We start from the raw sequence: 57,096 nt of genomic DNA, 5'->3' as shown, positions 1-57,096 counted from the left end.
GGCAACGTGAACGCCTTCGACGGCACCGTGGTGGAAGACCTTGAAGGTCACGCGATCATCCACAGCCCGGACTTGCAGCAGAAGATCTACGTCGGTCACGGCGTCAGCACCTCGGTGCAGGACAAGTCGGTCACCTACGCGATCCGTCCGGAAAAAATGCTCGTCAGCACCACCCAACCCGAGTTCCGCTACAACTGGTCCGAAGGCAAGGTGCATGACATCGCCTACCTCGGCGGCCACTCGGTGTTCTACGTCGAATTGCCCGGCGGCAAGATCGTCCAGTCGTTCATGGCCAACGCTGAACGTCGTGGCGCGCGCCCGACCTGGGACGACAAAGTCTACGTCTGGTGGGAAGACGACAGCGGCGTGGTACTGCGCTCATGAGAACCTTCAATCAGCAATTCCTGCGCCTGGTGCCCAGCGGACGAAAACTGGTGATCGGCATTCCGTTCATCTGGCTGTTCCTGTTCTTCATGCTGCCGTTTTTCCTGGTGATGAAGATCAGCTTCTCGGAAGCCGCGCTGTCGATCCCGCCGTACTCGGAGATCTACACCTACGCCGAACAGAAATTCCAGCTGCTGCTGAACATCGGCAACTACACCATGCTCGGCGAAGACGAGCTGTACCTATCGGCCTACCTCGGTTCGCTGAAGGTCGCGGCGCTGAGCACAATGATGTGCCTGCTGATCGGTTTCCCGATGGCCTACGCGATCACCAAGACCGGCAAGGAAACGCAAAACGTCCTGCTGCTGTTGATCATGATGCCGACCTGGACCGCGATCCTGATCCGCGTTTACGCATGGATGGGCATCCTCAGCAACAACGGTTTGCTCAACGCGTTTCTGATGTGGACGGGGCTGACCGATCACCCGATCGAGATCCTCAACACCAACACGGCCGTGTATATCGGCGTGGTCTACGCCTACCTGCCATTCATGGTGTTGCCGCTGTACGCCAACCTCGTCAAGCACGATGGCAGCCTGCTGGAAGCCGCGCAGGATCTGGGTTCGAGCAACTTCAACAACTTCTGGAAAATCACCGTGCCACTGGCCAAGAACGGCATTATTGCCGGCTGCATGCTGGTGTTCATTCCGGTGGTCGGCGAGTTCGTGATTCCAGAACTGTTGGGTGGCCCGGAGACGCTGATGATCGGTCGCGTGCTGTGGCAAGAGTTCTTCAATAACCGCGACTGGCCGGTGGCGTCTGCGCTGGCGGTGGTGATGCTGTTGATCCTGATTGTGCCGATTCTGCTGTTCAACCGCAGCCAGGCCAAAGAGATGGAGGCACGGGGATGAAACGCTTCGGTTTTTCCAAGTTCATGCTGATCTTCGGCCTGATGTTCATTTATCTGCCGATGCTGATTCTGGTGATCTACTCGTTCAACGCCTCGAAACTGGTGACAGTCTGGGGCGGCTGGTCGGTGAAGTGGTATGTCGGCTTGCTCGACAACACGCAACTGATGGGCTCGGTGGTGCGCTCGCTGGAAATCGCCTGCTACACCGCGATTGCTGCAGTCGCGTTGGGCACCCTCGCCGCTTTCGTGCTGACGCGTGTGACACGCTTCAAGGGTCGCACGCTGTTTGGTGGTCTGGTCACTGCGCCGTTGGTGATGCCTGAGGTGATCACCGGTCTGTCGCTGTTGCTGCTGTTCGTGGCGATGGCGCAGTTGATCGGCTGGCCGCAGGAGCGTGGCATCGTCACGATCTGGATCGCCCACACCACGTTTTGTGCCGCTTATGTGGCGGTGGTAGTCTCCGCCCGCCTTCGTGAGCTGGATCTGTCGATCGAAGAAGCGGCGATGGATCTCGGTGCGAAGCCGTTCAAGGTGTTTTTCCTGATCACCATTCCAATGATCGCGCCGTCGCTGGCGGCGGGCGGGATGATGTCGTTCGCCTTGTCGCTGGATGACTTGGTGTTGGCCAGCTTCGTTTCCGGACCAGGTTCGACGACGTTGCCGATGGAAGTGTTCTCGGCGGTGCGTCTGGGCGTGAAGCCTGAGATCAACGCGGTGGCCAGCCTGATTCTGCTGGCGGTGTCGCTGGTGACGTTCCTGGTCTGGTACTTCGGCCGCAAGGCAGAAGCCAACCGCAAGCGGGCGATTCAGGAAGCGATGGATCAGACGGCGAATGAGTCGTGGCAACAACCGCAACAAGCCGCCACCGCTTGACCGGTAGGAGCTGCGGCACGCTGCGATCTTTTGATCTTGATGTGAAAGATCAAAAGATCGCAGCCTCGTTTCACTCGACAGCTCCTACACAAATGTAGTCAGCCCCTCGGTCAGTCCCCTCTCCCCCTGGGAGAGGGTGAGGGGGCTTTGCGCAACGTGAATAAAAACAATGGAGTTGTACCGATGAAAATGTTTGGCAGGACTCTGCTGACACTGTCCTTAATGGGCGCAATGGTCATGGGCGCTCAGGCCAACGACAAGGTGCTGCGGGTTTACAACTGGTCCGATTACATCGCGCCGGACACCGTCAAGAAGTTCGAAGACGAGACCGGCATCCGCGTGACCTACGACGTCTTCGACAGCAACGAGACCCTTGAGGCGCGTTTGCTGGCGGGCAAATCCGGCTACGACCTGGTCGTCCCGTCGAACAGTTTCCTGGCCAAGCAGATCAAGGCCGGCGTCTATCAGACCCTGGACAAATCCAAGCTGCCGAACTGGAAGAATCTCAACCCGGTGCTGCTGAAAAACGCCGCCGCCAGTGATCCGGACAACGCCCACGCGTTCCCGTACATGTGGGGCTCGATCGGCATCGGCTTCAACCCGGCCAAGGTCAAGGAAGTGCTCGGCGCCAACGCCCCGACCAATTCCTGGGACTTGCTGTTCAAACCGGAAAACGCTGAAAAACTCAAAGCCTGCGGCATCAGTTTCCTCGACTCGCCGACCGAAATGATCCCGGCCGCCCTGCACTATCTGGGTTACCCGGTGAACGACAGGGACACCGCGCACATCAAGGAAGCCGAGGCGCTGTTCATGAAGATTCGTCCGAACGTGGCGTACTTCCATTCCTCGAAATACATCTCGGATCTGGCCAACGGCAACATCTGCGTGGCGGTCGGCTACTCCGGTGATGTGCTGCAAGCCAAGGCCCGCGCGGTGGAATCGGGCAACAACGTGGTGATCGACTACAGCATTCCCAAGGAGGGTGCCGGCAGCTTCTACGACATGGTCGCGATCCCGCGCGATGCCGCTAACGTCGAGAACGCTTACCTGTTCATGGATTTTCTGATGCGTCCGGACATCATCGCCGAGATCACCAACAGCAACGGCTACAGCAACGCCAACGCGGCGGCTACGCCATTGGTGGATGAAGCGATCCGCAACGACCCGGGTTCGTATCCGTCGCAAGCGGTGATGGCGACGCTGTATGCGGTGCCGGATCAGCCGATTGCCACACAGCGGATCATGACCCGCGGCTGGACCCGGGTGAAACTCGGTAAGTAAGCCCACCAAAGCTCCAAATGTAGGAGTGAGCCTGCTCGCGATGGCGGTGTGTCAGGCAGCGCTGATGCTGAGTGTACTGGCCTCATCGCGAGCAGGCTCACTCCTACAGTGGTTTGGTGTTGTGACAGAAAAATTTATGATTTCCCGTTCACGCAGCGCCTTACCACCGCTGCACCCTGCTATGAACGGCCTCACCTGGCTCCCTCGGTTCAGGTGAATTCTCAGGCGCCTTCGGGCGCCTTTTTTTGTGCGCTCAAATCAGCGGCCAGTCTTGCAGAATCCGATAGCGTCCCTTGTGTGATTCAAACAAGGCGAAGCGTTCGGCACGCAGAAAAAACTCCGGCGGCGTAGCGGATTCCGGCTCCGGAGCACGGTACTCACGGGCCAGGGTCAGGTGCGGGCGAAACTCGCGGGGCGTCTCTTCAAAACCGAACGGCAACATCGCCTGCTCCAGCGCGTAGACCAGGCGCAGTAACGCCGGCGGTGCCTGCTCCGGCGCGAGCGACAACACCCCGGCGCGATGCCAGACCTGCATGCGATCCAGCGAAATCTTCAACGCCTCTCCTGCCGTACGCACTTGCCCGGCCGCTTCGCAGACTTCATTGATCTGCGCCAATGGCACAGCGCCGAGAAACAGCAGCGTCAGATGAAAGTTGTTGGCCGGCACCGGTTTGCCGGTTCGCAATCCCAACTCCGCGCGCCATTGTGCAATCGCCTTGCGCTGCGCCGGCGGGCAATCGAGGGCGAAAAACAGTCGCTTCGCTTCATCGGTCATGGCCCTGCTCCCCTGTTCATCGTGATCCGCCGGATTCTACACAGCCTGATCTGACGACTCGCGACAGGAAGCTATAGTTCAAGGATTGCCATCAACCGGAGGCCGCCATGCGCGCGATCCTCAGCAAAGAACCGTGGTGGGCGCGACCACCGCATCCCGGGCAGGATGAAAGTGAACTGGAATGGGGCTGGCTGGTGCATTACAGCGAGGGTGAACCGCGTTTCGAATTCGTCCGCGAACGCCCGACTGACGAGCAGATCCGCAACCGCAAAAGCTGCCGTATCACCCCCTCTGCCGAGTGAACACCGTACCTGTAGGAGTGAGCCTGCTCGCGATGGCGTTTGCACATTCAATGCTTCATTGACAGACCCACCGCTATCGCGAGCAGGCTCACTCCTACAATAGATTTGCGGTGGCCTCAGGGCTCGATGAGGTATTGGAAGCCGCCGTAGATCATCCGCTGGCCATCGAACGGCATCGGGTTCACATCGGGCTGCATGCGCGGGTCCTCCATCATCTTTGCCATGCCGGCATCCCGGGTGGCTTTGTCCGGCCAGATCAGCCAGCCCGAGGCGACGGTTTCGCCTTCCTTGAGCTTCACCGCCATCGGGAACGAGGTGAGCTTGCCGTCCGGCACGTCATCTCCCCAGCATTCAGCAACGCTCAGGGCGCCGTACTCCTTGAACAGTACGGCGGCAATTTCGGCGTGCTTTTTGTACTGCTCACGATTGGCAGTCGGCACCGGCGCTACGAAAATATCGATGTAAGCCATGATCACTCTCCTTGCACGTTGGGTTCGATCTGCTGATTGGTCGATTGCGGCGGCTGCCATTCGACACGGTTCACGCCCAGCCCGACCGACGGTTCATCGCCCGCACCCAGATTGCGCTCGACCTGTGCGGCCATGTGCAGCGTGCCGGCCATCACCCCGGTTGTCGGGTTCTGCACCAGTTTCAGCCAGGCCTTGTCGAAGGTGCTGCCCAGACTGCTGCGGATCAACGCTTCGCTGTCGGGGCGGTCATTGGCCTGGATAATCGCGCGAATACCCGCAACACCAACCGAGATCAGGCCACCGGCCAGTTTCCCGGCAGCAGCGGCCACCGCACTGGCAGCCCCGCGCGGGGCCATTTCCGCTTCCATCCGCTGACTGGCGCGTTTGGCCACCGGCGCCATGCCGGCATCCGTCGAGGCAATACCCTTGGCGCCGCCCTCGGTGTGGATCTTGTCGATCAGCGCGGCGTAGGCCGGCAGCGTGTTCAGCGGCTCGGTACTGATGACCTGATACAACGAAGCATCCCGCGCCGACGGCGGGCCAAGCGCAATGGCCGGGACTTTCTGCAAATGCCCATTGAGCTGACCAACGGGCACACCATGGCGCTGGGCGATGAGCGGCATCTGCTGGGCCATCAGTTGCGCATAGAACGCCGTCGCCTGGCCGAGAATCGCGTCCGGATCGACCTCCACCGCCACTGGTGCCAGCACCCTTTTCTGATATTGCTCAAGCAGATACGCCGCCAACCGCTTGGCCGATGCGTCCTGTTCGCCACCGGCATTGATCGTGTACCAGCTGACCTTCATCGATAGCCATTCCTGGGTCCAGTAGCTGCTGAACCACGGGATGAAATTTTCTTCAGTTTGCTGATAGACCCGAGTGCGCCAATGTTCCATCGAACCACGGGCAAAGACTTTGACTTGTTCGGTGGATTGCTGCGAGGCGTTGACGATTTCCCGGTCGATCTGCTGCCAGGTGGCCGGCGAGACAAACACGGCCTGCGGCGCCAACACCGGCGCCCGCGCCGAGTTGGCGCAGCCGGCCAGCAACAACAGTGCGGCGACGAGCAACGCACGCGGGTTCACGGTGGCGGTTTCCTTTAAAAGGGCGGAAGCAGATTTGAGTATAGGTGCGTGCGCAGGGCCGTTTGTCCGGTTTTGGCTGGTCTGGCGCCTTCGCGAGCAGGCTCGCTCCCACAGGGGAATGCGTTTCAACGTGGGAGCCTGCTCGCGAAGGGGCCATCAGCAACACCCCAAATCCCCAACCATCACTGCCATCGATATTCACCATCGCCACGATTGCCTTCCGCCCACCGCCCATCAAAGGCACGATTAAGCCATCCGAAACACAACGAGGAGTTCACAACATGATTCACACCCACGTCACACTCTCCGTGAGTTTCCCGGTGTTCGGCAGCAACTATTACGACCAGCACGCCGTGTCGCACAAGGCTCAGGCACTGGTGTTCAACGAAGATTTCGAAGATCTGTTGATGCCCGCCGCCACTAATCATTTCAGTAATGAAGTGGTCGGCATCAACGATCAGTTCCGTTTTCTGAGCGACATTCTCGCCACCCATTTGCTGGACATCGAGGCCTCTGTGCCTGCGCGATCCAGCGTCCGGGCGAGCGCTCACTTTTAATTGAGGGCTAATGACAGAGGGTGTTCCTTTTTCGGGAACGCCCTCTTTTTGTTCAATCAGTCATCATCCCGATCACGGTAGTAACGACGCCCGTCGCGGCGATCGTCGCGATCATCCCAGCGCCGGTCATGGTCGTAATTGCGGCCATGATCGCGGTCGTAGTGCCGGCCATGACGGTGGTCATCATCAAAATCCGCCACACAGCCGCCGAGCAATACGGCGGCGGTCACGGTCAGCAGCATCGTTGTTGCGCGCTTCATTCAACACTTCCCTAAAACCAAGGTCTTGACGACGGAATCGGCCACGCTGCCCGCGCCTTCGGGACGCGGTGCGCGCAGCCGCAGATACGACCGGGCAAATCAGCGTTGATTCAGTGGCCACTAGCGACCGTTTGTCGCTCCGCCCGCGCTGCCCGAACGGCGGCGAAATGCCACCTATACTCCTTGCAACCTAGCCCCACGCAATGGATCTGCGCCCTCAATAACAACAAGCAGAGGTGGACCATGGTCTGGCAGCAAATTTACGACCCGTTCGGCAACCCGGTGATCTCCACGCTCATGGCCGCTGTACCGGTGGTGGTGATGCTCGCGGCGCTGGCGTTCTTTCACGTCAAGGCGCACTTGGCGGCGCTGCTTGCTCTGGCGTCCGCCCTGCTGATTTCGATTTTCGCCTTCGGCATGCCGGCGAGCATGGCTGGCTCAGCGGCGTTGTTTGGCGCGGCCAATGGCTTGTTGCCGATCGGCTGGATCGTCCTCAACATCATTTTTCTGCATCGTCTGACCACCGAGAACGGCTCGTTCAAAGTGCTGCAGGATTCCCTTGCGCGCATCACCGATGATCGCCGCTTGCAGTTGCTGCTGATCGCGTTCTGCTTCGGTGCGTTTTTCGAAGGCGCGGCCGGGTTCGGCACGCCGGTGGCGGTGACCGGGGCGATTCTGATCGGTCTCGGTTTTTCGCCGCTGGCCGCGTCCGGTCTGGCGCTGATCGCCAACACCGCGCCAGTCGCATTCGGCGCGCTAGGCACGCCGATCATCACGCTGGCCAAAGTCACCGGGCTGGATGAAATGGAACTGTCGATGATGGTCGGTCGGCAGTTGCCGTTTTTCTCGGTGCTGGTGCCGTTCTGGTTGATCTGGGCCTTCGCCGGTTGGCGCAAGATGCTCGAGATCTGGCCGGCGATTCTGGTAGCCGGCGTCAGCTTCGCGATCCCGCAATTTCTGGTATCGAACTACCACGGGCCAATGCTGGTGGACGTGATCGCCGCGCTGATTTCCATGGCCTGTCTGACGCTGTTCCTGAAGGTGTGGAAACCGGCGACCATTCACACCTCGGCAGCTCTTTCGGGGCGCGTAGACAACTCCAAGGTCGATGAAGAAAAAATCACTGCCAGCGCCGCGTTTAGTGACCAGGCGCGCCCGGCGGTGATGCGCGCGTGGATGCCGTGGATCATCCTCACCGTGTTCGTCTTCGCCTGGGGCACCCAGGGCTTCAAGAATATGTTCGACACCCGCCCGGCGATTGATCCCGTCACCCAGTCAGCCAAGCTTGATCCCGCAGGCAAACCGCTGCGCGAGGCCAACCCGATTTTCGCCCCGGCAGTGACCTTTACCACGCTGCACCTGCAAATCGAGAAAGTCCCGCCGGTGGTTGCCGCGCCGAAAGCGGAAGAAGCGGTGTACAAATTCACCTGGCTCACCGCCACCGGCAGCGGGATTTTGCTTGCAGCAATTGTCGGCGGTTTGCTGATGGGCTATTCGATTCCACAACTGATCAAGCAGTACCTGCGCACGCTGTGGGTGGTGCGGTTTTCGTTGATCACCATTGCGGCGATGCTGGCGCTGGGGTTTCTCACGCGCTACTCGGGACTCGACGCGACCATGGGTCTGGCCTTTGCGGCGACGGGGATTTTTTATCCGATGTTCGGCACGTTGCTTGGTTGGCTGGGTGTGGCGTTGACCGGTTCGGATACCGCGTCGAACGTGTTGTTTGGCGGCTTGCAGCGGGTCACCTCGGAACAGCTCGGGATCAGTCCGGTACTGATGGCGGCAGCGAACAGCTCTGGCGGGGTGATGGGCAAAATGGTCGATGCGCAATCGATCGTCGTCGCCTCCACCGCGACCCGCTGGTACGGGCATGAAGGCGAGATTCTGCGCTATGTGTTCTTCCACTCGATTGTGCTGGCGATTCTGGTCGGCGGGCTGGTGACGTTGCAGGCGTATGTGGCGCCGTTTACCTCGATGGTGGTTGGCGGGCATTAGTCCGGCCGGACACATATCCAATGTGGGAGCGAGCCTGCTCGCTCCCACAGGGTTCAGGTTGTTAGTGAAATGGTGGTTACAGCGCAGATCCTTGTAGGAGTGAGCCTGCTCGCGATAGCGGTGTGTCAGTCACCACATCGCTCACTGGTCTATCGCTATCGCGAGCAGGCTCACTCCTACAGGGGATTGTGTCGTACCGTCGATTAATGAGCCACGCACATAACTCTATAGCGAAAATCCGACAAAACCTTTTCCTCTTTCCGGCAGTCACTTCTGAACGAGACCGGCGATGACGCTGGCTGCCCGCTTGGGCCATCCACGACCCTGCTGCCCTGATGAAGAGAGAAAAGGAATCGAACCATGACGATTTCCCGACGCGGATTTCTGATCCTCGGCGCCGTGACCGCCACAGCCTTCGCGATGCCGCCGTTTATCAGCCTCAAGGCCTACGCGGCCAATCTGGAGCAACCGGCCATGAGCAAAGTGACAATCAACGTCAACGGCAAGCCGCGTGCGCTTGACGTCGACACCCGCACCACCCTGCTTGACGCCCTACGCGAGCACCTGCACCTGACCGGCAGCAAAAAAGGCTGCGACCACGGCCAGTGTGGCGCCTGCACGGTGATCGCTGATGGCCGACGCATCAACTCATGCCTGACCCTGGCGGTGATGCATGAAGGCAGCGAGATTACGACCATCGAAGGCCTCGGCATGCCGGACAATCTGCACCCGATGCAGGCCGCGTTCATCAAGCATGACGGCTATCAGTGCGGCTATTGCACACCGGGGCAGATCTGCTCGGCAGTGGCGGTGATCAAGGAAATCCGCGATGGCATCCCCAGCCACGTCAGTGAAAGCCTCACCGAGGCGCCGCAGTTGATCGCCAGCGAATTTCAGGAACGCATGAGCGGCAATATCTGCCGCTGCGGCGCTTACTCGAACATCATTGAAGCCATCACCGAAGTCGCGGAGGTGCCGGCATGAGACCGTTCAATTACAGCCGCGCCGACTCCCCCGCCGCTGCCGCTGCGCAAGCCGCACAGGTCGAAGGCGCACGCTTCATCGCTGGCGGCACCAACCTGCTGGACTTGATGAAACTCGACATCGAAACCCCAATGCACCTGATCGACGTCAATCACCTTGGCCTGGACCAGATCGAAGCCACGCCTGAAGGCGGCTTGCGCATCGGCGCGCTGGTGCGCAACACCAATCTGGCGGCCGACGCGCGCATCAGAAAAGACTACGCCCTGCTCTCCCGCGCTTTGCTCGCCGGGGCCTCCGGGCAGTTGCGCAACATGGCGAGCACCGCCGGCAACCTGCTGCAACGCACGCGCTGCCCGTACTTCTACGACACCAATCAGGCCTGCAACAAACGCCAACCCGGCAGCGGTTGTGCAGCGATTGCCGGGGTCAGTCGGCAACTGGGCATCATCGGCGTCAGCGACGCGTGCATCGCGACGCACCCGAGTGACATGGCAATTGCCATGCGTGCCCTCGATGCGCAGATTGAAACGGTGAAACCCGACGGCACGACCCGCAGCATTGCGATGGCCGACTTTCATCAGTTGCCCGGCACCACGCCGAACATTGAAACCAGCCTCACGCCTGGCGAGTTCATCACCTCGGTGACATTGCCCGCACCGCTCGGCGGAACTCACGTTTATCACAAAGTGCGTGATCGCTCCTCCTATGCGTTTGCGCTGGTATCGGTCGGTCTGATCCTGCAAAAGGACGGCAGCGGACGCATCGCCGTCGGCGGTATCGCGCCGAAACCATGGCGGGTTGAAGCCGCAGAAGCATTGCTGCCGCAAGGCGCCAAAGCCGTCAGCGCACGTCTGCTCGACGGTGCCACGCCGACCCACGACAACCAATTCAAACTGACCCTGGTCGAGCGCACGCTCGGTTCGGTGTTGGCGCAAGCGAGGGATGAAGCATGAAATTCGACACGCCCGCCACCACCAACCCGATCGACCAGTTGAAGGTCATCGGCCAGCCCACCGACCGCATCGAAGGCCCGTTGAAAACCAGCGGGCAGGCACCCTACGCCTACGAGCAACATGAGGCGGTGGCAAATCAGGCTTACGGTGTCATGGTCGGCTCGGCCATCGCCAAGGGCCGCATCAACAACATTGATCTTGAACAGGCGAAAGCCGCGCCCGGCGTGCTCGCCATTGTTACCGCTGCCAACGCCGGCAAGCTCGGCAAGGGCAAATACAACGCTGCGCATTTATTGGCCGGGCCGGAGATTCAGCACTATCACCAGGCGGTTGCGCTGGTGGTTGCCGAGACGTTCGAGCAAGCCCGGGCGGCTGCGCAAATGGTCAAAGTCGACTACGTCGCGGCCAAGGGCGAATTCGAGCTGGCCAGCGTGCGCGACAAAGGCGTCGAGCCGAAAGACGAATTGCCCGACGTCAGCCACGGTGATTTCGCCAAAGCGTTCGCCGCCGCGCCAGTGCAGTTCGACCAGACCTACACCACGCCGGATCAGTCCCACGCGATGATGGAACCGCACGCCACGCTGGCGGCGTGGAAAGGCGATCAACTGACCTTGTGGACCTCGAATCAGATGATCGCGTGGAGCGTCGGCGACATCGCCACCACCCTCGGTCTGCCCAAGGAAAAAGTCCGGCTGATGTCGCCGTACATTGGCGGTGGTTTCGGCGGCAAACTATTCGTGCGCGCCGATGCGATCCTCGCCGCCCTCGGTGCGCGCATGGCTGGCAGGCCGGTGAAGGTCGCCCTCGCCCGCCCGCAGATCGCCAACAACACCACTCACCGTCCGGCGACGATTCAGCGCATTCGCATGGGCGCGACAGCGGAGGGCAAACTCACCGCGATCGCCCACGAAGGCTGGTCGGGCAATCTGGCGGAAGGCAAAGTCGAAGTCGCGGCGCAACCAAGCCAGTTGCTGTACGCGGCTGAAAACCGCTTGGTCAGCATGCGCCTCGCGCCGCTGGATCTGCCCGAAGGCAACGCCATGCGCGCACCCGGTGAAACCCCGGGGCTGATGGTCCTGGAAATTGCCATGGACGAAATGGCCGAGCAGCTCAAGCTTGATCCGGTGCAGTTCCGCATTCTCAACGACACTCAGGTCGATCCGGTGAAAACCGAGCGACCGTTCTCGCAGCGGCGCCTGATCGAGTGCCTTCGGACCGGCGCCGACAAGTTCGGCTGGAGCCAGCGCAATGCGCAGCCGGGTACACGTCGCGAAGGTCGCTGGCTGATTGGCATGGGGGTCGCGGCGGCGATCCGCAACAACCTGCTGGTCAAGTCCGGTGCGCAGGTGCGGTTGGAGCGCGACGGCAAGATCACGGTGGAAACCGACATGACGGATATTGGCACCGGCAGTTACACGATAATCGCGCAGACGGCAGCCGAGATGATGGGCGTCGGGCTGAAGGATGTCAGCGTACATCTGGGCGATTCGAGCTTTCCGGTGTCGGCAGGCTCCGGTGGGCAATTCGGCGCCAACTGCTCGACCGCCGGGGTATACGCCGCGTGCATGAAACTGCGTGAGGCGGTGGCTGGCAAACTGGGCATGGCGGCGGATCAGGCGGAGTTTGTCGACGGTCAGGTGCGGCTCGGCGACAAGAGCCTGCCGATGCGCAACGCTGCGCAGGACGGCGTTGTGGTGGCTGAGGACAGCATCGAATTTGCCGACCTGGCCGAGCAGTATCAGCAGTCGACCTTTGGTGCGCATTTCGTTGAGGTTGCGGTGGATGCGGCGACCGGTGAAGTGCGGGTGCGCCGCATGTTGGCGGTGTGCGCGGCCGGGCGGATTCTCAACCCGAAAGCGGCGCGCAGTCAGGTGATCGGCGCGATGACCATGGGCGTCGGTGCGGCGTTGATGGAAGAGTTGGCGGTGGACAAGACGCTAGGGTTTTTCGTCAATCATGATCTGGCCGGGTATGAGGTGCCGGTGCATGCCGACATACCGCATCAGGAGGTGATTTTCCTTGATGAGACCGATCCGGTGTCTTCGCCGATGAAGGCCAAGGGTGTTGGTGAACTGGGGATTTGCGGGGTTAGTGCGGCGGTGGCGAATGCGATTTACAACGCTACGGGGGCTAGGGTGCGGGAGTATCCGGTTACGCTGGACAAGATTTTGTCGTCGTTGCCGGAGATGATGTGATGACCCGTTAAAAGCCCCTCACCCTAGCCCTCTCCCAGAGGGAGAGGGAACCGATTGGGGGATATTCGGGAGCTGCACCGACTTGAACGTATTGCTGTGAATCCATAATCGATAGAGCACTTTCAGGTCGATGGATAACGCCAGACACCTCGGTCGGCTCCCTCTCCCTCTGGGAGAGGACTGGGGTGAGGGAAACTGGAGAATTTCACCGACTTGAACGTCCTGCTGTGAATCCATAATCGACACAGCCATTTCAGGTCGATGTATGACGCAAGACACTGCGGTCGGCCCCCTTTCCCTACGGGCGGTCCGACGTTTCGGGAGGGCTGGGGTGAGGGAAGCGCTTCACTCGGATCGCGGATATTGCTCGGCACTCACCTGCTCCATCCACTCCACCACCTTGCCATCGAGCACTTCAGCAATAGCGATATGCGTCATCGCCGTGGTCGACGCCGCCCCATGCCAATGCTTGGCCCCCGGCGAAATCCACACCGTATCCCCAGGACGAATCTCACGCACCGGCTGCCCCCACTCCTGCACAAAACCGGAACCGGCCGTGACGATCAAGGTCTGTCCCAACGGATGCGTATGCCACGCGGTACGCGCGCCCGGCTCAAACGTCACCGTCGCACCACTGACCCGCGCCTCGTCTGTGCCTTTGAACGGCGCATCGACGCGGACCGTGCCCGTGAACCAGTCCGCCGGGCCTTTGGCCGAAGGTTGCGAGCCATTGGGCGTGACCGTCACACGTGGGTTTTCATTGGCCTGTACCTCACCCGCCAACAAAGAAAGGGTCAACGCAGAAGCGGCAATCGGGTTCATGGCAATTCCTCCAGATAATCAATGCCACTACTTTACCCAGCCGCACTATTCCGATAATCGACTAGAATTCGAAAAAACTTATGCAGGACACTCATCAATGCTTCGGGAAAACGCCACCGACCTGCTCGCCTTCCTCGCCGTCGCCCGCGAGCGCAGCTTCACCAAAGCCGCGGCCAAACTCGGCGTTTCGCAATCGGCACTGAGCCATACCATCCGCGCCCTCGAAGCGCGGTTGGGCTTGCGCCTGCTGACTCGCACTACCCGCAGCGTTTCGCCGACCGAGGCCGGCGAACACCTGCTGCAAACCATCGGCCCACGCTTCGAAGAGATCGAACTGGAACTCGCGGCGCTGAGCAACCTGCGCGACACCCCGGCGGGCAAGATCCGCCTCAACGCCACCGACCATTCGCTGGACTGGCTGCTGCGCCCGGTGCTCAAGGAGTTTCTGCCCAAGTATCCGGACATCAGCGTCGAAGTCAGCTGCGACTATGGTTTCGTCGACATCGCCGGGCAAGGTTTCGACGCCGGCGTGCGCCTGGGCGAAGACGTCGCGCAAGGCATGATCGCCACCCGCATCGGCCCCGACATGCGCATGGCGGTGGTCGGCTCACCTGCCTATTTCGCCAAACGAACCGCGCCGCAAACGCCACGGGATCTGACCGATCACGCCTGCAACAACCTGCGCCTGCCGACCAACGGCGGGTTGTACAGCTGGGAATTCGAGAAGGATGGCGAAAGCCTGAAAGTGCGGGTCTCCGGGCAGATCACCCTGAACGGCGTCTACCCGCTGCTCGATGCTGCGCTGGACGGTTTCGGCCTGAGTTACATCCCGGAAAACATCGTTGCACCCTATCTGGCCGACGGCCGTTTGCGACAAGTGCTGGAAGACTGGTGCCCGACGTTTGCCGGGTATCACCTGTATTACCCGAGCCGACGTCAGGCTGCGCCGGCGTTTGCGTTGTTGCTGGAGGCGTTGCGCTATCGCGGTTGAGCGCCGTCCACGAGATCGATTAACCCAGCAACGCAATCAACTGATGCCGCTGCGCATCGGTGAGCATCGGCCCGAACCCGGCCTTGGCGTTGTCGGCCACGTAACGTGGATTGCCTGTGCCCGGGATCACGCAAGTCACCGCCGAATGCGAGAGCAGAAACTTCAATGCCAGTTGCGGCCAGCTGTTGACCTGCACATCCGACACCCAGCCCGGCAACGGTTTGCCTTTGAGACGCGCGAGCAGACCGCCGCCGCCAAAAGGTCGATTACAGATCACTGCCACGCCACGTTCGCGGCACAAAGGCAAAATACGTTTCTCCACCCCTCGATCATCGAGGGCGTAATTGATTTGCAGAAAATCCAGTTGTTCGGCCTTCAGCACCGCTTCGACTTCCTCGTAGGCCGAGGGCGTGTAATGGGTGATACCGATGTAACGGATGCGCCCTTGGGCTTTCCATTCACGCAGGGTTGGCAGGTGGGTTTGCCAGTCGAGCAGGTTGTGGATCTGCATCAGATCGATGCGTTCGGTGCGCAGCAGGCTGAACGATTGCTCCATCTGCGCAATGCCCTCCTCGCGTCCGCGCGTCCACACTTTGGTCGCCAGAAACGCCGGCGAACGCGGTTCGTGGATCGACAGCAGTTCGCCGGTGGTCTGTTCGGCACGGCCATACATCGGTGAACTGTCGACCAGCGTGCCGCCCTTGGTGAACAGCTCATCGAGCACCGCCGGTAGTTGCCGATAGGCCGGATCACCGGGGGCGACATCGAAACCGCGATAGGTGCCCAAGCCCACGATGGGTAGCAATTCGGAGCTGGACGGGATGGCGCGGGTCTGCATGGCGTGGCCTCCGGTGGTCGCGGGCATTGTCGCGGTGGCTAACGCCCGATCAAAGGTGAAGACCGCCGAAACCCCGGCAGCCAGCGTGAGCAATCGGCGACGGGAGTAACCCTCAGTGTGGCTCATGCTGGTTCCCCTGCTGCGTGGATCTGTTGCCGGTTATGTGCATGAGCGGCCGATTGCAGGGCTGGACTACACTGCGACAGCGATCCTTCACACACCGTTAAAAGTAGCCGAATGTCCCGAACCCTGATGTCACTCGTCGCATTGATCGTTGCCGTGTACCTGGTGCTGTGCGCGGCGCTGTTCTTTTTTCAGCGCTCGCTGATCTATTTTCCGCAGCCCAATGCCGTCACCAGCGCCGATTCACAACTGACCCTGTCGATGCCGGATGCGCAGGTTTCAGTGATCACCCGCGAGAGGGTCGGGCCACGGGCGCTGATCTATTTCGGCGGCAATGCCGAGGATGTGTCACGCAATCTGCCGGAGTTTGCCGAGGCGTTTCCCGAATACGCGGTGTATCTGCTCAACTATCGCGGCTTTGGTGGCAGCAGTGGTTCACCGTCCGAAGCGGCGATTGCCGAGGATGCCCTGGCGCTGTTCGATCAGGTGTACGCCAGCCACCCGCAGGTTTCGCTCATTGGCCGCAGCCTGGGATCGGGCGTCGCCGTGCGTCTGGCCAGCCAACGGCCGGTGCAACAGCTGATTCTGGTGACGCCTTACAACAGCCTCGAAGAAATCGCGACACGGCAATACCCGTGGGTGCCGGTGCAGTGGTTGCTCAAGGATCGCTTTGAATCGGGCAAGTACGCCGCGCATATCCGCGTGCCGACGTTGCTGCTGGCGGCCAGTGACGATGAGGTGATCCCGCGCGCCAGCACGCAGCGTTTGCTGGAGAACTTCCCGCAAGGCGTGGCGGTGCTCAGGGTGGTGCCGGATTCGGGGCATAACTCGATCTCGGATCGTGCGCAGTATTTGCAGTGGATGGAGGATGTGTTGAATCGCTGAACCAAGTCCCGATTCTCCAGTCCTATCCGCGCCGCGTTCTGCGGTTCACGCAACTTTGCGCTGTCCTCCTTCAGAGCTGCCCGTCTCATGCGCCACGCCGTTCGCTCGTCTCGCTTGGTTTCGCTGTGCCTGCTGATCCTTTCGCCGCTGTTCGCTGCAACCGCCCATGCCGGTGCGGAGCGGCAACTGGTGGCCGCCATCAACGACTATCGCGCCCATCCACAACGTTGCGACCGACGTCCGGCGCAACGCCTGGCGCCGCTGGCGCTGAAGTCGAACCTGGCTTTGCCGATCGGCTATCGCTACGCCGGGGGCATGCGTGAAGCGTTGAAGTCGTCCGGCTATTCCGCCATCGCGGTGCGCAGTATTCGTGTGGTCGGGGCCGAGGACGCCGAAGAGGCTTTCGACCTGCTGCAAGACGAGCACTGCGCCGCGCTGCTGGATGCGAGCTACGCCGACATCGGTGTCAGTCGTTCGCGCAATGAGTGGCAAGTGGTGTTGGCGCAACCGGTGCTCGACAGCCGCGTTGGCGATAACCGCAGCGTCGGCAAGGCCTTGCTCGCTGAGGTCAACGCCGCGCGTGCCCGGCCACGGATGTGCGGACGCCAACGCTTCGCCGCCGCCCGGCCACTGAGCTGGAACGCCGCGCTAGGCGCCGCCGCACAGGGACACAGCAAAGCCATGGCTTACGGCAACTATTTCGCCCACCGCGATCCGGACGGCGACCTGCCCGCCGATCGCGCCCGTGCAGCCGGCTATCGCGGTCGACAGATCGGCGAAAACATTGCCGCCGGGCAGAGTTCGCCGGGCAAGGCCATGGCCGGATGGCTGGCCAGCCCCGGGCACTGCGCCAATCTGATGAACCCGATGTTCACCCAGGTCGGCGCCGGGTTTGCCAGTGAGGCGCGCAGTGATGAAGGGGTTTACTGGACGATGGTGTTTGGTGCGCAGTGATTAGTCGCACAAGCCCCGGTTTCAACCATTCCTTGCGCAACATTGACGATACAAGGGCTATCGCGGCCAACCACATGTTCATGACGTTGTGGTGACAGCAAAAAGATCGCAGCCTCCGGCAGCTCAGAGGATTTATGGTTTCCCTGTAGGAGTTGCCGAAGGCTGCGATCTTTTGACCTTCAAGCCGCGCGCTGTCCTCCCGCGACCATCGCCGAAGCCGCCAGCATCGCCCGCAACAACACCGCACACCCCGCCGCCAGATCATCCGGCGCGGCGTTCTCGATTTCGTTGTGGCTGATGCCGCCTTCGCACGGCACGAAAATCATTCCGGCCGGGCCGAGTTCGGCGAGAAAAATCGCGTCATGGCCGGCGCCGCTGACGATGTCCATATTCGACAAGCCAAGCCCTTTTGCTGCGCTGCGCACCGCTTCCACACAGCCTTTTTCGAAGTACAGCGGCGGGAAGTCCGCGGTCGGGGTCAGTTCGTAAGTCAGACCGTGTTCTTCGCAAGTGGCGTCGATGACGTGCTTCACTTCGGCAATCATCGAGTCGAGGCGCGCCGGTTCCAGGTGACGGAAATCGAGAGTCATGCGCACTTCGCCGGGAATGACGTTGCGCGAACCGGGATAGGCCTGCAGACAACCGACGGTGCCGCAGGCGTGGGGTTGATGACCGAGGGCGGCGCGGTTGACGGCGCCGACGATCACCGAGGCGCCGACCAGTGCATCTTTGCGCAGGTGCATCGGCGTCGGGCCGGCATGGGCTTCGACGCCGCGCAGCTTGAGGTCAAACCACTTCTGCCCCAGCGCACCGAGCACCACGCCGATGGTTTTCTGTTCGTCTTCGAGGATCGGGCCTTGTTCGATGTGCGCCTCGAAATAGGCACCGACCTTGTGCCCGCTGACTTTACGCGGACCGGCGTAGCCGATGGCATTCAGCGCTTCGCCAACGGTGACGCCATCGGCATCGACTTTGGCGAGGGTTTCTTCGAGGGTGAATTTCTCGGCGAACACGCCCGAGCCCATCATGCACGGGGCGAAGCGCGAGCCTTCTTCGTTGGTCCAGACCACCACTTCCAGCGGCGCTTCGGTTTCCACACCGAGGTCGTTGAGCGTGCGCAGCACTTCGACACCGGCCAGTACGCCGAAGCAACCATCGAATTTTCCACCGGTGGGTTGGGTGTCGATGTGGCTGCCGGTCATTACCGGTGGCAGGCTGGGATTGCGCCCGGGGCGGCGGGCGAAGATGTTGCCGACGGCATCGACCGTGACGCTGCATCCGGCGTCCTTGCACCATTGCACGAACAGGTCGCGGGCCTGGCGGTCGAGGTCAGTGAGGGCGAGGCGACAGACCCCGCCCTTGACCGTGGCGCCGAGTTTGGCCAGTTCCATGAGCGACGCCCACAAGCGATCGCGGTTGATGTGCTGATGGGTTGATTGCAGAACGTCTGCGGCTGCGTTCATGGGGATCTCCTCAGGCTGCTTTTCTTATGGATATTGCTCTGGTGTCTGGTAGATCGCATTCGCGAGCAGGCTCGCTCCCACAGGGAAAATGCATTCCAAATGTGGGAGCGAGCCCGCTCGCGAAGAGGCCATCCGCTACACCGCCGACTTAACTGCAGAAGGCTGCGCACGCATCACGCACAACCCGTAATAAATAATCCCGCCCAGCGCCGAGCCGGTGAACCAGCCATAGCTGTAAAACCAGATGAATGCATCGCTGCCCAGCGACAGCAAGGTCAGCACCACCGGTACCCCGAACGCGAGAAACCCGGCCCAGTTCCACGCCGGATAAACGTCGTCGCGGTACAACCCGGCGAGGTCCAGTTGCTGTTTCTTGATCAGGAAATAGTCCACCACCATGATCCCGGCAATCGGCCCGAGCAGGCTCGAATAGCCCAGTAACCAGTTGGAATACACGGTTTCCAGACTGACATCGGAGACAATCAAACCGAGTTTTTTCAGCAGCTCATGGCCCATCAATACCAGCCCGACAAACCCGGTCAGCAACACCGCTTTGGTGCGGTTGATGACCTTGGGCGCGATGTTCTGGAAATCATTGGTCGGCGAAACAATGTTGGCGGCGGTGTTAGTCGACAGCGTGGCGATGATGATCAACGCCATGGCCACCGCGACCCACACCGGGCTCTGGATATGCCCGATCAGAGTGACCGGATCGGAGACGGTCACACCGACGAGTTTCACCGAAGCGGCGGTCATGATCACGCCGAGCGAAGCGAACAGAAACATCGTCAGCGGCAGGCCGAAAATCTGCCCCAGAATCTGATCTTTCTGGCTTTTGGCGTAGCGGCTGAAGTCGGGAATGTTCAGCGACAACGTCGCCCAGAAACCGACCATTGCGGTCAGCCCGGCGGCGAAGTAACTGACCACACTGGCGCCTTCCGGACGTTTCGCTGGAATCGCCAGCAGTTCGGTCATCGACACATTGGGCATCGCCCACACCAGCAGGCCGATGCCGACCGCTACCAGCAACGGCGCCGACAAGGTTTCCAGCCACTTGATCGACTCGGCGCCGCGAATCACCACCCACAGGTTCAGCGCCCAGAACACCATGAAACCGATCACCTCCCCCGTGCCGCCGAGGGATTTCCAGCCCTCGAACACCGAGCCGAGAAACAGGTGAATGGCCAACCCGCCAAACATCGTTTGAATACCGAACCAGCCACACGCCACCAGCGCGCGAATCAGACACGGCACGTTGGAACCGAGAATGCCGAATGATGAACGCAGCAACACCGGAAACGGGATGCCGTACTTGGTGCCGGGAAAGGCGTTGAGCGTGAGCGGAATCAGCACGATGACGTTGGCGAACAGAATCGCCAGCAACGCTTCGCCGACGGTCAGGCCAAAGTAGGCGGTGAGCACGCCGCCGAGGGTGTAGGTCGGCACGCAGATCGACATGCCGACCCACAGCGCGGTGATGTGCCATTTGTTCCAGGTTCGTTCGCGCACCTTGGTCGGTGCCATGTCGTGGTTGTAACGGGGACTGTCGAGGACGTCACTGCCGGCTTCGAGTTCGAACAAGCCGTCGCGCTCGGTCACTTGCGATCTGTTCTGTTGCATGGCCGCTCCACTGTTCTTCTGATTATTTTTTTGCTCATCAGGCGGCTGACACACGAGGGTGCGAGCCGGACGATGGCCGGAGGAACTGACAACTTTCGTGCACCGGCCATGGTGTCAGCGGCGGCATCAATAAACGTGCCGGGTGAACCGCTTGGCGCTAGGGCCGTGCTTCAAACGCTTTGCAACTTTCTGATATTCATCAGTTTTAATTATTCACCGGATGAGTTCGCGGAAACTTGTCTGGGTGCTCAGGCTAAACACTTGCCAAGTTGTCCGAACAGACAGGACTCAATCTGGTGCACTGCATTTATTTTCATCGTGAGCGAGCAACCGCAGCTCAACTTCAAGCGGCTGATTTCACATAGGAAATCTTGCTCATATTTCCATCCTGTCAAGTGCGTCAAAATGGTGAGCAGCCTCACCATTTTGGTGATTTTCTGTTTTTATCGTTATTTTTCAAACAGTTAAAAAGGTCATAAGCTTATAAAAAATAATCTTGCTCTATTGCAAATCTGCGACTAGTTTCTATTCCTGACAGAGTTGACAGGAATACACCCTGCAACGCTGTACATCAATAAAACATCTAGAACCGACACAAGTCGGTCAATGCCTGCGAGGAACTCGGAATGTCTCTGTTGATCCGTGGCGCCACCGTTGTTACCCATGATGAAAGTTATCGCGCCGACGTCTATTGCGCCGACGGTGTGATCAAAGCCATTGGTGAAAACCTTGATATTCCCGCCGGCGCCGAAGTGCTCGACGGCAGCGGCCAATACCTGATGCCCGGCGGCATCGATCCGCACACGCACATGCAACTACCGTTCATGGGCACCGTGGCCAGTGAGGATTTCTACAGTGGTACGGCGGCCGGTCTGGCCGGCGGCACCACGTCGATCATCGATTTCGTGATTCCCAATCCGCAGCAGTCGTTGATGGAAGCCTTTCATCAGTGGCGCGGCTGGGCGGAAAAGTCGGCTTCCGACTATGGCTTCCACGTCGCCATCACCTGGTGGAGTGAGCAGGTGCGCGAGGAAATGGCCGAGCTGGTCAGCCATCACGGCATCAACAGCTTCAAGCATTTCATGGCCTACAAGAACGCGATCATGGCGGCTGACGACACGCTGGTGGCGAGCTTCGAGCGTTGCCTGGAACTCGGCGCGGTGCCGACCGTGCACGCAGAAAACGGCGAGTTGGTCTATCACCTGCAACGCAAGTTGATGGCGCAAGGCATCACCGGGCCGGAGGCGCATCCGCTGTCGCGTCCGTCGCAGGTTGAAGGTGAAGCGGCGAGCCGGGCGATTCGGATCGCCGAAACCATTGGCACACCGTTGTATCTGGTGCACGTTTCGACCAAAGAAGCCCTCGACGAAATCACCTATGCGCGCAGCAAGGGCCAACCGGTGTACGGCGAAGTGCTCGCCGGGCATTTGCTGCTCGACGACAGCGTCTATCAACACCCGGACTGGCAGACCGCTGCCGGTTATGTGATGAGCCCGCCGTTCCGTCCGCGCGGTCATCAGGAAGCGCTGTGGCACGGATTGCAAAACGGCAATCTACACACCACCGCGACTGACCACTGCTGCTTCTGCGCCGAGCAGAAAGCCGCCGGGCGCGATGACTTCAGCAAGATTCCCAACGGCACCGCCGGTATCGAAGATCGCATGGCGGTGTTGTGGGACGAAGGTGTCAATAGTGGTCGTTTGTCGATGCAGGATTTCGTCGCCCTCACCTCCACCAACACCGCGAAGATTTTCAATCTCTATCCGCGCAAAGGCGCGATTCGCGTTGGCGCCGATGCCGATCTGGTGCTGTGGGATCCGCAAGGCACCCGGACCATTTCCGCCAAGACCCACCATCAGCAGGTGGACTTCAACATCTTCGAAGGCAAGACCGTACGCGGCGTGCCGAGCCATACCGTCAGCCAGGGCCGGGTGGTCTGGGCTGATGGCGACCTGCGCGCCGAGCGCGGTGCCGGGCGGTATATCGAACGGCCGGCGTATCCGGCGGTGTTTGATTTGCTGAGCAAGCGGGCTGAGCAACATAAGCCAGTTGCTGTGAAACGCTGAAATCCAGGCCTTCGGCCTCATCGCGAGCAGGCTCACTCCTACATTTGGAATGCGTACACCTGTAGGAGTGAGCCTGCTCGCGATGGCGTCAGTTCAAACAACACAAAAACCACTGCCCGATAGAGGCAGAGAACCTCAATAACCGTGAGGCACAAAACCGTGATCGAGACCCTGAACCATCTCCCCCACCCGCACGAAAGCGCGGCCGCCCTCGCCGGGCATTTCACCGATCTGGCGCCGCCGCTCAACGATCGCCAAGCGCATCTGGAAGCCTCGCGCTGCCTGTATTGCTATGACGCGCCGTGCGTGAATGCATGCCCGAGCGAGATCGACATCCCGTCGTTCATCCGCAACATTCATCAGGACAACGTCCCCGGTGCCGCGCAGAAAATTCTCTCGGCGAATATCCTTGGTGGCAGTTGCGCCCGAGTCTGTCCAACCGAAATCCTCTGCCAGCAAGCCTGCGTGCGCAACAACGCTCAGGAGTGCGCGCCGGTGCTGATCGGCCTGCTGCAACGCTACGCTGTGGACAATGCACACTTCACCGAACACCCGTTCCAGCGCGCCGCCGCCACCGGCAAACGAATTGCCGTAGTCGGCGCCGGTCCTGCCGGTTTGTCCTGTGCGCATCGCAGCGCAATGCACGGGCATGACGTGGTGATTTTCGAAGCACGGGAGAAGGCTGGCGGCCTCAATGAGTACGGGATCGCCAAATACAAACTGGTCGACGACTACGCACAAAAGGAACTGGATTTTCTCCTGCAGATAGGCGGCATCGAGATTCGTCATGGGCAGAAGCTGGGCGAGAATCTGACCCTCAGCGAACTGCATCAGCAGTTCGACGCGGTGTTCCTCGGCCTCGGTCTCAACGCCAGCAAGCAACTCGGCCTGCCTCACGAAGATGCCCCGGGCCTGCTCGCCGCCACCGATTACATCCGCGAATTACGCCAGGCCGATGACCTCACGCAACTGCCGCTGGCCGAACGCTGCATCGTCCTCGGCGCCGGCAACACGGCGATCGACATGGCCGTGCAAATGGCCCGCCTCGGTGCCCGCGACGTCAATCTGGTGTATCGCCGTGGCGCGGCGGACATGGGCGCCACCGGTCATGAACAAGACATTGCCAAAGCCAATCAGGTGCGTCTGCTGACCTGGGCGCAACCGGAAGAGGTGCTGCTCGACGCTCAGGGCCATGTGCGCGGCATGCGTTTCGCCCGCACCGATCTGGTCGACGGTCGCCTGCAAACCACCGGCGAGACCTTCGAACTGGTCGCCGACGCGATCTTCAAAGCCATCGGCCAATCATTCGACAGCAGCGCCCTCGCCGACCCGTTGGCCCGCGAACTCAAGCGCCAGGGCGAGCGCATTCAGGTCGACGAAAACCTGCGCACCAGCATCCCCGGCGTGTATGCCGGCGGCGACTGCACCAGCCTCGATCAGGACCTCACCGTGCAAGCCGTGCAGCATGGCAAACGCGCCGCCGAGGCGATCAACGCTCAACTGATGCTTAACGTGGAGGCTGCGTAAATGGCCGATCTGTCGATAGTCTTCGCTGGCATCAAAGCGCCAAATCCGTTCTGGCTGGCCTCTGCGCCGCCGACTGACAAAGCCTACAATGTCGTCCGCGCTTTCGAGGCGGGCTGGGGCGGCGTGGTCTGGAAAACCCTCGGAGAGGATCCGGCGGCGGTCAACGTGTCGTCGCGTTATTCGGCGCACTACGGCAACAACCGTGAAGTGCTCGGCATCAATAACATCGAGTTGATCACCGACCGCTCGCTGGAAATCAACCTGCGCGAAATCACTCAGGTGAAGAAGGACTGGCCGGATCGCGCCTTGATCGTTTCGCTGATGGTGCCGTGTGTCGAGGAGTCGTGGAAACACATTCTGCCGCTGGTGGAAGCCACTGGTGCTGACGGCATCGAGCTGAACTTCGGCTGCCCACACGGCATGCCTGAGCGCGGCATGGGTGCGGCGGTGGGTCAGGTGCCGGAGTATGTCGAGCAAGTCACGCGCTGGTGCAAGACCTATTGCTCGCTGCCGGTGATCGTCAAACTGACGCCGAACATCACTGACATCCGCGTGGCCGCCCGCGCGGCCCATCGTGGTGGCGCCGATGCGGTGTCGCTGATCAATACGATCAACTCGATCACCAGCGTCGACCTGGAACACATGGTCGCCCTGCCCACCGTCGGCAGCAAAAGCACCCATGGCGGTTATTGCGGTTCGGCGGTGAAGCCAATTGCGCTGAACATGGTCGCCGAGATTGCCCGCGATCCAGAAACACAGGGCCTGCCGATCTGCGGGATTGGCGGCATCGGCAGCTGGCGTGACGCGGCGGAATTCATGGCGCTGGGCAGCGGCGCAGTGCAGGTGTGCACGGCGGCGATGCTGCATGGTTTTCGGATTGTCGAGGAGATGAAGGACGGGCTGTCGCGGTGGATGGACAGTCAGGGTTACGCCAACATTGCCGAGTTTTCCGGGCGTGCGGTGGGCAATACCACGGACTGGAAGTACCTCGATATCAACTATCAGGTGATCGCCAAGATTGATCAGGACGCATGCATTGGTTGCGGGCGTTGTCACATTGCTTGTGAGGACACTTCACACCAGGCGATTGGCAGTCTGAAGCAGGCGGACGGCACGCATAAATATGAAGTGATTGATGAGGAGTGTGTGGGTTGTAATTTGTGCCAGATCACTTGTCCGGTGGCGGATTGCATCGAGATGGTGCCGATGGAGACTGGCAAGCCGTTTCTCGATTGGAATCATGATCCGCGCAATCCGTATCACGTTGCGGTCTAGATCGCCGACTGATCCAACAGCCCCCTCACCCTAACCCTCTCCCAAAGGGAGAGGGGACTGATTGGGGGATGCTTCAGAAATCCACCGACGTGAACGATTTACTTTGAATCCGCAATCGATACATCCACAAGCGCGAACTGCCTTGAATCCATAATCGACTGGTTTTTTCAGGTCGATGTACCTCGCAAGACACCACGGTCGGCCCCCTCTCCCTCCGGGAGAGGGCTGGGGTGAGGGTCAGCTTTTGCTTTTAGGGTTCCAACCCGATCCCACGCAAAATCACACTCGTCACCGTCTGCACCGCCCGCTCAAACTGCATGTCCGACAACGGCTGGTGCTCATTCAGAATATTCACCTGATGATCAAAGTCAGCATAGTGCTGCGTCGACGCCCAGATCATGTACAGCAAACTCGACGGCTCCACCGGCAGAATCCGCTTGTCCTCGACCCACTGGCGAATCTTCGCTTCCTTCATTTTCGCCCAGTCATACAGGCTGACATCCAGTGCCTCGCCCAAGGTTGGCGCGCCGTGGATGATCTCGTTGGCCCAGACTTTCGAGCCGTATGGCCGGCTGCGCGAGTGGTTCATCTTGGCGCGGATGTAGCTGCTCAGCACCACGCGCGGGTCATCGAACATCTCGAAGCACAGCGCGTCCTGCTTCCACACTTCCAGCAGGTCGAACAGCACTGCGCTGTACAGCTCGCTCTTGGTTGAGAAGTAGTAATGCAGATTGGAACGCGGCAGTTGCACTTCAGCGGCGATGTCGGCCATGGCCGTGCCGCCAAAGCCTTTTTCGGCGAAGACTTTTTCCGCCGCCAGGAGGATTTTCTCGACGTTACTGCGACGAATCTCGATCTTGTGATTGCCCATGAGGGCTCCCTGACAACAGCGTTGCCCAAGACTAGCATCCGCTCTGCTCCGCGGGCGACCGCTGCAAACAAAACTTCGTACTGGCGTCAGCGGATGGCTAAACTGACGCTTCTTCACTCCTGCCCCAAAGGTATTCGCGATGCTGTTCAAGAACGTCCTGACCACCACTGCCCTGCTCGCTTCGTTGTTCGCCGCATCCTCGGTATTCGCCCACGCCCACCTGAAAAGCCAGACCCCGGCCGCCGACAGCACCGTCGCCGCCCCGGCCGATTTGCGTCTGACCTTTTCCGAAGGTGTCGAGGCCACTTTCACCAAAGTCACCGTGACCAAGGATGGCGCACCGGTCGCGATCAAACCGCTGACCACCGAAGGCGACAAGAAAACCCTGATCGTCACCCCTGACGCTCCGCTGAGCGCCGGCGAGTACAAAGTCGAATGGCACGCGGTGTCGGTCGATACGCACAAAAGCGAAGGCGCCTATCAGTTCAAGGTGGGCCAGTAATTCATGAGTGAAACGCTGGTGCTGTGCCGCTTTGTGCATTTCATAGTGGTGTTGATGCTGTTCGGGGCCTGGCTCTTCAGGCCGTTGCTGCTCAAGGATGAAGCGCCGCAAGTGGATCGGCACCTGGCGCGACTGGCGCGTTGGCTGACGACTGTGGCGCTGGTCAGCGGGATTGTCTGGGCACTTTTGATTACTGCGAGCATGGCCGGCTCGGCTACGGCGGCGTTTGATCCGGACACGGTTGCGCTGGTGCTGGGCCATACGTTTTTTGGTCAAGTGTGGCGTTGGCATCTGCTGATCAATGCTGTGCTGTTGGCGTTGCTGTTCACACCTTGGCGTTCAAGCATGCGGTTGCGACTTGGCTTGAGTGCCCTGCTGCTGGCGACTCTCGCTCCGGTCGGACATGGCGCGATGCTCGATGGTTTGAACGGGCAACTGCTGATTCTCAACCAGATCGTTCATCTGACCTGCGTGGCGGCGTGGCTGGGCGGGTTGTTGTTGCTGGTGCTGATTCTGCGTCAGCCGACGGAGCCGATGCGTGAAGTTTTGCAGCGCTTCAGCGGAGTCGGTTATGCCTTGGTCGCGGGGCTGCTGATCACGGGGTTGATCAATGTGCGCGTGCTGACTGGCCAATGGTGGCCGACGCCGTTGTTCAACGGGTTTGCGTTGATTCTGCTGATCAAGGCGCTGATCGTACTGGGGATGCTTGGGCTGGCGCTGTTCAATCGCTTGCGGATTGATGATTGCGAACAGCGCATGGCCGCGCTCAGGCGCAGTGTGATACTGGAATGGTTACTCGGCATTGGTGCCGTAGCCGCCGTATCCCTGCTCGGCACGCTACCGCCGATGATCACAACCTGAAACACGATCCCCCTGTGGGAGCTGGCTTGCCAGCGATGGCGGTGTGTCAGGAACAGATATTTCGGATATGCCGACGTCATCGCTGGCAAGCCAGCTCCCACAGGGTTATCTGTTGATCAGTGAGGTTGGGTGTCTCCAGCGGCGGTGTCGATGCTGACGACAACTGACATCCCCGGCCGTAACCGCTCCTCTTCCTGCTGATCCGGATCGATGGTGATCCGCACCGGCACGCGCTGAGCAATTTTGACGAAGTTGCCGGTGGCGTTATCCGCTTGCAACAGGGCAAATTCAGACCCCGTCCCCGGCGAAATATGCTGCACATGTCCGGTGAATTTGCGGTGGTTCAAGGCATCGACAGTGAAGCGCACCGGCTGCCCGACGCGGACGTTGTCCATCTGGGTTTCCTTCATGTTGGCGATCACCCATTTCTGGTTCGGCACCAACGCCATCAACTGCGCCCCGGAGTTGACGTAGGCACCGAGGCGCACGCCGATCTGCCCGAGCTGACCGTCACGCGGGGCGACGATGCGCGTGTTCGACAAGTCGATCCGCGCCAGTTGCACCGCTGCTTCGGCGCTGGCCACTGCGGCTTCCAGCGAGCCGCGATTGACGATTACCGTTTGCAGATCCTGGCGGGCGATTTCCAGATTGGCCTTGGCCTGCGCCACCGCTGCAATGCTTTGCGCATTGGCCGCCAGCGCGACGTCCATCTCGCGTTTCGACACCGAACCGTCGCGCACCAGTTCCTGGTTACGGCGCAGGTCAGCCTCGCTTTTGCGCAACTGCGCTTCGCTGTCGGCCTGCACGGCCTGACGCAATTTGATCGTGGCCTCGGCGCTGTTGCGTTGCTGCACCACGTTGGCCAGCGCGGCCTTCTGCACCGCCAGTTGCGCCAGCGCCTGATCGAGGCGCTGCTGATAGATGCGATCGTCCAGACGCACCAACAAATCGCCAGCCTTCACGTACTGGAAATCCTGCACCGGCACTTCATAGACATAACCGGCGAGCTGCGGGCCGATGATCGTCACCTGGCCACGAATCAGAGCGTTTTCGGTGGTCTCGACCGCACTGCTGAACGGCGGCAATTGCCAGGCATACAGCACGATCAGCACGCCAACGATGGCAATCGCCGCGAAGCCCAGCGAGGAAATAATCCGCACCCGCAGCGAGCGTGGCTCGGTGTTCGGCGATGACGGCGGCGCCACACCCTCGGGCGTGGCAGCAATGGCATTGGTGGTCGTGGTGGTCGGTTCGGTCATGAAGAAGTGGCACCGCTGGAAGGTGTGGATGGCGCAGGGGCGACGGCTTTGGTGGTGCTCATCAGCCACAGCGCACGAATGGACAGCCAGATCATGGTCAGCACCGCAATCACGGCGATCAGCATGAACACATCGTTGTAGGCCAGCACGTTGGCCTCACGGGTGGCGGCGTTGGCCAAGCTGCGAATACCCGCCAGGTTGCGCAGACTCGGGTCGGCCAACAGCGATCCGTACGCCGAGCCGCCGCTCTGCACGCGTGCCGCCACCAAAGGGTCAGACAGCGTCAGGTGCTCAACGATTTGACTGGAATGAAATTTTTCCCGGACGATCTGAAACGTGCCCAGAAGTGCCGCACCGAGCAGGCCGCCGAGGTTATTGCAGATCCCGAACAGCACCGAAAAGCTCACCAGATTGCGCGGATTGGTCAACACGTTACGGGTGCCGAAGACCATGGTCGGGCCAAGGAAAAACGTGCTGCCGAACGCCAGCAAAAACTGACTGAAATAGAGGTTTTCCGGACGGGTCAGGTTGTTGGAAAAGCTGTCCATCACCGACCCGGTGGCCATCAGACCCAGCGAGATAATCAACGGCATCAGCAGGTGTTTGGGGTCGATGGTCAGCGCGCTGGTCACCAAACCCGCGACGCTGCCGATCAGCATCACCACGTACAGGCTGTGCAACTGCTCGTAGCCCATGTTCAGGTTCTGCATGAAACCGACCGCACCGGTGGACTGCTCCGAGGTGACCATGCGAATCAGGGTCACCGCCAGCGCCAGGCGAATCATCGTCCCGCTGCCCAGCCAACGGGTCATCAGCAGCGGGTTACTGCGGTTATGTTCGATGGCCAGACCGGCGATGATCAAGGCAATCGAGGCGGCCAGCGCATAGCCGATCCAGTCGGCCTCCAGCCACCAATCGATCCGCCCCAGCGACAACACCGCACACAGCAACGCCACGCCAGTGGCGAGAATGGCGAAGGTGAGAAAGTCGAGTTTTTCGAAGGTTTTGAAACGGTCTCCGGGCGGTAATTTGAGCAGCAATACGCAGCCTAGCGACAGCAACGCCATGCCCAGTTCGAACAGGTACAAGCCGCGCCATTCGGCGATCTGCAGCAAATCTTCGGAAAATAATCGCGCCAATGGCAACGCCAGTTGCGAGGTGCCGAGGCCGAGCACCAGCGCCTTCAGCCGCCACTTCGCCGGGAACGCCTGAACCATGTAATACAGACCCAGCGAACTCAGTGCCGCGCCGACCATGCCGTGCGCCGCCCGCACCGCCACCGCCGAATTCAGGTCGTTGACGAACAGATGGCCGAAGGTCACCAGCGCGTACAGCACCAGAAACACTTCGGTGAACGCGCGCAAACCAAACTGCTGGCGAAACTTCACCAGCAGCAGGTTCATCGACACGTTGGTCATCACGTACGCCGCCGGTAACCAGGCCATTTCCGCCGTGGTCGCGCCGAGTGCACCTTGCAGATAAGGCAAGTTGGCAACCACCAGCGAGTTGCCCAAGCCACCGGTCACCGCCACCAGCAAACCGACCAGCGCATAGGCCAGACGCTTGGGGGTGGAGTGCAACGGCGTCGAGGGGGAACCGGGCAGACTGGGCTTTTCGTGGGGCTGCCAGTTGCGCGGGGCGTATTGATCCATGGAAAAGCCTTGTGCGGAAGGTGGGTGAAGTTTGCCGCAAATTCACCGGCAACACACATCCCATGGACAACACAGATCCCTTGTAGGAGTGAGCCTGCTCGCGATCGCGTTGTATCAATGATGGAAATGTCGACTGATACACCGCTATCGCGAGCAGGCTCACTCCTACAAGGGTTCTGTGTGATGACCGAAGTCATCGCACAACTTGCTGTTGACATTCCCGGGAAACCTAGGAAATATCCGCACCCATGTTGTACGACGACGTATAACAAATAATAAAAACAACAAACGAAACAGGGAGCGTCACAGTGAGCACACTCGTCCGCAGTTCCGTCCGCCCTTCCCGTCTTTCCGTCACCCACCCGCGTACCGCTTTAAGTCTGATCGGCTGCAGCAGCCTCGCCCTCGCCATACCGATGAGCGCCGAAGCCGAAGGTTTTCTCGACGACAGCAAAGCCACGCTGAACCTGCGCAACGCCTACTTCAACCGCAACTTCGTCAACCCGGCCAACCCGCAGGGCAAGGCTGAGGAGTGGACGCAGAACTTCATCCTTGATGCCAAATCCGGCTTCACTCAGGGCACCGTCGGTTTCGGCCTTGATCTGCTGGGGATGTATTCGCAGAAGCTCGATGGCGGCAAAGGCACGGGCGGCACGCAACTGTTGCCGATCCACGATGACGGGCGTCCGGCCGACAACTTCGGCCGCCTCGGTGTAGCGCTGAAGGCCAAGGTGTCGAAGACCGAACTGAAGGTCGGCGAATGGATGCCGGTGCTGCCGATCCTGCGCTCCGACGATGGCCGCTCCCTCCCGCAAACTTTTCGTGGCGGCCAGATCACTTCCACCGAGATCAATGGCCTGACCGTCTACGGCGGCCAGTTCCGTGGCAACAGCCCGCGCAACGACGCGAGCATGGAAGACATGTCAATGAACGGCCGTGGCGCGTTCACTTCCGACCGCTTCAACTTCGGCGGTGGCGAATACACCTTCAACGACAAACGCACCCTGGTCGGCGTTTGGTACGCCGAACTCACGGACATCTACCAGCAGCAGTATTTCAATCTCAGCCACAGCCAGCCGTTGGGCGACTGGACGCTGGGCGCCAACCTCGGTTTCTTCACCGGTAAGGAAGACGGCAGCGCCCAGGCCGGCGAACTCGACAACAAGACCGCGTTCGCCATGCTCTCGGCCAAATATGGCGGCAACACCTTCTACGTTGGCCTGCAAAAACTCAGCGGCGACGACGCCTGGATGCGGGTCAACGGCACCAGCGGCGGCACCCTCGCCAACGACAGCTACAACGCCAGTTATGACAACGCCAAGGAACGTTCCTGGCAGTTGCGCCACGACTACAACTTCGTCGCCCTCGGTGTTCCGGGCCTGACCCTGATGAACCGCTACATCAGCGGCGACAACGTGCACACCGCCACCACCAATGACGGCAAGGAATGGGGCCGCGAGTCGGAACTGGCCTACACCGTGCAGAGCGGCCCGCTGAAAAATCTCAACGTGAAATGGCGCAACGCGACGATTCGCCGGGACTTCAGCACCAACGAGTTTGACGAGAACCGGATCTTTATCAGTTATCCGATTTCGTTGTTGTAATTCGTCGGCAAGTACGCCCCCTGTAGGAGTGAGCCTGCTCGCGATAGCGATGTGTCAGACGACATCCTCTTCGACTGATACACCGCAATCGCGAGCAGGCTCACTCCTACAGGGGATTGCATTGCAAGGCGAGATCGCCCGGAGGAAAAAACTGTTTCACCTTCCGTCATCTACACCAAAAGTCGCGTTGACAAGTTCCGGAAACCCTACCGATACTTCAGCGCAGTCATACGACAACCTACAACAAACCTAATAACAATGTGTCCAGGGATTGCCATGACGTCTACCTCTACTCCCCGCGCTCCATTCAATCGCCTGCTGCTGACCGGCGCTGCCGGTGGCCTGGGCAAAGTCCTGCGCGAACGTATGCGCCCTTACGCCAATGTCCTGCGCCTGTCGGACATCGCTGCCCTCGCCCCGGCTGTCGATGATCGCGAAGAAATCGTGGTCTGCGACCTCGCCGACAAAAACGCCGTGCACCAACTGGTCGAAGGCGTCGACGCGATCCTGCATTTCGGCGGCGTCTCCGTGGAGCGGCCGTTCGAAGAAATCCTCGGCGCCAACATCAGCGGTGTCTTTCACATCTACGAAGCGGCGCGCCGGCATGGCGTCAAGCGAGTGATCTTCGCCAGCTCCAACCACGTCATCGGCTTCTACAAACAGGACGAACCGCTCGACGCCAGCTCCGCGCGCCGTCCCGATGGCTACTACGGACTGTCCAAGTCCTACGGCGAAGACATGGCCAGTTTCTACTTCGATCGCTACGGCATCGAAACCGTCAGCATCCGCATCGGCTCCTCGTTCCCCGAACCGCAAAACCGCCGAATGATGCACACCTGGCTGAGCTTCGACGACCTCACCCAACTGCTCGAACGCGCGCTGTACACGCCGAACGTCGGCCACACCGTGGTCTACGGCATGTCCGCCAACAAGGACGTCTGGTGGGACAACAAATTCGCCAGCCACCTCGGCTTCGAGGCGAAGGACAGCTCCGAAGTGTTCCGCGAAAAAGTCGAGGCGCAACCGATGCCGGCCGCCGATGACCCGGCGCGAATCTATCAGGGCGGCGCGTTTGTCGCCGCAGGTCCGTTCGGCGACTGATCACTCTGAAAACGACGCAAAGGAATGAGTATGCAAGCCGAATTGATCGTCGATGCCCGCAACGCCGTCGGCGAAAGCCCGGTCTGGGTGGCAGAGGAAAACGCGCTGTACTGGGTGGACATTCCCAACGGCGGCCTGCAACGCTGGAGCGCTGACACGGGCCATGTGCATGCCTGGAAAACCCCGGAAATGCTCGCCTGCATCGCCCGCCACCACCGTGGCGGCTGGGTGGCCGGAATGGAAAGCGGCTTCTTTCATCTGCACCCGCACAGCGACGGCAGCCTCGACAGTGAGCGGCTCGCCAGCGTCGCACACAGCCGCGAAGACATGCGCCTCAACGATGGCCGCTGCGACCGTCAGGGCCGCTTCTGGGCCGGCAGCATGGTGTTGAACATGGGCCTGAATGCGCCCGAGGGCCGGCTCTATCGTTACGGCGCCGGGCAGTCTGACGTGATCGAAGCGCAGCTCGACGGTTTCATCGTGCCCAACGGCCTCGGTTTCAGCCCCGACGGCAAAACCATGTACCTGTCCGATTCGCACCCCGATGTGCAGTTGATCTGGGCGTTCGATTACGACACTGACACCGGCACACCATCGAATCGCCGGGTTTTCGTCGACATGAACCACTTCCCCGGTCGCCCCGATGGCGCTGCCGTGGACGCCGAAGGTTTCTACTGGATCTGCGCCAACGACGCCGGCCTCATTCACCGTTTCGCGCCGGACGGCCGACTCGACTTCTCGCTGGCCGTACCGGTGAAAAAACCGACCATGTGCGCCTTCGGTGGAACCCGGATGGACACCTTGTTCGTCACCTCGATTCGTCCCGGCGACGACCACGATCCGCAATCCCTGGCCGGCGGCGTGTTCGCCCTGAATCCCAACGTCAAAGGCCTGCCGGAACCGCTGTTCGACGATTTGCTGTAACACCCGCCTCTGCTGCACCGCTGCGCCTTGAACACAACAATAACAAGACTGGAGACTCACCCCCATGAACTTCAAACGCACCTTGCTGGCCGCTGCACTCCCGCTGATGTTTACCTTCACTGGCGCCGCTCAGGCACTGCAACTCAAATTCGCTGACATTCACCCCGCCGGCTACCCAACCGTGGTGGCCGAAGAAAACATGGGCAAGACCCTGACCAAGGAAACCAACGGCGAGCTGACCTTCCAATACTTCCCCGGCGGTGTGCTCGGCTCCGAAAAGGAAGTCATCGAGCAGATGCAAGTCGGCGCCGTACAGCTGTCCCGCGTCAGCCTGGGTATCGTCGGCCCCGTGGTCCCGGACGTGAACGTGTTCAACATGCCGTTCATCTTCCGCGATCATCAACACATGCGTAACGTCATCGACGGCGCAGTGGGCGACGAAATCCTCGACAAAATCACCAATTCCGAATTCGGCCTGGTGGCCCTGGCCTGGATGGACGGCGGCACGCGCAACGTCTACACCAAGAAACCGGTGCGCAAGCTCGAAGACCTCAAGGGTATGAAAATCCGCGTGCAAGGCAACCCGATGTTCATCGACATGATGAACGCCATGGGCGGCAACGGCATCGCGATGGACACCGGTGAAATTTTCAGCGCCCTGCAGACCGGCGTGATCGACGGCGCGGAAAACAACCCGCCGACCCTGCTCGAACACAACCACTTCCAGAATGCGAAGTACTACAGCCTCACGGGTCACCTGATCCTGCCAGAGCCGATCGTGATGTCGAAAATCACCTGGGAAAAACTGACGCCGGATCAACAGGCGCTGGTCAAGACAGCCGCCAAGGCTGCCCAGGCCGAAGAGCGCGTGCTGTGGGACAAGAAGTCCGCTGCCAGTGAAGAAAAACTCAAGGCCGCCGGCGTCGAGTTCATCGAGGTCGACAAGAAACCCTTCTACGACGCCACCGCACCGGTGCGGGAAAAGTACGGCGCGAAGTATGCCGACCTGATCAAGAAAATCGAAGCCGTTCAGTAACGCCTGCCGCTCCGTCCTCATGAACAAGGCCCGGTGCGCCCGATGACTGCGGCGCGCCCGGTTACGGTGGAACCCGATGAAGAATCTACTGCTGCGTATCAACGACAAGATCTACATGACGTGCATCTGGGTCGCCGGCCTTTCCGTCCTGGCGATTTCCCTGATGATTCCCTGGGGCGTGTTCGCCCGCTACGTGCTGGGCACCGGTTCGAGCTGGCCCGAGCCCACGGCGATTCTGCTGATGATGGTGTTTACCTTCATCGGCGCCGCCGCCAGTTACCGCGCCGGCGCGCACATGGCCGTGGCCATGCTCACCGATCGCATGCCGCCGCACGTGCGATCCGCAGCGGCGATTTTTTCCCAGCTGCTGATGGCGGCGATCTGCATCTTCATGACGATCTGGGGCGCCAAGCTGTGCATGTCCACCTGGAACCAGTTCATGGCGGCCCTGCCCGATCTGCGCGTTGGCGTGACCTATTTGCCGATTCCCGTGGGCGGCTTGCTGACGCTGATTTTCGTGCTGGAAAAACTCTTGCTCGGTGACCAGAGCAAACGGCGCGTCGTGCAGTTCGACCTGGTTGAAGAAAGTGAAGGTGCCGCCTAATGGACGCTCTGATACTGCTGGGCAGTTTTATCGTATTGATCCTGATCGGTATGCCAGTCGCCTACGCGCTGGGCGCCGCCGCGCTGATCGGTGCGTGGTGGATCGACATTCCGTTCCAGGCGGTGATGATTCAGGTCGCCTCGGGGGTGAACAAATTCTCGCTGCTGGCCATTCCGTTCTTCGTGCTGGCCGGTGCGATCATGGCCGAGGGTGGCATGTCGCGTCGATTGGTGGCGTGTGCCGGGGTGCTGGTGGGTTTTGTCCGCGGCGGTCTGTCACTGGTCAACATTGTCGCGTCGACGTTCTTCGGCGCGATCTCCGGTTCGTCGGTGGCGGACACCGCGTCGGTGGGTTCGGTGCTGATCCCGGAAATGGAACGCAAGGGCTATCCACGGGATTTCTCCACCGCCGTGACCGTCAGCGGTTCGGTGCAAGCCCTGCTGACCCCGCCAAGCCATAACTCGGTGCTTTACTCCCTGGCCGCCGGTGGCACGGTTTCGATTGCCTCACTGTTCATGGCGGGCATCGTTCCGGGCTTGCTGATGAGCGCCTGCCTGATGGTGCTGTGCCTGATCTTCGCGAAAAAACGCAACTACCCCAAGGGTGAAGTGATCCCGATGCGCCAGGCGTTGAAAATCGTCGGCGAAGCCCTCTGGGGCATGATGGCGATGGTGATCATCCTCGGCGGCATCCTGTCCGGCATCTTCACCGCGACCGAATCGGCGGCCATCGCCGTGCTCTGGTCCTTCTTCGTCACCATGTTCATCTACCGCGACTACAAGTGGAGCGAACTGCCGAAACTGATGCACCGTACGGTGCGGACGATTTCGATCGTGATGATCCTGATCGGTTTCGCGGCGAGCTTCGGTTACATCATGACCCTGATGCAAATTCCGGCGAAGATCACCACGGCGTTTCTGACCCTGTCGGACAACCGCTACGTGATCCTGATGTGCATCAACGTCATGCTGCTGTTGCTCGGCACGGTGATGGACATGGCGCCGCTGATCCTGATTCTGACGCCGATCCTGATGCCGGTGATTCTCGGCATTGGTGTTGACCCGGTGCAGTTCGGCATGATCATGCTGGTGAATCTGGGGATCGGATTGATAACGCCGCCGGTGGGTGCGGTGTTGTTTGTCGGTTCGGCGGTGGGCAAGGTCAGCATCGAAAGCACTGTGAAGGCGCTGCTGCCGTTTTACGCGGTGCTGTTCCTGGTGTTGATGTTGGTGACTTACGTGCCGGCACTGTCGCTGTGGTTGCCCCATCTGGTGTTGTAAGCCGATAAAAAGATCGCAGCCCTTGATGGGCTGCGATTTCTTTTGAACCTCACGCCCGCAACAACATATACCCCGCCACCACGAGACACACACTGGCAAACCCCACCTGCAACGCCCGCGCCGGCACCCGCGCACAGAGCTTGCGCCCGATGATCATGCCGACAATGCTGGCGACGATAAACGCCGCGCCCTGCCCGTCAATCCGCACACCGGCATGAAACGAGCCGACCACCCCGATCGCCGAGATCAGACTGATCACCATCAACGACGTCGCGACAATCCCGCGCATCTGCACGTCGGTCAGTTGCTTGAACGCCGGCACGATCAGAAAACCGCCACCCACACCGAGCAATCCGGAGACCACCCCGGTAATCGCGCCCAAAGCAGCCAGGGTTGCGGTGCACTTGGCGGTCCAGTCAAACCGCCCGGTTTGTTCATTGAGCATGCAATTCTTCTGGCCCCAACTGGCATGCCCGTGATCGCTCGGCCCCTCCTGCTGACGCTCACGGCGCAACATGCGCCAGGCCACCATGACCATCAGCAGGCTGAACAGGACCATCAGGATTTTCTCCGACAACTGGTGCGCGAAGTAAATGCCCAACGGCGAAAACACTGCGCCCAACGCCGCAATCAACAGCGCCGCGCGATAGCGCACCAGGCCATGACGCAAACCGTCGATGGCACCGACCGCCGCCGCACTGCCGACCGCAAACAACGCCACCGGCGCTGCCTGCGTCATCGTCCAGCCAAGCCCGAGCACCAGCGCCGGCACCGCCAGAATGCCACCGCCGGCCCCGGTCAAACCGAGGACCAACCCCATCACCACGCCAAACAGACTTGCCAGCAACATAGGGTTTTCTCAGTCGACCTTGGACACACGTGTCAGCCACTCGCGGCCCTTGAGCATGCCGTTCCAGTAGAACCACGGCAGCAGCGTCGCCTTGAGAAACCATGCCGAACGCCGCGCCACCGTCGGGTCCAGTGGAAAGGTCGGCAGCAACTTGCCGGCGTATCCGAACTCGGCAAGGATCACCTTGCCCTTCTCCACCGTTAGCGGGCAGGAACCATAGCCGTCGTACTTCAGCGGCAGCGGTTGTTGCTTGCGTAGGGCCAGCAGGTTTTCCGCCACCACCACGACTTGCTTGCGCACCGCTGCGGCGGTTTTCGCGTTACTGGTGCCACAGATATCACCGAGTCCGAACACCTCGGGAAAGCGCGGATGTTGCAGGCTGTGCGGGTTGACCTCGCACCAGCCGGCGGCATCGGAGAGAGGACTTTGGGCGATGAAGTCCGGCGAGATCTGCGGCGGCACGACGTGGAGCAGATCGAAGGTTTTCGCCTCACGGGTGACGTTGCCTTCAGCGTCCTTGATCTCGAACCACGCGGTTTTCGCCGGGCCGTCGACCTTGACCAGATTCGAGTTGAACGCCAGCTGCGCGTTGTATTTTTCGATGTACTTCATCAACGGCGGGACGAACGTCGCCACACCGAACAGCGCGGCGCCGGCCAAGTTGAATTCGACATTGATATTATTCAGCGCACCGTTTTTACGCCAGTGATCGCAGGACAGATACAACGCCTTTTGCGGTGCGCCGGCGCATTTGATCGGCATCGCCGGTTGAGTGAACAGCGCTTTGCCGCCGCGCAGTTTCTGCACCTGATCCCAGGTGTATTGCGCGTGCTGGTAGCTGTAGTTGGAGGTCACGCCGTGTTGACCGAGGCTGTCCTGCAAACCTTCGATTTTCTCCCAGGCCAGACGCAAGCCGGGGCAGACGATCAGGTTCTGGTAGCTGACCGTGCGTTGATCGTTGAGGGTGAGTTGGCGTTTGTCGGGGTCGATTGCGGTGACCGCCGCTTGCAGCCAGTTCGCTTGCTTTGGCATGACCTTGTTCATGGCCCGGGCCGTGTCTTTCACATCAAAGGCACCACCGCCGACCAGCGTCCACGCCGGTTGGTAGTAATGCTGGGCGCTGGGTTCGATCACGGTAACTTTCAGCGCCGGATCACGCTTGAGCAGGCTGGCGACAAAACCGATACCGGCCGTACCGCCGCCGATGACCACGATGTCCGCACTGATGGATGGGCCCCAGTGTTGATCGTTCATTGCTTGTTCCTTTTGCTGCACGCAAGGATTTCTCAGCCTTCACACAAATCCATTGTAGGAGTGAGCCTGCTCGCGATAGCAGTGTGTCAGTTAATGAATGTGTGGCTGACACACCGCAATCGCGAGCAGGCTCACTCCTACATGGGATAGCGTGTTGGCTGGCATTTATTGATGACCCAGACTTTTCAGCACGGCTCCGCAATACAACCCGGAGAGGGTTTTCATCACCTGGATGACCTCCGGACTGGCGAGGCCGTAGAAAATGTACTTGCCTTCACGACGGGTCGCGACCAGCCCTTCATCGCGCAGGATGCCCAATTGCTGGGACAGCGTCGGCTGGCGCACACCGGTCATTTTTTCCAGTTCGCCGACATTGCGTTCGCCTTGGGTCAGTTGACACAGGATCAGCAGGCGATCCTCATTGGCCATGGCCTTGAGCAGCGCACAGGCCTTGGAGGCCGAGGCGCGCAGCTGGGCGACTTCACATTCGGTCAGACTGGATTGCATTTGCACGATGCCTTCAAGGTCACTTAAGCTGCGAACATTATGTTTTTAGATAAAGTGTTGCAACCCATTTCCCTTGTTCAGGTTGGTGTCCATGCCCGCGCAGATTGAAGCTTTCCTCGACCCCGCCTCTTCGACCTACAGCTATGTGGTCTATGAAGTGGATGGCGGGCAGTGTGCGATCGTTGATCCGGTGCTCGATTACGACGGCGCTGCCGGACGCACCTGCACCGCCCAGGCCGACAAAATCATCGCCTTCGTTCGCGCCCACAATTTGCAGGTGCAGTGGCTGCTGGAAACCCATGCCCACGCCGATCACCTGTCCGCCGCGCCTTACCTGCGCCGGGAACTGGGTGGCAAAATCGCCATCGGTGAATCGATCAGCAAAGTGCAGAACGTGTTCAAGGCACTGTTCAATCTGGAGCCGGAGTTTTGCGTCGACGGCTCACAGTTCGATCATCTGCTTGCGCCGAACGAGTCATTTCGCATCGGCAACCTCAAGGCCACGGCCCTGCACGTCCCCGGCCACACCCCGGCGGACGTGGCTTATCTGATCGATGGCGAGCAGATTCTGGTCGGCGACACATTGTTCATGCCCGATGTCGGCACGGCGCGCTGCGACTTTCCCGGCGGCAACGCCCATCAGTTGTTCAATTCGATCCAAAAGCTGCTGGCCTTCCCGGCCAGTGTGAAACTCTACGTTTGCCACGATTATCCGCCCGAAGGTCGCGCCTCACAGTGCCAGACCACGGTCGGCGAACAACGCAAACACAATATTCATGTGCATGACGGGATTGATCAGGCAGCGTTCGTCGACATGCGCACCAAGCGCGATGCCGGGCTGGGCATGCCGACGCTGTTGCTGCCGGCGATTCAGGTAAATGTGCGAGCGGGGAATCTGCCAGCGGCGGAGGACAACGGTGTGGTTTACCTGAAGATTCCGCTCAATTCGCTATAGGAAAAAACCGCTAGGGCCGTTGCCGGATTATTTTTCCTACGAACGCTGTCGAGGGTGATGAACTGGTGAAAATCCCGTAAGCGAGCAGACTCCATTGGGCAAACATTCAATGGAGTTTTCGCAATATGGATATTCGTCGTAATCACCGTGACATGACCGTGGCACAGAAAAACGCGTTCATCAGGGCCATCCTGATCCTGAAAAATCAAACCCCCAGTATCCTGCGACCTGGTCAGCAGTATCGCTACGATGACTTTGTACAGATTCACAAGAACTCCATGGGACAGGGCAATCCGATTTTCCCCAACCCCCATCGCAATCCGCTGTTTTTCCCCTGGCACCGCATCCTGATTCGCCAATTCGAGCGGGAACTGCAAGCCGCAGCCAACGACCCCGGCATTACCCTACCGTACTGGAACTGGAGCATGAGCGGCGCGGACAACCCATTCGTCGATGATTTCATGGGCAGGGATGGCGATGCGCGGTTTGGACAGCGCGTAACCATCGGGCCATTTGCTTTCGAGGGGCAGGTCTTTGGCATCAAGGTCTGGGATGGTGACGAAGGGATTGCGGCGCTGAGGCGCAATTTCGGCGCAGCGGGTTCGCCACTGCCCACCGTGCAGGAAATCGAGTCAGTCATGAACCGCACACCCTACTGGTCCGAACCCGAAGGTTGGGAAAACCAGATGGAGCGGATGCACAACAACGTGCATTCGTGGGTCGGCGGCAACATGGGCACGGCCGCGTCACCAAACGACCCGATATTCTTCCTCCACCACTGTCATCTCGATTATCTGTGGGAAAGGTGGAAGCGCCAGCACCCTGCCGAAGAAGTCATATCATTTGCCGAAAACGCACCCAACGGCATGCTCGAGGCCACAATGATCTTTCATCCGGACATCGAACCTGCCCCTTGGCAACAGACCTGGAAGATTAGCCAGGCCCTCGACACTGCGGCACTTGATTATCGGTATGACTTCAGTAGTGCTGGCACCGCGATCACGCCCCCAGAATCAAACCATTGATCGGCAACGGCAGCGCGGTCTTGTAGCGCACCTGCTTGAGCGCGAAGCTTGACCGAATGTTCGCCACACCCGGAACTTTGGTCAGGAAGTCCATCATGAAGCGTTCGAGCGACTGAATGGTCGGCACCAGGACCCGGATAAGGTAATCCGGGTCTCCGGCCATCAGGTAGCACTCCATCACCTCCGGGCGATCGGAGATGGCTTCCTCGAAATGCTGCAGCGCTTCCTCGACCTGTTTCTCCAGGCTGACGTGAATGAACACGTTCACGTGCAATCCCAGCAGATCAGCATCCAGCAGCGTGACCTGCTCGCGGATCAGGCCCAATTCTTCCATTGCCTTGACCCGATTGAAGCACGGCGTTGGCGACAGATTCACCGAGCGTGCGAGGTCGGCGTTGGTGATGCGCGCATTCTCCTGAAGGCTGTTGAGAATGCCGATGTCGGTACGGTCCAGTTTGCGCATGAGACAAAACCACCTGTTTTTTATGTTTATGCAGAATTTCTATCTGCAAATCGTCTCCAGCGCAACGAAACAGAGATAAATATTCTTCTTGCCCGGGCCTATGATTGTTGTAGGACAAGATTTCTTCTACCGAAGAATGACTGCCAGCTCACTACAAGAAATTCACAAGATCGAGCGTAGAAGCCATGACCCAAGCGTATGAACCGCTGCGTCTGCACGTCCCTGAACCCTCGGGCCGTCCAGGCTGCAAAACCGATTTTTCCTACCTGCATCTGACCGATGCCGGTACGGTGCGCAAACCTTCCATCGACGTCGAACCCGCCGACACCGCCGACCTGGCGCGTGGGCTGATTCGTGTGCTCGACGATCAGGGCAACGCCCTCGGCCCTTGGGCTGAAAACGTACCAGTCGAGATCCTGCGTAAAGGCATGCGCGCCATGCTCAAGACGCGCATCTACGACAACCGCATGGTGGTCGCCCAGCGTCAGAAAAAAATGTCGTTCTACATGCAAAGCCTTGGCGAAGAAGCCATCGGCAGTGCTCAGGCGCTGGCCTTGAACATCGACGACATGTGCTTTCCGACCTACCGCCAGCAAAGCATCCTGATGGCCCGCGAAGTGCCACTGGTCGACCTGATCTGCCAACTGCTGTCCAACGAGCGCGATCCGCTCAAAGGCCGCCAGTTACCGATCATGTACTCGGTCAAGGACGCCGGTTTCTTCACCATCTCCGGCAACCTCGCCACCCAGTTCATTCAGGCCGTCGGCTGGGGCATGGCCTCGGCGATCAAGGGCGACACCAAAATCGCCTCGGCGTGGATCGGTGACGGCGCCACCGCCGAATCGGACTTCCACACCGCCCTTACCTTCGCTCACGTTTATCGTGCGCCGGTGATCCTCAACGTCGTGAATAACCAATGGGCGATTTCGACCTTCCAGGCCATCGCCGGTGGTGAAGCCACCACCTTCGCCGGACGCGGCGTCGGTTGCGGCATCGCTTCGCTGCGCGTGGATGGCAACGACTTCTACGCCGTATACGCGGCATCTGCCTGGGCCGCTGAACGCGCCCGCCGCAACCTCGGCCCGACCATGATCGAATGGGTCACCTACCGCGCCGGCCCGCACTCGACCTCCGACGATCCGTCGAAATACCGTCCTGCCGATGACTGGAGCCACTTCCCGCTCGGCGACCCGATTGCCCGTCTCAAACAGCACCTGATCAAGGTCGGCCACTGGTCGGACGAAGAGCACGCTGCCGTCAGCGCCGAGCTTGAAGCCGAAGTGATTGCCGCGCAAAAACAGGCCGAACAGTACGGCACCCTCGCCGGCGGCCAGATTCCAAGCGCCGCGACCATGTTCGAAGACGTCTACAAAGAGATGCCGGAGCACTTGAAGCGCCAGCGTCAGCAGTTGGGGATCTGACATGAACGACCACAACAACAATATTCAGTTGGAAACCGCCATGACCACGACCACCATGACCATGATCCAGGCCCTGCGCTCGGCCATGGATGTGATGCTTGAGCGTGATGACAATGTGGTGGTGTTCGGTCAGGACGTCGGTTACTTCGGCGGCGTGTTCCGTTGCACCGAAGGCCTGCAGACCAAGTACGGCACCTCGCGGGTATTCGACGCACCGATCTCGGAAAGCGGCATCGTCGGTGTGGCCGTCGGCATGGGCGCTTACGGTCTGCGTCCGGTCGCCGAGATTCAGTTCGCCGACTACGTCTACCCCGCTTCCGACCAGATCATTTCCGAAGCGGCACGCCTGCGTTATCGCTCGGCCGGCGAGTTCACCGCGCCGATGACCCTGCGCATGCCTTGCGGCGGCGGCATCTACGGTGGCCAGACCCACAGCCAGAGCATCGAGGCAATGTTCACTCAGGTTTGCGGTCTGCGCACGGTCATGCCATCCAACCCGTATGACGCCAAAGGCTTGCTGATCGCCTCCATCGAAAACGATGATCCGGTGATCTTTCTTGAGCCGAAACGCCTGTACAACGGCCCGTTCGACGGCCACCACGACCGCCCGGTGACCCCGTGGTCGAAACACCCGCAAGCCCAGGTTCCGGACGGTTACTACACCGTGCCACTGGACGTGGCCGCGATCACTCGTCCGGGCAAGGACGTGACCGTGCTGACTTACGGCACCACCGTTTATGTCTCGCAAGTCGCGGCCGAAGAGTCCGGCGTTGACGCCGAAGTCATCGACCTGCGCAGCCTGTGGCCGCTGGACCTGGAAACCATCGTCAAGTCGGTGAAGAAAACCGGCCGCTGCGTGGTTGTTCACGAAGCCACCCGCACCTGCGGTTTCGGCGCCGAACTGGTGTCGCTGGTGCAAGAGCATTGCTTCCATCACCTGGAAGCGCCGATCGAACGCGTCACCGGTTGGGACACCCCCTACCCGCACGCGCAGGAGTGGGCGTATTTCCCAGGGCCGTCCCGAGTGGGTGCGGCGTTGAAACGGGTCATGGAGGTCTGAATGGGCACGCACGTTATCAAGATGCCGGACATCGGCGAAGGCATCGCAGAAGTAGAACTGTCGCAGTGGCACGTCAAGGTTGGCGATCTGGTCGTTGAAGATCAGGTGCTGGCGGATGTGATGACCGACAAGGCGATGGTCGATATTCCCTCGCCCGTGCATGGCAAGGTGATTGCCCTCGGCGGTCAGCCGGGTGAAGTGATGGCGGTTGGCAGCGTGCTGATCAGCATTGAGGTTGAAGGTGCTGGCAACCTCAAGGAATCGGCGGCTCCTGCTCCGGTAAAAGAAGCACCTGCGGCGCCGAAGGTTGAAGCAGTCGTTGAGAGCAAACCTGCTCCAGCCGCCCCGCGCCCTGCTGCGGTTTGCCAAGGCCCGATGGTTGCTCGCGAAGCAGACGAACGCCCTCTCGCCTCGCCGGCCGTACGCAAACATGCGCTGGATCTGGGCATTCAATTGCGTCTGGTGCGCGGTTCCGGCCCGGCCGGTCGTGTGCTGCACGAAGACCTTGAATCCTACTTGGCGCAAGGTCAGTCGAACGCTTCGGCACCGGTTGCTGCCGCGTACGCACAACGGACTGACGAAGAACAGATTCAAGTGATCGGCATGCGCCGCAAGATCGCCCAGCGCATGCAGGACGCTACCCAGCGTGCCGCACACTTCAGCTATGTCGAAGAAATCGACGTCACTGCCATCGAAGAACTGCGCGCGCATTTGAATGAAAAACACGGCGCCAGCCGTGGCAAGTTGACCTTGCTGCCGTTCCTCGTCCGTGCGCTGGTCGTCGCCCTGCGCGACTTCCCGCAGATGAACGCCCGTTACGACGACGAAGCCCAGGTCATCACCCGCCTCGGCGCAGTGCATGTCGGCGTCGCCACGCAAAGCGATGTCGGCCTGATGGTGCCGGTGGTCCGCCATGCCGAAGCACGCAGCCTGTGGGACAGCGCCACGGAAATCTCCCGTTTGGCTAACGCCGCACGTAATGGCAAGGCCAGCCGCGATGAATTGTCCGGCTCGACCATCACCCTGACCAGCCTCGGTGCGCTGGGCGGCATCGTCAGCACGCCAGTGTTGAACCTGCCGGAAGTGGCGATCGTCGGTGTGAACAAAATCGTCGAACGGCCAATGGTCGTCAAAGGCCAGGTGGTGATCCGCAAGATGATGAACCTCTCCAGTTCCTTCGATCACCGCGTGGTCGACGGCATGGACGCGGCGCTCTTCATCCAGGCCATTCGTGGCTTGATCGAACAACCTGCCACTTTGTTTGTGGAGTAAGGCGCGCATGCAATCTCTGAACACTACGCTGTTGATCATCGGCGGCGGCCCCGGCGGTTATGTCACGGCGATCCGCGCCGGGCAACTGGGCATCCCGACGATTCTGGTCGAAGGCCAATCGCTGGGCGGCACCTGCCTGAACATCGGCTGCATCCCGTCGAAAGCGCTGATCCATGTGGCTGAGCAGTTTCACCAGACCCGGCATCACAGCCAGCATTCGGCGTTGGGCATCAGCGTTTCCGCGCCGAGCCTCGACATCAGCAAAAGCGTCGAGTGGAAGGACGGCATCGTTGATCGTCTGACCACCGGAGTGGCTGCACTGCTGAAGAAAAACAAGGTTCAAGTCATCCATGGCTGGGCCAAAGTCATCGACGGCAAAACCGTTGACGTTGGCGACACGCGCATCCAGTGCGAGCATCTGGTGCTGGCCACCGGTTCAACCAGCGTCAATCTGCCGATCCTGCCGATTGGCGGGCCGATCATCTCTTCCACCGAAGCACTGGCGCCGAAATCCGTGCCAAAACGCCTGGTCGTGGTGGGCGGTGGTTACATTGGTCTGGAACTGGGCATTGCTTATCGCAAGCTTGGCGCTGAAGTCAGTGTGGTCGAGGCGCAGGATCGCATCCTGCCGGCGTACGACGCTGAACTGACGCAACCGGTGCATGACGCGCTGAAGCAACTGGGCGTGAAGCTGTACCTCAACCACAGCGTGCTGGGATTCGACGGTACTTTGCAGGTGCGCGATCCAGAAGGCGAAACCCTGAATCTGGAAACCGATCAGGTGCTGGTAGCCGTTGGTCGCAAACCGAATACCCAGGGCTGGAACCTCGAAGCACTGAATCTGGACATGAACGGTTCGGCGATCAAGATCGACAGCCGCTGCCAGACGAGCATGCGCAACGTCTACGCCATCGGCGATCTGAGCGGCGAGCCGATGCTGGCTCACCGTGCCATGGCTCAGGGCGAAATGGTTGCCGAGTTGATCAGCGGCAAAACCCGCGAGTTCAACCCGACAGCGATTGCTGCTGTGTGCTTCACCGACCCGGAACTGGTGGTGGTCGGCAAGACCCCGGACGAGGCCAAGGCTGCAGGGCTGGACTGCATTGTTTCCAGCTTCCCGTTCGCCGCCAATGGCCGGGCGATGACGCTGGAATCGAAAAGCGGCTTCGTGCGCGTGGTCGCTCGTCGCGATAACCATGTGATTGTCGGCTGGCAAGCGGTGGGCGTTGGTGTGTCGGAGTTGTCGACGGCGTTTGCGCAAAGCCTGGAAATGGGCGCGCGGCTGGAAGACATCGGCGGCACCATTCATGCGCATCCGACCCTGGGTGAAGCGGTTCAGGAAGCGGCGTTGCGTGCTTTGGGGCATGCGTTGCACCTTTGAAGATCAAAAGATCGCAGCCTTCGGCAGCTCCTACAGAGGTTCGCCGATTCCGTAGGAGCTGCCGCAGGCTGCGATCTTTTCAGCGATGAAAGACGATTTTTCATAAGCAGGCTAATAAATCTGCTTATCCCCCCATCGTCCGGGCTGCGAAACCGCTCAAGAATGAAGTATTGTTGTGCCCATCCAAAAAACGTCAGAAGCCTTGAACCGTTTCGACGGTTGTTCAGTGATAGAGGGTGTCATGGGTAACGAAAGCATCAATTGGGACAAGCTGGGTTTTGACTACATCAAGACCGACAAACGCTATCTGTCGTACTTTCGCGATGGCGAGTGGGACAAAGGCACCCTGACCGAAGATAACGTGCTGCACATCAGCGAAGGCTCGACAGCCCTTCACTATGGCCAGCAGTGCTTCGAAGGAATGAAGGCCTATCGTTGCAAGGACGGATCGATCAACCTGTTCCGCCCCGACCAGAATGCCCTGCGCATGCAGCGCAGCTGCGCGCGTCTGCTGATGCCGACGGTCGACACCGAGCAGTTCATCGAAGCCTGTAAAGAAGTGGTTCGTGCCAACGAGCGTTTCATCCCGCCATACGGCACTGGCGGCGCGCTGTACCTGCGTCCGTTCGTGATCGGTGTCGGTGACAACATCGGCGTGCGCACTGCACCCGAGTTCATCTTCTCGATCTTCTGCATCCCGGTCGGCGCCTACTTCAAGGGCGGCCTGACCCCGCATAACTTCCAGATCTCCAGCTACGACCGCGCCGCCCCACAAGGGACCGGCGCTGCCAAGGTCGGTGGCAACTACGCTGCCAGCCTGATGCCGGGCTCGAAAGCGAAGAAAGCCAACTTTGCCGACGCGATCTACCTGGACCCGATGACCCACACCAAGATCGAAGAAGTCGGCTCGGCCAACTTCTTCGGGATCACCCACGACAACAAGTTCATCACCCCGAACTCGCCGTCCGTTCTGCCAGGCATCACCCGCCTGTCGCTGATCGAACTGGCGAAATCGCGTCTGGGCCTGGAAGTGGTTGAAGGCGACGTACTGATCGACAAACTGTCGGACTTCAAAGAAGCCGGCGCTTGCGGTACTGCTGCGGTGATCACCCCGATCGGTGGGATCAGCTACAACGACCATCTGCATGTGTTCCACAGTGAAACCGAAGTCGGCCCGGTGACCCAGAAGCTCTACAAAGAGCTGACTGGCGTACAGACCGGCGACATCGAAGCGCCAGCAGGCTGGATCGTCAAGGTTTGATCTGACGGCTGCTGATAGAGAAAAGCCCTCCACCGAGTGATTGGTGGGGGGCTTTTTTTATGGCGTTTGGCGCAGTATTTGTGGCGTGCTTGAGATTTTCCCCCCTCACCCCAGCCCTCTCCCCCAAGGGGGCGAGGGGGAAGGGAGCCGATCTTCGTGGAATTCGAAATCGAAGTTCGACGAGAACTTTCAGGTCGATGTCGTACGGGAGAACACCTCGGTCAGTCCCCTCTCCCTACGGGCGGTCCGACGTTTCGGGAGGGTTAGGGTGAGGGTAGGCTTTTCGCTCTTCAAGGCAATCCGTTTACCAAGTCGATCAGCAATCCCACTCGCCTGCCCATTCTGCTGCTTGCCCATCCGCGCCTGCGTAATCAACCCGGGAATCAACTCCCCCTCCGGCAGATTCTTCCAGAACCGCGCCGGCAAATGCCCCTGCATGACCTTCTCGTTCAACCGCGCTGGATTAAAGATGTGGCTGTAATAAGTCAGCCACAGATCACCATGAGGATCATCGACATTCTGCGCCAACTCCTGCCATTCCACCGGGCATTGCCGTTGATGGATCAGTTGCTCGCCATCGTAATAGACCCCGTCACGCGGGGTGGCGATCAACCAGCGATGGAGGCCCATTCGCCCGATGAAGTGCTCGCTGGCGCTGTGCAGAATGTCGTGGGCCGGCTCATGCCACGCCACATATTGCGGACCCGCGCTGGATAACGGGCGTTCGATGAAGCGCACAAATGCATGCAGATGATGGGCTTCGCGATTGACTTGTTTGATCCGTCGCTGCAACTCGCTGCCGAGTTTGTCCCCGGCCATCATCGCCGTGCGGTCGCCATGGCTGACGCGCCACAACACTTCATACAACAGGCTCCAGCGTTGATCGCCGCGATAGCGCGAGGCCTGTTCCAGCGTGTCGAGCAGCGCTCGCGGAATACGTGCCTGAAACGGCCCCTGCCCTTCAGGCACCGGCTCATCACTGGCAAACAGATCAGCCACGCCTTGCGTAGCCCAACTCACCAGACTCGGATCGACTTCGTGGCTCAGCAGCCAGCGCGCCTGCTGGCGCCAAGTGTCGAACAGATCATCGCAATCGAGATTGATCATCCCCACAGCCCCATCTGCTGCGGCGTTGGCCGGTCGCGCAGTTGCTGATAGAGCAAATGGCTGGTGACCTCGGCCTGCTGCGGGTGATAGTCGCTGGTGATGATGAACGGCTTGGCCTTGGCCAGCACACAGCGCATGCGCGCAACGTCTTCGTAACGGATGCGCCGCTGGCGGCGCAGCTCGACCAGACGCTCGGTGGTGCGCAGGCCGATACCGGGAATACGCGCAATCAGGGAAGCTTCGGCACGGTTCAGATCCAGCGGGAACACTTCACGATTCTGCAGCGCCCAGGCCAGTTTCGGGTCGATGTCCAGCGCCAGATTGCCCGGGCCCTTGAGCAACTCATCGGCGCTGTAGCCATAACTGCGCAAGAGAAAATCGGCCTGATACAAACGGTGCTCACGCATCAGCGGCGGCGCGGCCAGCGGCACGCTTTTCGGGCTGTCGGGGATCGGGCTGAAGGCCGAATAGTAGACCCGGCGCAAACGGAAATTGCCGTACAAGGCCTGGGCGCTGTGGAGGATGGTGCTGTCGTCGGTGTCGTCGGCGCCGACAATCAACTGTGTGCTCTGCCCGGCCGGGGCGAACTTCGCCGAGCGCGGTTCGTTCAACACGGTCTGCACGCCGGTGTAGATGGTGTTCATCGCCTGTTTGATCGAAGTGATGTCCTTCTCCGGCGCCAACACTTGCAGGCTGGCATCGGTCGGCAGCTCGATGTTGACGCTCAGGCGATCAGCGTAGCGCCCCGCCTCTTCGATCAATGCCGGATCGGCTTCGGGAATGGTCTTGAGATGGATGTAGCCGCGAAACTCATGTTCTTCGCGCAGCAGCTTCGCCACCCGCACCAGTTGCTCCATGGTGTAGTCCGCCGAGCGAATAATGCCAGAGCTGAGAAACAGCCCGCTGACGCAGTTGCGCCGGTAGAAATCCATGGTCAGCGCGACGACTTCCTCAGGAGTGAAGCGTGCGCGGGGTACATCGCTGGAGCGGCGGTTGACGCAGTACTGGCAGTCGTAAAGACAGAAGTTGGTCAGCAGAATCTTCAACAACGACACGCAACGGCCGTCCGGCGTGTAGCTGTGGCAGATGCCCATGCCATCGGTCGATCCCAACCCGCTCTTGCCCTCGGAGCTGCGCTTGGGCGCGCCGCTGCTCGCGCAGGAGGCGTCGTACTTGGCGGCGTCGGCGAGGATGCTCAGCTTGTCGATGATTTGCATGGCGCGGGCTCTATACTGTTTGCATATACAGTATAGGGTCGACTGCGGTGATACAAGGTGGCAAATGCGCCCCTCGTCGGTCAGAAGCTGAAAATCAAAAGATCGCAGCCTTCGGCAGTTCCTACATGGATTGGGTAGGGTCGAGGTTTATCGGGTGTACACGATTCCCGTAGGAGCTGCCGCAGGCTGCGATCTTTTGATCTGCCCGTCTACCGGCCACTCAACGCCAAACCGCGAACCGATCTCCTTGCGCCCCAGCGCCGTCAACGCCAACGCCCGACTGTCCAGATCCTGTGTCACCCACTTGCGCTTCAACGCGGTCTGCAACAGCGCCGCCCCCAGCGAACCACCGAGATGCGGCCGGCGCATGCTCCAGTCCAGGCACGGGCAGGCAAACTTGCGGCGCAGGGTCGTCAAATCCTGCACTTCGATGCCCAATCCAATAAACAACGCCTCGCCACTTTCACTCAAGCGATACGCCTGCTCGTCGGTCGCCACCAACCAACCGCCCTCGATCAAACGGTCATGCAACAACACCGCCAGGGTCCCGGCCATGTGGTCGTAGCAAGTGCGGGCGAATTGCAGGCGATCCGGCGTATGCGCCTTGAACCTCGGCGCGGCGTTCTGGCCAATCACCATCAACGCTTCCAGCGCCTGCGCCACGCGCTGATCGGCGAGGCTGTAATAACGATGACGGCCCTGCACATGCAGGCGCACCAAAGCCAGATCCTTGAGTTTCGCCAGGTGCACACTGGCGGTCGAGGCGCTGACTTCGGCGATCGTCGCCAGCTCCGTGCTGGTGCGGGCGTGGCCGTCCATCAGTGAACAGAGGATTTTCGTTCGCGCCGGTTCGGCTATGGCGGCGGCCACTTGGGAAACGCCGATGTCTTGATGTTCTGCGTGCATAGTTCGCTCCCGGACGAATCATCGTCGTTGCGCAGTGGAGATAGTAGCAACACTTTCCCCGCCGACAAGGATGCAAACCATGAACCCGATCAGCGCCGCAACGCATGCCGACCCTTATCCCTACTACGCGGAACTGCGCGCAGCAGGTGGACTGACGTTTTATCCGGATCTGAAACTGTGGGTCGCCAGCAGCGCCCGTGCGGTGTGTGCGGTGTTGGCCCACGCCGATTGCCGCGTGCGTCCGGCGCAAGAACCCGTACCCAAAGCGATTGCAAAAGGCATGGCCGGCAAAGTCTTTGGCCAACTGATGCGCATGAATGACGGTGAACGCCAGCGCTGTCCGCGTTCGGCCATCGAGCCTGAGCTGGCAGCGCTGGACCTTGAACCAATCAATGCTTTGGTCGCCGCGCGGCTGATCACAGCGGACGCCGACGGAGTGTACAAGGCAATGTTTCGTGGCCCGGTGTGCGTGGTCGCGGCGCTTTTGGGATTCACGCCGGCGCAGGCGCGGGTGGTCAGTGAACTGACGGCGGACTTCGTCGCCTGCCTGTCGCCGTTGAGCAATGACCTGCAACTGGCCGCAGCAGATGCGGCGGCCGAACACCTGCGCGGCTACTTCAACGAACTGCTCGCCGAACCCGCCAGCGATTTGTTCAGCGCGTTCCAGCAGCGCTTTACCGGGCATGAAGAAACCCTGATCGCCAACCTGATCGGCCTCTGTTCGCAGACGTTCGAAGCCTGCGCCGGACTGATCGGCAACACGCTGTTGGCGTTACGTCGTCAGCCGGCGTTACGCGGCGAATCCATCGAAGCACTGCTCAACGAAGTCCAGCGCTTCGACCCGCCGGTGCAGAACACCCGACGCTTTGTCGCCGCGTCCTGTGAGATCGCCGGTGTGCGGGTCGAAGCAGGCGACGCGATTCTGGTGCTGCTGGCCTCGGCCAATCGTGATCCAGCGCTCAACGAACGGCCGGAGGAGTTTCTGCCGCAGCGCGAGGACCGCCGCAGTTTCAGTTTCGGCAGTGGTCGGCATCAGTGTCCGGGGCAAGCGTTGGCGATGAGTATTGCCGGAGCTACGGTGCGGGAAATACTCGCAAAGGGCATCGATCTGAATTGCCTGAACTGGCACTACAGGCCCTCGCTCAATGGGCGCATTCCAGTGTTCAGCGATATGTGCGCCTGACAGTCCGCCTTCGCGAGCAAGCTCGCTCCCACAGGGTTATCAGGTGTGCACACTATTGTGGTCACCCGATAGCTAATGTGGGAGCGAGCCTGCTCGCGAAGAGGCCGGCCCAGTCACTGCAAATGCTGGATCAAGCCGCCCACTGCAAAATCAACCAGCTGTTAGCGCCACTGATCACCACAAACAACCCCCAAGCCAGCACCCGAGTTGGCCAGCGATTCACAAACGGCCCCATCAACTTTTTATCATTGGTCATGCGGATCAATGGATACAGGGCAAACGGCAATTGCAGGCTCAACACCACCTGACTCAGCACCAGCAACTTGCCAATCGCGTTATCGCCCATCAGCCACACGCCGATAAACGCTGGAATCAACGCCAGCCCGCGAGTGATCAAGCGCCGCTGCCAGCAGGGGATCCGCAGGTTCAGGTACCCCTCCATGATCACCTGGCCGGCGATGGTGCCAGTGAAGGTCGAACTCTGCCCCGATGCGAGCAACGCGACGCCGAACAACACGCTGGCCAGCGCGCCGCCGACCAGCGGATCGAGCAAGTGGTAAGCGTCCTGAATGTCCACCACGTCGGTGTGCCCGGACTGGTGAAACGCCGCTGCGGCGAGAATCAGGATCGCCGCGTTGACCAGCAACGCCAGGGCCAGCGAACCGATGGTGTCGATACGCGCCAGTTTCACCGCGTCCTGCTTGCTCGCCAGGTCCTTGCCGATCATCCGCGTCTGCACGATCGAGGTGTGCAGATAGAGGTTATGCGGCATCACCGTCGCACCGAGAATACCGATGGCCAAGTACAACGGCGCCGCCTCGCCAATTGCCGCCAGCGACGGTTTGAAACCTTGGGCGACGTCAGGCCAGTAGGGTTTGATCAGCAGCAGTTCAACGAAGAAACACACGCCGATGGTTGCGACCAACACCAGCATGATCGCCTCAAGCCTGCGGAAACCGCGATTTTGCAGCGCCAGCACCAGCAAGGTATCGAACGCCGTCAGGGCAATGCCGAAGGTCAGCGAACAGCCAAGCAGCAAGTGGAACGCCAATGCGCAGCCGAGCACTTCGGCCAGATCGGTGGCGATGATCGAGATTTCCGCCAGCACCCACTGCAGCCGTGCAGTCGGCGTGCTGTAGCGCTCGCGGGACAGTTGCGCCAGATCGCGCCCGGTGGCGATGCCCAGCCGCGAACACAGACATTGCACGACCATGCCCGCCAGACTCGCCAGCAACACCACAAACAACAGGCTGTAGCCAAAGCGTGAACCGGCCTCGATCGCGGTGGCCCAGTTGCCCGGATCCATGTAGCCGATCGACACCAGCAACCCGGGACCGGCAAAACGCAGCACGCGTTTGAAGAACGCGGCATTAGGGTCAACCGCAACACTACCAGCCACTTCCGGCGGGCAAAACGGCGCGGTGGCGATTTTGGGCAAACTGAATTTCACGCACACATCCAGAAACAAGTCGGAAAGACGCAGCTTAGAGGTTTCCGCCACAGCCTTGAAGCGCAAAAGAATCTATCGACTCACCCCCAACAACTGTTCGCGCAACTCCGGACTGCGCGTGCGCGGATCCAGCCAGATATCGAAAAACGCGCGGGCAAACAGCGGGTCATCAATCTCATGCTGCAACTGCTGACCGACAAAAAACCGCGCGCCCTGCCCCGGCAGATACACGCCGGTAATCCGCGTGCCGGCCTGCACATCGACGAACGATTGCTGCATCTGGATCTGCCAACCGGCCAATTGCGCCGGGCTGACGCGGCCATCGGCCAGGCGTTTGATTTCGTCGACGCTGGCCTTGACCAGGTCGTCGCGGGAAATGCTGCGGCGGTAGATCAACTCCAGCGCAAACGGCTGACCGTCGACCAAGGGCCGCGCAGCACTCCACAGGCGCGCGTTGTAGACATCGAACCCGAACACGCTGAAATCACCGGTGCCGATGATCTGCGCGCCGGGCACGGCGTCCTGCCAATTGGCCCAGGTCGGCGTCAGCAACAACGCCCACAAGCCGATGCCGCAGCATCCTCGCACCAGCTTCGGTGTTCTTCTCATCGCGGCATCGACTCCGGTAAACCCTGATACACACAGCATAGCCGGGTATCGCCCTCGATACTTTGTATACAAAAACTGCGCACATAGGCAGCAATCGCCGATCGACAATGCTAACGTGGCGAACCTTCAACGGATGGAGACTCCTGCGTGCTGATCCTCAAACTGCTGCTGATTCCCGGTTTTCTGCTGCTGATTTCCCTGGCGGGCAAACGCTGGGGGCCGAGCGTGGCCGGGTGGCTGTCGGGATTGCCGGTGGTGGTCGGGCCGATTCTGTTTTTCCTCGCCATCGAACAGGGCTCAGCGTTTGCAGCGCAGTCGGCGGTGGCGGCGTTATCGGCGATGTTCGCGATGATTGCGTTCTGCATCACCTACGCGCAGGTCGCGCAGCGAGCGAACTGGCCGTTGGCGTTGGCGGCATCGCTGTCGGTGTGGGCCATCATTGCGTGGGTGTTGTCGCTGATCCCGGCGTCACTGCCGTTTTCCGTGGCGGCGGCGGCAATTGCGCTGCTGGCATCGCCATACCTGTTTCCCACGGTGCAACCGGTGTTGAACGGCCCGGCGCCGAAGTCGGACAAGCTGATCTGGCGGATGATCGCTGGTGCCGCATTGACGCTGGTGGTGACGATGCTTGCCAGCACCGTCGGCGAGCGCTGGAGCGGTTTGCTCGCGGTGTTCCCGGTACTCGGCAGTGTGATGGCGGTGTTCTCGCAACAAACGCGCGGCCCGGCATTTACCGCCGCATTGTTACGTGCGACGGCGACCGGCATGTATTCGTTTTCGGCGTTTTGTCTGGTCTCGGCGCTGACCTTGCCAAGCATGGGGCTGAGTGGATTCGCCGTCGGTGTCGCGGTGTCGGTGGCCATGCTCGGCGTAACCAAACGCCTGTTGGCCCGTCCGTTGGCGAAAGCGCAGGCGCAGTAACCGCTCAGACGATTCGCGCTGGAACGCCCGCCCTCCTCCGTGGGATGATCGCCCGCCTCGCGCGACCATCCACCGGAGATTCACATGTCATTGTTGAGCAAAAAAGCCGTCGTCCTGCTGGTGGCGGCCCTCGCCGGTTTCGGCGCCCTTCACGCGCAAGCGGCCAAGGAAAAAGCCACCGCCGAGAAAGTCTCGATGCTCGATGGCAAGTTCACTTTTGTGCTGCCTAAAGGTTTCATCACCGACCCGCTGCCGGCCAGCCCGAGCGGGACCAAGGGCACGATGTACACCAACGAGGCCACAAAAACCGTGGTCATTACCGCTGAAAACCAAATCCCCGAAGGCCAGCACGTCAAGGACAACGACGGCCAGTTCCTCGACAGCACCGTCTCGAGCTTCATCGACGACCAACGCAAGGCCCTGCCGGACTTCAACAAACTCAGCGAAAAAAGCCTGACCCAGAAAGGCACCGGCCTTGGCCTGCGTCAGGTCGACAGCACCGCGACCCAGGGCGGTGGCCAGACCCTCAACACCACGCTGATGGCCGGCTCCGGCACGAAGATGGCGTTGGTGCAGGTGATCTCCCGCGCCAGCGACAAGAAAGGTCACGATGCTTTGGTGAAAACCATCCTCAAGGATTGAGCTGCTGCAGCCAGCCACTCAAGTCGCGCAGCTCGGCCGCACTGATACTGTGGCCGACGCCGGGATAGGCATGGAACTGCGGCTTGTAACCGAGTTTCTGTAGTTGCGTGTTGGCCTCGGTGCCGTTTTTATACGGCACCGGATCATCGGCGGTGCCGTGGCCGATAAAGATACTCAGCGGCAACGGCTGCTGCTCGCCTTTGAGTTCAGCTTTCAACACTGGCAATAAACGCCCGCTCAACGCAGCGATCCCGCCGACAGCGACTGGCGGCCGCAGCCCCACTTCGTAGGTCATCATCGCGCCCTGGCTGAAACCGATCAGGTACA

General features: G+C 60.3%; 55 protein-coding genes (2 of these 55 only partly in view). 34 read left to right on the top strand and 21 right to left on the bottom strand.

What is annotated here, in order from left to right:
• The 4 genes from ACI514_RS07345 to ACI514_RS07330 form a co-directional block, all read left to right on the top strand.
• A protein-coding gene (locus ACI514_RS07345) for an ABC transporter ATP-binding protein (protein WP_007919249.1) crosses the window boundary here: on the top strand, positions 1-384 show its final stretch. It extends 759 nt beyond the left edge of the window; only the last 384 of its 1,143 coding nucleotides appear in the window; its start codon lies off the left edge, out of view; the stop codon is at positions 382-384.
• Between the two features lie 29 nt (positions 385-413).
• Positions 414-1,295: an ABC transporter permease subunit gene (locus tag ACI514_RS07340; protein WP_371042493.1), complete on the top strand. Its 882-nt coding sequence runs from the start codon at positions 414-416 to the stop codon at positions 1,293-1,295.
• On the top strand, positions 1,292-2,167 hold the full coding sequence (locus ACI514_RS07335; protein ID WP_034155531.1) for an ABC transporter permease subunit: 876 nt from the start codon (positions 1,292-1,294) through the stop codon (positions 2,165-2,167). The genes ACI514_RS07340 and ACI514_RS07335 overlap by 4 nt, the downstream gene beginning before the upstream one ends.
• A 183-nt stretch (positions 2,168-2,350) precedes the next feature.
• Positions 2,351-3,448 (top strand): polyamine ABC transporter substrate-binding protein, encoded by a 1,098-nt coding sequence (locus tag ACI514_RS07330; protein WP_123594281.1) that lies wholly within the window; start codon positions 2,351-2,353, stop codon positions 3,446-3,448.
• Between the two features lie 253 nt (positions 3,449-3,701).
• Here the strand turns inward: ACI514_RS07330 and thpR are convergent, their stop codons facing one another.
• Positions 3,702-4,223, bottom strand: coding sequence for an RNA 2',3'-cyclic phosphodiesterase (thpR, locus tag ACI514_RS07325; protein ID WP_405123398.1), 522 nt, complete (start codon positions 4,221-4,223; stop codon positions 3,702-3,704).
• A gap of 107 nt (positions 4,224-4,330) precedes the next feature.
• Between thpR and ACI514_RS07320 the strand changes: the two genes are divergently transcribed.
• Positions 4,331-4,525, top strand: coding sequence for a hypothetical protein (locus tag ACI514_RS07320; protein WP_160058512.1), 195 nt, complete (start codon positions 4,331-4,333; stop codon positions 4,523-4,525).
• 116 nt (positions 4,526-4,641) lie between these two features.
• Here ACI514_RS07320 and ACI514_RS07315 read toward each other — a convergent pair whose 3' ends face one another.
• Positions 4,642-4,995: a DUF1428 domain-containing protein gene (locus ACI514_RS07315; protein ID WP_095118352.1), complete on the bottom strand. Its 354-nt coding sequence runs from the start codon at positions 4,993-4,995 to the stop codon at positions 4,642-4,644.
• Between the two features lie 2 nt (positions 4,996-4,997).
• Entirely contained in the window at positions 4,998-6,080 is a 1,083-nt protein-coding gene (locus ACI514_RS07310) for a hypothetical protein (RefSeq protein WP_405123397.1), read from the bottom strand.
• A 281-nt stretch (positions 6,081-6,361) separates the two neighbouring features.
• Between ACI514_RS07310 and ACI514_RS07305 the strand changes: the two genes are divergently transcribed.
• Positions 6,362-6,637, top strand: coding sequence for a hypothetical protein (locus ACI514_RS07305; RefSeq protein ID WP_150750841.1), 276 nt, complete (start codon positions 6,362-6,364; stop codon positions 6,635-6,637).
• A gap of 56 nt (positions 6,638-6,693) precedes the next feature.
• Here ACI514_RS07305 and ACI514_RS07300 read toward each other — a convergent pair whose 3' ends face one another.
• Complete coding sequence (locus ACI514_RS07300; protein WP_007918829.1) at positions 6,694-6,897, bottom strand: hypothetical protein; 204 nt, start codon at positions 6,895-6,897, stop codon at positions 6,694-6,696.
• Positions 6,898-7,140: 243 nt separating this feature from the next.
• Here ACI514_RS07300 and ACI514_RS07295 point away from each other — a divergent pair, with 243 nt between their 5' ends.
• From ACI514_RS07295 to paoC, 4 genes are all read left to right on the top strand, one after another.
• Entirely contained in the window at positions 7,141-8,895 is a 1,755-nt protein-coding gene (locus ACI514_RS07295) for an L-lactate permease (protein ID WP_007950206.1), read from the top strand.
• 360 nt (positions 8,896-9,255) lie between these two features.
• A complete protein-coding gene (gene paoA, locus ACI514_RS07290; RefSeq protein WP_160058515.1) occupies positions 9,256-9,879 on the top strand; it encodes an aldehyde dehydrogenase iron-sulfur subunit PaoA in 624 nt (207 codons plus the stop codon).
• Complete coding sequence (locus tag ACI514_RS07285; RefSeq protein WP_405123396.1) at positions 9,876-10,832, top strand: FAD binding domain-containing protein; 957 nt, start codon at positions 9,876-9,878, stop codon at positions 10,830-10,832. The genes paoA and ACI514_RS07285 overlap by 4 nt, the downstream gene beginning before the upstream one ends.
• Positions 10,829-13,027, top strand: a complete 2,199-nt coding sequence (gene paoC / locus ACI514_RS07280; RefSeq protein ID WP_405123395.1) for an aldehyde oxidoreductase molybdenum-binding subunit PaoC — start codon at positions 10,829-10,831, stop codon at positions 13,025-13,027. Before ACI514_RS07285 ends, paoC begins: the two co-directional genes overlap by 4 nt.
• A 345-nt stretch (positions 13,028-13,372) precedes the next feature.
• Here the strand turns inward: paoC and ACI514_RS07275 are convergent, their stop codons facing one another.
• The gene (locus ACI514_RS07275; protein ID WP_160058518.1) at positions 13,373-13,849 is read right to left on the bottom strand and encodes a cupin domain-containing protein; all 477 of its coding nucleotides are present in this window, start codon (positions 13,847-13,849) and stop codon (positions 13,373-13,375) included.
• Between the two features lie 97 nt (positions 13,850-13,946).
• On the opposite strand from ACI514_RS07275, the gene ACI514_RS07270 reads away from it, so the two are divergent.
• Complete coding sequence (locus ACI514_RS07270) at positions 13,947-14,840, top strand: LysR family transcriptional regulator (RefSeq protein ID WP_405123394.1); 894 nt, start codon at positions 13,947-13,949, stop codon at positions 14,838-14,840.
• 19 nt (positions 14,841-14,859) lie between these two features.
• Here the strand turns inward: ACI514_RS07270 and ACI514_RS07265 are convergent, their stop codons facing one another.
• Positions 14,860-15,804, bottom strand: coding sequence for an aldo/keto reductase (locus tag ACI514_RS07265; protein WP_405123393.1), 945 nt, complete (start codon positions 15,802-15,804; stop codon positions 14,860-14,862).
• 111 nt (positions 15,805-15,915) lie between these two features.
• Between ACI514_RS07265 and ACI514_RS07260 the strand changes: the two genes are divergently transcribed.
• Together ACI514_RS07260 and ACI514_RS07255 are read left to right on the top strand one after the other, a co-directional pair.
• Positions 15,916-16,686, top strand: coding sequence for an alpha/beta hydrolase (locus ACI514_RS07260; RefSeq protein WP_405123392.1), 771 nt, complete (start codon positions 15,916-15,918; stop codon positions 16,684-16,686).
• Positions 16,687-16,773: 87 nt separating this feature from the next.
• Entirely contained in the window at positions 16,774-17,640 is an 867-nt protein-coding gene (locus tag ACI514_RS07255; protein WP_405123391.1) for a CAP domain-containing protein, read from the top strand.
• A gap of 179 nt (positions 17,641-17,819) precedes the next feature.
• On the opposite strand, the gene ACI514_RS07250 is transcribed toward ACI514_RS07255, so the two are convergent.
• On the bottom strand, positions 17,820-19,103 hold the full coding sequence (locus tag ACI514_RS07250) for a Zn-dependent hydrolase (RefSeq protein WP_160058521.1): 1,284 nt from the start codon (positions 19,101-19,103) through the stop codon (positions 17,820-17,822).
• Between the two features lie 135 nt (positions 19,104-19,238).
• Positions 19,239-20,723, bottom strand: coding sequence for an NCS1 family nucleobase:cation symporter-1 (locus ACI514_RS07245; protein WP_405123390.1), 1,485 nt, complete (start codon positions 20,721-20,723; stop codon positions 19,239-19,241).
• Between the two features lie 626 nt (positions 20,724-21,349).
• On the opposite strand from ACI514_RS07245, the gene hydA reads away from it, so the two are divergent.
• The 3 genes from hydA (at position 21,350) to preA (ending at position 25,591) form a co-directional block, all read left to right on the top strand.
• Positions 21,350-22,789, top strand: coding sequence for a dihydropyrimidinase (hydA, locus tag ACI514_RS07240; protein ID WP_122843432.1), 1,440 nt, complete (start codon positions 21,350-21,352; stop codon positions 22,787-22,789).
• 159 nt (positions 22,790-22,948) lie between these two features.
• The gene (locus tag ACI514_RS07235; RefSeq protein ID WP_405123389.1) at positions 22,949-24,316 is read left to right on the top strand and encodes an NAD(P)-dependent oxidoreductase; all 1,368 of its coding nucleotides are present in this window, start codon (positions 22,949-22,951) and stop codon (positions 24,314-24,316) included.
• Complete coding sequence (preA, locus tag ACI514_RS07230) at positions 24,317-25,591, top strand: NAD-dependent dihydropyrimidine dehydrogenase subunit PreA (RefSeq protein WP_405123388.1); 1,275 nt, start codon at positions 24,317-24,319, stop codon at positions 25,589-25,591. It begins immediately after the preceding gene.
• A gap of 250 nt (positions 25,592-25,841) precedes the next feature.
• On the opposite strand, the gene ACI514_RS07225 is transcribed toward preA, so the two are convergent.
• Positions 25,842-26,462 carry a TetR/AcrR family transcriptional regulator gene (locus ACI514_RS07225; protein WP_038365564.1) on the bottom strand — a complete coding sequence of 207 codons (621 nt, stop codon included), beginning with the start codon at positions 26,460-26,462 and terminating at the stop codon, positions 25,842-25,844.
• Positions 26,463-26,601: 139 nt separating this feature from the next.
• Here ACI514_RS07225 and copC point away from each other — a divergent pair, with 139 nt between their 5' ends.
• Together copC and copD are read left to right on the top strand one after the other, a co-directional pair.
• Complete coding sequence (copC, locus tag ACI514_RS07220; protein ID WP_160058524.1) at positions 26,602-26,964, top strand: copper homeostasis periplasmic binding protein CopC; 363 nt, start codon at positions 26,602-26,604, stop codon at positions 26,962-26,964.
• Between the two features lie 3 nt (positions 26,965-26,967).
• Complete coding sequence (gene copD / locus ACI514_RS07215; protein WP_405123387.1) at positions 26,968-27,825, top strand: copper homeostasis membrane protein CopD; 858 nt, start codon at positions 26,968-26,970, stop codon at positions 27,823-27,825.
• 116 nt (positions 27,826-27,941) lie between these two features.
• Here copD and ACI514_RS07210 read toward each other — a convergent pair whose 3' ends face one another.
• Complete coding sequence (locus tag ACI514_RS07210) at positions 27,942-29,084, bottom strand: HlyD family secretion protein (RefSeq protein ID WP_405123386.1); 1,143 nt, start codon at positions 29,082-29,084, stop codon at positions 27,942-27,944.
• Positions 29,081-30,736 carry an MFS transporter gene (locus ACI514_RS07205; RefSeq protein ID WP_405123385.1) on the bottom strand — a complete coding sequence of 552 codons (1,656 nt, stop codon included), beginning with the start codon at positions 30,734-30,736 and terminating at the stop codon, positions 29,081-29,083. The genes ACI514_RS07210 and ACI514_RS07205 overlap by 4 nt, the downstream gene beginning before the upstream one ends.
• Positions 30,737-31,044: 308 nt before the next feature.
• On the opposite strand from ACI514_RS07205, the gene ACI514_RS07200 reads away from it, so the two are divergent.
• The 6 genes from ACI514_RS07200 to ACI514_RS07175 all read left to right on the top strand — a co-directional run bounded on the left by ACI514_RS07200 (position 31,045) and on the right by ACI514_RS07175 (position 37,285).
• Positions 31,045-32,340 carry an OprD family porin gene (locus ACI514_RS07200; RefSeq protein ID WP_405123384.1) on the top strand — a complete coding sequence of 432 codons (1,296 nt, stop codon included), beginning with the start codon at positions 31,045-31,047 and terminating at the stop codon, positions 32,338-32,340.
• A gap of 276 nt (positions 32,341-32,616) precedes the next feature.
• Positions 32,617-33,441 (top strand): NAD-dependent epimerase/dehydratase family protein, encoded by an 825-nt coding sequence (locus tag ACI514_RS07195; protein ID WP_405123383.1) that lies wholly within the window; start codon positions 32,617-32,619, stop codon positions 33,439-33,441.
• Between the two features lie 30 nt (positions 33,442-33,471).
• Positions 33,472-34,365, top strand: a complete 894-nt coding sequence (locus ACI514_RS07190) for an SMP-30/gluconolactonase/LRE family protein (protein ID WP_405123382.1) — start codon at positions 33,472-33,474, stop codon at positions 34,363-34,365.
• Positions 34,366-34,429: 64 nt separating this feature from the next.
• Complete coding sequence (locus ACI514_RS07185) at positions 34,430-35,401, top strand: TRAP transporter substrate-binding protein (protein WP_095118327.1); 972 nt, start codon at positions 34,430-34,432, stop codon at positions 35,399-35,401.
• A 76-nt stretch (positions 35,402-35,477) separates the two neighbouring features.
• Positions 35,478-36,005, top strand: coding sequence for a TRAP transporter small permease (locus ACI514_RS07180; protein WP_102899272.1), 528 nt, complete (start codon positions 35,478-35,480; stop codon positions 36,003-36,005).
• On the top strand, positions 36,005-37,285 hold the full coding sequence (locus tag ACI514_RS07175) for a TRAP transporter large permease (protein WP_160058531.1): 1,281 nt from the start codon (positions 36,005-36,007) through the stop codon (positions 37,283-37,285). The genes ACI514_RS07180 and ACI514_RS07175 overlap by 1 nt, the downstream gene beginning before the upstream one ends.
• 49 nt (positions 37,286-37,334) lie before the next feature.
• Here ACI514_RS07175 and ACI514_RS07170 read toward each other — a convergent pair whose 3' ends face one another.
• The 3 genes from ACI514_RS07170 to ACI514_RS07160 form a co-directional block, all read right to left on the bottom strand.
• The gene (locus ACI514_RS07170) at positions 37,335-38,135 is read right to left on the bottom strand and encodes a sulfite exporter TauE/SafE family protein (protein ID WP_405123381.1); all 801 of its coding nucleotides are present in this window, start codon (positions 38,133-38,135) and stop codon (positions 37,335-37,337) included.
• A 9-nt stretch (positions 38,136-38,144) separates the two neighbouring features.
• Positions 38,145-39,389, bottom strand: a complete 1,245-nt coding sequence (locus tag ACI514_RS07165) for an FAD-dependent oxidoreductase (RefSeq protein WP_405123380.1) — start codon at positions 39,387-39,389, stop codon at positions 38,145-38,147.
• A 165-nt stretch (positions 39,390-39,554) separates the two neighbouring features.
• The gene (locus tag ACI514_RS07160) at positions 39,555-39,896 is read right to left on the bottom strand and encodes a helix-turn-helix transcriptional regulator (protein WP_007915092.1); all 342 of its coding nucleotides are present in this window, start codon (positions 39,894-39,896) and stop codon (positions 39,555-39,557) included.
• A gap of 91 nt (positions 39,897-39,987) precedes the next feature.
• On the opposite strand from ACI514_RS07160, the gene ACI514_RS07155 reads away from it, so the two are divergent.
• Together ACI514_RS07155 and ACI514_RS07150 are read left to right on the top strand one after the other, a co-directional pair.
• Entirely contained in the window at positions 39,988-40,851 is an 864-nt protein-coding gene (locus tag ACI514_RS07155) for an MBL fold metallo-hydrolase (RefSeq protein WP_160058534.1), read from the top strand.
• A 125-nt stretch (positions 40,852-40,976) separates the two neighbouring features.
• Positions 40,977-41,876, top strand: a complete 900-nt coding sequence (locus ACI514_RS07150; RefSeq protein WP_405123379.1) for a tyrosinase family protein — start codon at positions 40,977-40,979, stop codon at positions 41,874-41,876.
• On the opposite strand, the gene bkdR is transcribed toward ACI514_RS07150, so the two are convergent.
• Entirely contained in the window at positions 41,851-42,339 is a 489-nt protein-coding gene (gene bkdR / locus ACI514_RS07145; RefSeq protein ID WP_160058536.1) for a Bkd operon transcriptional regulator BkdR, read from the bottom strand. The genes ACI514_RS07150 and bkdR overlap by 26 nt on opposite strands.
• A gap of 185 nt (positions 42,340-42,524) precedes the next feature.
• Here bkdR and ACI514_RS07140 point away from each other — a divergent pair, with 185 nt between their 5' ends.
• From ACI514_RS07140 to ACI514_RS07120, 5 genes are all read left to right on the top strand, one after another.
• Positions 42,525-43,760, top strand: a complete 1,236-nt coding sequence (locus ACI514_RS07140; protein WP_016985244.1) for a 3-methyl-2-oxobutanoate dehydrogenase (2-methylpropanoyl-transferring) subunit alpha — start codon at positions 42,525-42,527, stop codon at positions 43,758-43,760.
• Between the two features lies 1 nt (position 43,761).
• On the top strand, positions 43,762-44,820 hold the full coding sequence (locus ACI514_RS07135; protein ID WP_003224000.1) for an alpha-ketoacid dehydrogenase subunit beta: 1,059 nt from the start codon (positions 43,762-43,764) through the stop codon (positions 44,818-44,820).
• Positions 44,821-46,092 (top strand): dihydrolipoamide acetyltransferase family protein, encoded by a 1,272-nt coding sequence (locus ACI514_RS07130; protein ID WP_405123378.1) that lies wholly within the window; start codon positions 44,821-44,823, stop codon positions 46,090-46,092. It abuts the gene before it with no gap.
• A 7-nt stretch (positions 46,093-46,099) separates the two neighbouring features.
• Positions 46,100-47,473 carry a dihydrolipoyl dehydrogenase gene (gene lpdA, locus ACI514_RS07125; protein ID WP_405123377.1) on the top strand — a complete coding sequence of 458 codons (1,374 nt, stop codon included), beginning with the start codon at positions 46,100-46,102 and terminating at the stop codon, positions 47,471-47,473.
• A 241-nt stretch (positions 47,474-47,714) separates the two neighbouring features.
• The gene (locus tag ACI514_RS07120) at positions 47,715-48,734 is read left to right on the top strand and encodes a branched-chain amino acid aminotransferase (protein ID WP_053121443.1); all 1,020 of its coding nucleotides are present in this window, start codon (positions 47,715-47,717) and stop codon (positions 48,732-48,734) included.
• A gap of 189 nt (positions 48,735-48,923) precedes the next feature.
• On the opposite strand, the gene ACI514_RS07115 is transcribed toward ACI514_RS07120, so the two are convergent.
• The 3 genes from ACI514_RS07115 to ACI514_RS07105 form a co-directional block, all read right to left on the bottom strand.
• Entirely contained in the window at positions 48,924-49,841 is a 918-nt protein-coding gene (locus ACI514_RS07115; RefSeq protein WP_405123376.1) for a TIGR03915 family putative DNA repair protein, read from the bottom strand.
• On the bottom strand, positions 49,838-51,058 hold the full coding sequence (locus ACI514_RS07110) for a putative DNA modification/repair radical SAM protein (RefSeq protein ID WP_160058540.1): 1,221 nt from the start codon (positions 51,056-51,058) through the stop codon (positions 49,838-49,840). Before ACI514_RS07110 ends, ACI514_RS07115 begins: the two co-directional genes overlap by 4 nt.
• Before the next feature lie 147 nt (positions 51,059-51,205).
• The gene (locus ACI514_RS07105) at positions 51,206-51,964 is read right to left on the bottom strand and encodes an ArsR/SmtB family transcription factor (protein ID WP_405123375.1); all 759 of its coding nucleotides are present in this window, start codon (positions 51,962-51,964) and stop codon (positions 51,206-51,208) included.
• Positions 51,965-52,043: 79 nt separating this feature from the next.
• Here ACI514_RS07105 and ACI514_RS07100 point away from each other — a divergent pair, with 79 nt between their 5' ends.
• The gene (locus ACI514_RS07100; protein ID WP_405123374.1) at positions 52,044-53,147 is read left to right on the top strand and encodes a cytochrome P450; all 1,104 of its coding nucleotides are present in this window, start codon (positions 52,044-52,046) and stop codon (positions 53,145-53,147) included.
• Between the two features lie 130 nt (positions 53,148-53,277).
• On the opposite strand, the gene ACI514_RS07095 is transcribed toward ACI514_RS07100, so the two are convergent.
• Positions 53,278-54,597, bottom strand: a complete 1,320-nt coding sequence (locus tag ACI514_RS07095; RefSeq protein WP_405123373.1) for an Nramp family divalent metal transporter — start codon at positions 54,595-54,597, stop codon at positions 53,278-53,280.
• 72 nt (positions 54,598-54,669) lie between these two features.
• Complete coding sequence (locus tag ACI514_RS07090; RefSeq protein ID WP_405123372.1) at positions 54,670-55,206, bottom strand: chalcone isomerase family protein; 537 nt, start codon at positions 55,204-55,206, stop codon at positions 54,670-54,672.
• Positions 55,207-55,353: 147 nt separating this feature from the next.
• Between ACI514_RS07090 and ACI514_RS07085 the strand changes: the two genes are divergently transcribed.
• On the top strand, positions 55,354-56,127 hold the full coding sequence (locus tag ACI514_RS07085; RefSeq protein ID WP_405123371.1) for a hypothetical protein: 774 nt from the start codon (positions 55,354-55,356) through the stop codon (positions 56,125-56,127).
• 84 nt (positions 56,128-56,211) lie between these two features.
• Positions 56,212-56,769, top strand: coding sequence for a hypothetical protein (locus ACI514_RS07080; RefSeq protein WP_405123370.1), 558 nt, complete (start codon positions 56,212-56,214; stop codon positions 56,767-56,769).
• Here ACI514_RS07080 and ACI514_RS07075 read toward each other — a convergent pair.
• Positions 56,759-57,096, bottom strand: partial view of an alpha/beta hydrolase gene (locus ACI514_RS07075; RefSeq protein ID WP_095048003.1) — the final stretch only. It continues 379 nt past the right edge of the window; only the last 338 of its 717 coding nucleotides appear in the window; its start codon lies beyond the right edge, outside the window; it ends in the stop codon at positions 56,759-56,761. The two genes, ACI514_RS07080 and ACI514_RS07075, sit on opposite strands and share 11 nt — an antisense overlap.

The sequence above is a fragment of the Pseudomonas sp. M20 genome (assembly GCF_045037865.1).
Classification (GTDB): Bacteria; Pseudomonadota; Gammaproteobacteria; order Pseudomonadales; family Pseudomonadaceae; genus Aquipseudomonas.
The sequence above is the reverse complement of the archived record's forward strand: the minus strand, read 5'-3'. Positions and strand labels throughout refer to the sequence as shown.

Bases quoted from the DNA above. Each gene is read 5' to 3' on its own strand.
- ACI514_RS07320 (WP_160058512.1), top strand. From the start codon at position 4,331: ATGCGCGCGATCCTCAGCAAAGAACCGTGGTGGGCGCGACCACCGCAT.
- ACI514_RS07255 (WP_405123391.1), top strand. From the start codon at position 16,774: ATGCGCCACGCCGTTCGCTCGTCTCGCTTGGTTTCGCTGTGCCTGCTG.
- hydA (WP_122843432.1), top strand. From the start codon at position 21,350: ATGTCTCTGTTGATCCGTGGCGCCACCGTTGTTACCCATGATGAAAGT.
- ACI514_RS07195 (WP_405123383.1), top strand. From the start codon at position 32,617: ATGACGTCTACCTCTACTCCCCGCGCTCCATTCAATCGCCTGCTGCTG.
- ACI514_RS07205 (WP_405123385.1), bottom strand. From the start codon at position 30,736: ATGGATCAATACGCCCCGCGCAACTGGCAGCCCCACGAAAAGCCCAGT.
- ACI514_RS07225 (WP_038365564.1), bottom strand. From the start codon at position 26,462: ATGGGCAATCACAAGATCGAGATTCGTCGCAGTAACGTCGAGAAAATC.
- ACI514_RS07260 (WP_405123392.1), top strand. From the start codon at position 15,916: ATGTCCCGAACCCTGATGTCACTCGTCGCATTGATCGTTGCCGTGTAC.
- ACI514_RS07180 (WP_102899272.1), top strand. From the start codon at position 35,478: ATGAAGAATCTACTGCTGCGTATCAACGACAAGATCTACATGACGTGC.
- ACI514_RS07300 (WP_007918829.1), bottom strand. From the start codon at position 6,897: ATGAAGCGCGCAACAACGATGCTGCTGACCGTGACCGCCGCCGTATTG.
- ACI514_RS07285 (WP_405123396.1), top strand. From the start codon at position 9,876: ATGAGACCGTTCAATTACAGCCGCGCCGACTCCCCCGCCGCTGCCGCT.
- ACI514_RS07210 (WP_405123386.1), bottom strand. From the start codon at position 29,084: ATGACCGAACCGACCACCACGACCACCAATGCCATTGCTGCCACGCCC.
- paoC (WP_405123395.1), top strand. From the start codon at position 10,829: ATGAAATTCGACACGCCCGCCACCACCAACCCGATCGACCAGTTGAAG.
- paoA (WP_160058515.1), top strand. From the start codon at position 9,256: ATGACGATTTCCCGACGCGGATTTCTGATCCTCGGCGCCGTGACCGCC.
- ACI514_RS07165 (WP_405123380.1), bottom strand. From the start codon at position 39,389: ATGAACGATCAACACTGGGGCCCATCCATCAGTGCGGACATCGTGGTC.
- ACI514_RS07160 (WP_007915092.1), bottom strand. From the start codon at position 39,896: ATGCAATCCAGTCTGACCGAATGTGAAGTCGCCCAGCTGCGCGCCTCG.
- ACI514_RS07140 (WP_016985244.1), top strand. From the start codon at position 42,525: ATGACCCAAGCGTATGAACCGCTGCGTCTGCACGTCCCTGAACCCTCG.
- ACI514_RS07185 (WP_095118327.1), top strand. From the start codon at position 34,430: ATGAACTTCAAACGCACCTTGCTGGCCGCTGCACTCCCGCTGATGTTT.
- ACI514_RS07315 (WP_095118352.1), bottom strand. From the start codon at position 4,995: ATGGCTTACATCGATATTTTCGTAGCGCCGGTGCCGACTGCCAATCGT.
- ACI514_RS07190 (WP_405123382.1), top strand. From the start codon at position 33,472: ATGCAAGCCGAATTGATCGTCGATGCCCGCAACGCCGTCGGCGAAAGC.
- ACI514_RS07275 (WP_160058518.1), bottom strand. From the start codon at position 13,849: ATGAACCCGATTGCCGCTTCTGCGTTGACCCTTTCTTTGTTGGCGGGT.
- lpdA (WP_405123377.1), top strand. From the start codon at position 46,100: ATGCAATCTCTGAACACTACGCTGTTGATCATCGGCGGCGGCCCCGGC.
- ACI514_RS07115 (WP_405123376.1), bottom strand. From the start codon at position 49,841: ATGATCAATCTCGATTGCGATGATCTGTTCGACACTTGGCGCCAGCAG.
- ACI514_RS07100 (WP_405123374.1), top strand. From the start codon at position 52,044: ATGAACCCGATCAGCGCCGCAACGCATGCCGACCCTTATCCCTACTAC.
- ACI514_RS07130 (WP_405123378.1), top strand. From the start codon at position 44,821: ATGGGCACGCACGTTATCAAGATGCCGGACATCGGCGAAGGCATCGCA.
- thpR (WP_405123398.1), bottom strand. From the start codon at position 4,223: ATGACCGATGAAGCGAAGCGACTGTTTTTCGCCCTCGATTGCCCGCCG.
- ACI514_RS07120 (WP_053121443.1), top strand. From the start codon at position 47,715: ATGGGTAACGAAAGCATCAATTGGGACAAGCTGGGTTTTGACTACATC.
- ACI514_RS07295 (WP_007950206.1), top strand. From the start codon at position 7,141: ATGGTCTGGCAGCAAATTTACGACCCGTTCGGCAACCCGGTGATCTCC.
- bkdR (WP_160058536.1), bottom strand. From the start codon at position 42,339: ATGCGCAAACTGGACCGTACCGACATCGGCATTCTCAACAGCCTTCAG.
- copC (WP_160058524.1), top strand. From the start codon at position 26,602: ATGCTGTTCAAGAACGTCCTGACCACCACTGCCCTGCTCGCTTCGTTG.
- ACI514_RS07245 (WP_405123390.1), bottom strand. From the start codon at position 20,723: ATGCAACAGAACAGATCGCAAGTGACCGAGCGCGACGGCTTGTTCGAA.
- ACI514_RS07305 (WP_150750841.1), top strand. From the start codon at position 6,362: ATGATTCACACCCACGTCACACTCTCCGTGAGTTTCCCGGTGTTCGGC.
- ACI514_RS07330 (WP_123594281.1), top strand. From the start codon at position 2,351: ATGAAAATGTTTGGCAGGACTCTGCTGACACTGTCCTTAATGGGCGCA.
- ACI514_RS07150 (WP_405123379.1), top strand. From the start codon at position 40,977: ATGGATATTCGTCGTAATCACCGTGACATGACCGTGGCACAGAAAAAC.
- ACI514_RS07090 (WP_405123372.1), bottom strand. From the start codon at position 55,206: ATGAGAAGAACACCGAAGCTGGTGCGAGGATGCTGCGGCATCGGCTTG.
- copD (WP_405123387.1), top strand. From the start codon at position 26,968: ATGAGTGAAACGCTGGTGCTGTGCCGCTTTGTGCATTTCATAGTGGTG.
- ACI514_RS07080 (WP_405123370.1), top strand. From the start codon at position 56,212: ATGTCATTGTTGAGCAAAAAAGCCGTCGTCCTGCTGGTGGCGGCCCTC.
- ACI514_RS07135 (WP_003224000.1), top strand. From the start codon at position 43,762: ATGAACGACCACAACAACAATATTCAGTTGGAAACCGCCATGACCACG.
- ACI514_RS07265 (WP_405123393.1), bottom strand. From the start codon at position 15,804: ATGAGCCACACTGAGGGTTACTCCCGTCGCCGATTGCTCACGCTGGCT.
- ACI514_RS07175 (WP_160058531.1), top strand. From the start codon at position 36,005: ATGGACGCTCTGATACTGCTGGGCAGTTTTATCGTATTGATCCTGATC.
- ACI514_RS07170 (WP_405123381.1), bottom strand. From the start codon at position 38,135: ATGTTGCTGGCAAGTCTGTTTGGCGTGGTGATGGGGTTGGTCCTCGGT.
- ACI514_RS07105 (WP_405123375.1), bottom strand. From the start codon at position 51,964: ATGCACGCAGAACATCAAGACATCGGCGTTTCCCAAGTGGCCGCCGCC.
- ACI514_RS07335 (WP_034155531.1), top strand. From the start codon at position 1,292: ATGAAACGCTTCGGTTTTTCCAAGTTCATGCTGATCTTCGGCCTGATG.
- preA (WP_405123388.1), top strand. From the start codon at position 24,317: ATGGCCGATCTGTCGATAGTCTTCGCTGGCATCAAAGCGCCAAATCCG.
- ACI514_RS07155 (WP_160058534.1), top strand. From the start codon at position 39,988: ATGCCCGCGCAGATTGAAGCTTTCCTCGACCCCGCCTCTTCGACCTAC.
- ACI514_RS07250 (WP_160058521.1), bottom strand. From the start codon at position 19,103: ATGAACGCAGCCGCAGACGTTCTGCAATCAACCCATCAGCACATCAAC.
- ACI514_RS07270 (WP_405123394.1), top strand. From the start codon at position 13,947: ATGCTTCGGGAAAACGCCACCGACCTGCTCGCCTTCCTCGCCGTCGCC.
- ACI514_RS07110 (WP_160058540.1), bottom strand. From the start codon at position 51,058: ATGCAAATCATCGACAAGCTGAGCATCCTCGCCGACGCCGCCAAGTAC.